The sequence below is a fragment of the Myxococcales bacterium genome, assembly GCA_016717005.1.
Classification (GTDB): Bacteria; Myxococcota_A; Polyangia; order Haliangiales; family Haliangiaceae; genus UBA2376.
Window position 1 is genome coordinate 173015 of sequence record JADJUF010000014.1, and the last position, 57173, is coordinate 230187.

At 74.8% G+C, this 57173-nt stretch carries 50 protein-coding genes and 1 pseudogene (2 of these 51 running past the window's edge); 24 read left to right on the plus strand and 27 right to left on the minus strand.

The window, feature by feature from the left end; genetic code table 11:
* Positions 1-334: the start of an amidohydrolase family protein gene (locus tag IPL61_14760; GenBank protein ID MBK9032548.1), read on the minus strand. It extends 824 nt beyond the left edge of the window; the window shows 334 of its 1158 coding nt (coding positions 1-334); the start codon lies at positions 332-334; the stop codon falls past the left edge of the window.
* A 467-nt stretch (positions 335-801) separates the two neighbouring features.
* Between IPL61_14760 and IPL61_14765 the strand changes: the two genes are divergently transcribed.
* The 6 genes from IPL61_14765 (at position 802) to IPL61_14790 (ending at position 7015) form a co-directional block, all read left to right on the plus strand.
* On the plus strand, positions 802-1740 hold the full coding sequence (locus tag IPL61_14765) for a site-2 protease family protein (GenBank protein ID MBK9032549.1): 939 nt from the start codon (positions 802-804) through the stop codon (positions 1738-1740).
* Positions 1741-1755: 15 nt separating this feature from the next.
* Positions 1756-2631 carry a hypothetical protein gene (locus IPL61_14770; protein MBK9032550.1) on the plus strand — a complete coding sequence of 292 codons (876 nt, stop codon included), beginning with the start codon at positions 1756-1758 and terminating at the stop codon, positions 2629-2631.
* A gap of 10 nt (positions 2632-2641) precedes the next feature.
* Positions 2642-3310 carry a GTPase domain-containing protein gene (locus IPL61_14775; protein ID MBK9032551.1) on the plus strand — a complete coding sequence of 223 codons (669 nt, stop codon included), beginning with the start codon at positions 2642-2644 and terminating at the stop codon, positions 3308-3310.
* A gap of 68 nt (positions 3311-3378) precedes the next feature.
* Positions 3379-4494 (plus strand): HAMP domain-containing histidine kinase, encoded by a 1116-nt coding sequence (locus tag IPL61_14780; protein MBK9032552.1) that lies wholly within the window; start codon positions 3379-3381, stop codon positions 4492-4494.
* On the plus strand, positions 4491-5771 hold the full coding sequence (locus IPL61_14785; protein ID MBK9032553.1) for an HlyC/CorC family transporter: 1281 nt from the start codon (positions 4491-4493) through the stop codon (positions 5769-5771). Before IPL61_14780 ends, IPL61_14785 begins: the two co-directional genes overlap by 4 nt.
* A complete protein-coding gene (locus IPL61_14790; protein ID MBK9032554.1) occupies positions 5768-7015 on the plus strand; it encodes an HlyC/CorC family transporter in 1248 nt (415 codons plus the stop codon). The genes IPL61_14785 and IPL61_14790 overlap by 4 nt, the downstream gene beginning before the upstream one ends.
* A gap of 288 nt (positions 7016-7303) precedes the next feature.
* Here IPL61_14790 and IPL61_14795 read toward each other — a convergent pair whose 3' ends face one another.
* From IPL61_14795 to IPL61_14810, 4 genes are all read right to left on the minus strand, one after another.
* The gene (locus IPL61_14795; protein MBK9032555.1) at positions 7304-8206 is read right to left on the minus strand and encodes a hypothetical protein; all 903 of its coding nucleotides are present in this window, start codon (positions 8204-8206) and stop codon (positions 7304-7306) included.
* A 26-nt stretch (positions 8207-8232) separates the two neighbouring features.
* On the minus strand, positions 8233-9069 hold the full coding sequence (locus tag IPL61_14800; GenBank protein MBK9032556.1) for a hypothetical protein: 837 nt from the start codon (positions 9067-9069) through the stop codon (positions 8233-8235).
* On the minus strand, positions 9066-9899 hold the full coding sequence (locus IPL61_14805; protein ID MBK9032557.1) for a hypothetical protein: 834 nt from the start codon (positions 9897-9899) through the stop codon (positions 9066-9068). The genes IPL61_14800 and IPL61_14805 overlap by 4 nt, the downstream gene beginning before the upstream one ends.
* 152 nt (positions 9900-10051) lie before the next feature.
* A complete protein-coding gene (locus IPL61_14810; protein ID MBK9032558.1) occupies positions 10052-10885 on the minus strand; it encodes an endonuclease/exonuclease/phosphatase family protein in 834 nt (277 codons plus the stop codon).
* Positions 10886-10921: 36 nt separating this feature from the next.
* Here IPL61_14810 and IPL61_14815 point away from each other — a divergent pair, with 36 nt between their 5' ends.
* Positions 10922-11989 (plus strand): 2-dehydropantoate 2-reductase, encoded by a 1068-nt coding sequence (locus IPL61_14815; protein MBK9032559.1) that lies wholly within the window; start codon positions 10922-10924, stop codon positions 11987-11989.
* Between the two features lie 35 nt (positions 11990-12024).
* On the opposite strand, the gene IPL61_14820 is transcribed toward IPL61_14815, so the two are convergent.
* The 3 genes from IPL61_14820 to IPL61_14830 form a co-directional block, all read right to left on the minus strand.
* Positions 12025-12411, minus strand: coding sequence for a hypothetical protein (locus tag IPL61_14820; protein MBK9032560.1), 387 nt, complete (start codon positions 12409-12411; stop codon positions 12025-12027).
* Positions 12412-12589: 178 nt separating this feature from the next.
* Positions 12590-13390 carry a hypothetical protein gene (locus IPL61_14825; GenBank protein ID MBK9032561.1) on the minus strand — a complete coding sequence of 267 codons (801 nt, stop codon included), beginning with the start codon at positions 13388-13390 and terminating at the stop codon, positions 12590-12592.
* 107 nt (positions 13391-13497) lie between these two features.
* Positions 13498-14610 (minus strand): hypothetical protein, encoded by a 1113-nt coding sequence (locus IPL61_14830; protein ID MBK9032562.1) that lies wholly within the window; start codon positions 14608-14610, stop codon positions 13498-13500.
* A 316-nt stretch (positions 14611-14926) separates the two neighbouring features.
* Here IPL61_14830 and IPL61_14835 point away from each other — a divergent pair, with 316 nt between their 5' ends.
* From IPL61_14835 to IPL61_14845, 3 genes are all read left to right on the plus strand, one after another.
* The gene (locus IPL61_14835; protein MBK9032563.1) at positions 14927-16507 is read left to right on the plus strand and encodes a HAMP domain-containing protein; all 1581 of its coding nucleotides are present in this window, start codon (positions 14927-14929) and stop codon (positions 16505-16507) included.
* 68 nt (positions 16508-16575) lie between these two features.
* Positions 16576-17319: a TIGR02266 family protein gene (locus IPL61_14840; protein ID MBK9032564.1), complete on the plus strand. Its 744-nt coding sequence runs from the start codon at positions 16576-16578 to the stop codon at positions 17317-17319.
* 58 nt (positions 17320-17377) lie between these two features.
* On the plus strand, positions 17378-18529 hold the full coding sequence (locus tag IPL61_14845; GenBank protein MBK9032565.1) for an isocitrate/isopropylmalate dehydrogenase family protein: 1152 nt from the start codon (positions 17378-17380) through the stop codon (positions 18527-18529).
* Positions 18530-18719: 190 nt separating this feature from the next.
* Here the strand turns inward: IPL61_14845 and IPL61_14850 are convergent, their stop codons facing one another.
* From IPL61_14850 to IPL61_14885, 8 genes are all read right to left on the minus strand, one after another.
* Positions 18720-19439, minus strand: coding sequence for a site-2 protease family protein (locus IPL61_14850; protein ID MBK9032566.1), 720 nt, complete (start codon positions 19437-19439; stop codon positions 18720-18722).
* 5 nt (positions 19440-19444) lie between these two features.
* Positions 19445-20185, minus strand: coding sequence for a hypothetical protein (locus IPL61_14855; protein ID MBK9032567.1), 741 nt, complete (start codon positions 20183-20185; stop codon positions 19445-19447).
* A gap of 111 nt (positions 20186-20296) precedes the next feature.
* Positions 20297-21046 carry a transglutaminase family protein gene (locus IPL61_14860; protein ID MBK9032568.1) on the minus strand — a complete coding sequence of 250 codons (750 nt, stop codon included), beginning with the start codon at positions 21044-21046 and terminating at the stop codon, positions 20297-20299.
* Complete coding sequence (locus tag IPL61_14865) at positions 21043-22068, minus strand: class I SAM-dependent methyltransferase (GenBank protein ID MBK9032569.1); 1026 nt, start codon at positions 22066-22068, stop codon at positions 21043-21045. Before IPL61_14865 ends, IPL61_14860 begins: the two co-directional genes overlap by 4 nt.
* 33 nt (positions 22069-22101) lie before the next feature.
* On the minus strand, positions 22102-23475 hold the full coding sequence (locus tag IPL61_14870) for an O-antigen ligase family protein (protein ID MBK9032570.1): 1374 nt from the start codon (positions 23473-23475) through the stop codon (positions 22102-22104).
* A 45-nt stretch (positions 23476-23520) separates the two neighbouring features.
* Positions 23521-23877: a hypothetical protein gene (locus tag IPL61_14875; protein MBK9032571.1), complete on the minus strand. Its 357-nt coding sequence runs from the start codon at positions 23875-23877 to the stop codon at positions 23521-23523.
* Positions 23877-24218, minus strand: coding sequence for a hypothetical protein (locus tag IPL61_14880; protein ID MBK9032572.1), 342 nt, complete (start codon positions 24216-24218; stop codon positions 23877-23879). Before IPL61_14880 ends, IPL61_14875 begins: the two co-directional genes overlap by 1 nt.
* A gap of 41 nt (positions 24219-24259) precedes the next feature.
* Positions 24260-26023 carry a PEGA domain-containing protein gene (locus IPL61_14885; protein ID MBK9032573.1) on the minus strand — a complete coding sequence of 588 codons (1764 nt, stop codon included), beginning with the start codon at positions 26021-26023 and terminating at the stop codon, positions 24260-24262.
* Here IPL61_14885 and IPL61_14890 point away from each other — a divergent pair.
* Together IPL61_14890 and IPL61_14895 are read left to right on the plus strand one after the other, a co-directional pair.
* Positions 25992-26414, plus strand: a complete 423-nt coding sequence (locus IPL61_14890) for a hypothetical protein (GenBank protein MBK9032574.1) — start codon at positions 25992-25994, stop codon at positions 26412-26414. The genes IPL61_14885 and IPL61_14890 overlap by 32 nt on opposite strands.
* Before the next feature lie 869 nt (positions 26415-27283).
* Positions 27284-27526, plus strand: a complete 243-nt coding sequence (locus tag IPL61_14895; GenBank protein MBK9032575.1) for a hypothetical protein — start codon at positions 27284-27286, stop codon at positions 27524-27526.
* 115 nt (positions 27527-27641) lie between these two features.
* On the opposite strand, the gene IPL61_14900 is transcribed toward IPL61_14895, so the two are convergent.
* Genes IPL61_14900 through IPL61_14910 form a run of 3 tightly spaced genes read right to left on the minus strand, consistent with a single transcriptional unit; the run spans position 27642 to position 31632 of the window.
* A complete protein-coding gene (locus IPL61_14900) occupies positions 27642-28430 on the minus strand; it encodes a M15 family metallopeptidase (GenBank protein MBK9032576.1) in 789 nt (262 codons plus the stop codon).
* Positions 28431-28438: 8 nt separating this feature from the next.
* Positions 28439-29158 (minus strand): hypothetical protein, encoded by a 720-nt coding sequence (locus IPL61_14905; protein ID MBK9032577.1) that lies wholly within the window; start codon positions 29156-29158, stop codon positions 28439-28441.
* Between the two features lie 11 nt (positions 29159-29169).
* A complete protein-coding gene (locus tag IPL61_14910) occupies positions 29170-31632 on the minus strand; it encodes a protein kinase (GenBank protein MBK9032578.1) in 2463 nt (820 codons plus the stop codon).
* Positions 31633-32014: 382 nt separating this feature from the next.
* Here IPL61_14910 and IPL61_14915 point away from each other — a divergent pair, with 382 nt between their 5' ends.
* Positions 32015-32896 (plus strand): DMT family transporter, encoded by an 882-nt coding sequence (locus IPL61_14915; protein MBK9032579.1) that lies wholly within the window; start codon positions 32015-32017, stop codon positions 32894-32896.
* Between the two features lie 15 nt (positions 32897-32911).
* Here IPL61_14915 and IPL61_14920 read toward each other — a convergent pair whose 3' ends face one another.
* The 3 genes from IPL61_14920 to glgB are packed head-to-tail and all read right to left on the minus strand — an operon-like array spanning position 32912 to position 37771.
* On the minus strand, positions 32912-33415 hold the full coding sequence (locus tag IPL61_14920; GenBank protein ID MBK9032580.1) for a universal stress protein: 504 nt from the start codon (positions 33413-33415) through the stop codon (positions 32912-32914).
* Between the two features lie 31 nt (positions 33416-33446).
* Entirely contained in the window at positions 33447-35846 is a 2400-nt protein-coding gene (locus tag IPL61_14925; protein MBK9032581.1) for a DUF3536 domain-containing protein, read from the minus strand.
* A complete protein-coding gene (gene glgB / locus IPL61_14930; protein MBK9032582.1) occupies positions 35843-37771 on the minus strand; it encodes a 1,4-alpha-glucan branching protein GlgB in 1929 nt (642 codons plus the stop codon). The genes IPL61_14925 and glgB overlap by 4 nt, the downstream gene beginning before the upstream one ends.
* Here glgB and IPL61_14935 point away from each other — a divergent pair.
* Both IPL61_14935 and IPL61_14940 read left to right on the plus strand, forming a co-directional pair.
* On the plus strand, positions 37756-38400 hold the full coding sequence (locus tag IPL61_14935) for a GNAT family N-acetyltransferase (protein ID MBK9032583.1): 645 nt from the start codon (positions 37756-37758) through the stop codon (positions 38398-38400). The genes glgB and IPL61_14935 overlap by 16 nt on opposite strands.
* Positions 38401-38440: 40 nt before the next feature.
* Positions 38441-39412, plus strand: coding sequence for a hypothetical protein (locus tag IPL61_14940; protein ID MBK9032584.1), 972 nt, complete (start codon positions 38441-38443; stop codon positions 39410-39412).
* 25 nt (positions 39413-39437) lie between these two features.
* Here the strand turns inward: IPL61_14940 and IPL61_14945 are convergent, their stop codons facing one another.
* Entirely contained in the window at positions 39438-42602 is a 3165-nt protein-coding gene (locus tag IPL61_14945) for a DUF349 domain-containing protein (protein ID MBK9032585.1), read from the minus strand.
* Positions 42603-42793: 191 nt separating this feature from the next.
* On the opposite strand from IPL61_14945, the pseudogene IPL61_14950 reads away from it, so the two are divergent.
* Both IPL61_14950 and IPL61_14955 read left to right on the plus strand, forming a co-directional pair.
* Positions 42794-44430: pseudogene (locus IPL61_14950) on the plus strand (formate--tetrahydrofolate ligase).
* Positions 44431-44730: 300 nt separating this feature from the next.
* Positions 44731-45624 carry a M48 family metalloprotease gene (locus tag IPL61_14955; protein ID MBK9032586.1) on the plus strand — a complete coding sequence of 298 codons (894 nt, stop codon included), beginning with the start codon at positions 44731-44733 and terminating at the stop codon, positions 45622-45624.
* A gap of 33 nt (positions 45625-45657) precedes the next feature.
* Here IPL61_14955 and IPL61_14960 read toward each other — a convergent pair whose 3' ends face one another.
* Positions 45658-46689, minus strand: a complete 1032-nt coding sequence (locus IPL61_14960; GenBank protein ID MBK9032587.1) for a hypothetical protein — start codon at positions 46687-46689, stop codon at positions 45658-45660.
* Positions 46690-46782: 93 nt separating this feature from the next.
* Here IPL61_14960 and IPL61_14965 point away from each other — a divergent pair, with 93 nt between their 5' ends.
* Positions 46783-48036, plus strand: coding sequence for an OmpA family protein (locus IPL61_14965; protein MBK9032588.1), 1254 nt, complete (start codon positions 46783-46785; stop codon positions 48034-48036).
* A gap of 388 nt (positions 48037-48424) precedes the next feature.
* Here IPL61_14965 and IPL61_14970 read toward each other — a convergent pair whose 3' ends face one another.
* Together IPL61_14970 and gloB are read right to left on the minus strand one after the other, a co-directional pair.
* Complete coding sequence (locus IPL61_14970; GenBank protein ID MBK9032589.1) at positions 48425-50290, minus strand: serine/threonine protein kinase; 1866 nt, start codon at positions 50288-50290, stop codon at positions 48425-48427.
* Positions 50291-50374: 84 nt separating this feature from the next.
* Positions 50375-51139 carry a hydroxyacylglutathione hydrolase gene (gloB, locus tag IPL61_14975; protein MBK9032590.1) on the minus strand — a complete coding sequence of 255 codons (765 nt, stop codon included), beginning with the start codon at positions 51137-51139 and terminating at the stop codon, positions 50375-50377.
* A gap of 39 nt (positions 51140-51178) precedes the next feature.
* Between gloB and IPL61_14980 the strand changes: the two genes are divergently transcribed.
* The 4 genes from IPL61_14980 to IPL61_14995 are packed head-to-tail and all read left to right on the plus strand — an operon-like array spanning position 51179 to position 54232.
* A complete protein-coding gene (locus tag IPL61_14980) occupies positions 51179-52213 on the plus strand; it encodes a zinc-binding dehydrogenase (protein ID MBK9032591.1) in 1035 nt (344 codons plus the stop codon).
* An 8-nt stretch (positions 52214-52221) separates the two neighbouring features.
* A complete protein-coding gene (locus tag IPL61_14985; GenBank protein MBK9032592.1) occupies positions 52222-53142 on the plus strand; it encodes an ABC transporter ATP-binding protein in 921 nt (306 codons plus the stop codon).
* Positions 53139-53429: a hypothetical protein gene (locus IPL61_14990; protein MBK9032593.1), complete on the plus strand. Its 291-nt coding sequence runs from the start codon at positions 53139-53141 to the stop codon at positions 53427-53429. Before IPL61_14985 ends, IPL61_14990 begins: the two co-directional genes overlap by 4 nt.
* Entirely contained in the window at positions 53351-54232 is an 882-nt protein-coding gene (locus tag IPL61_14995; GenBank protein ID MBK9032594.1) for an ABC transporter permease, read from the plus strand. The genes IPL61_14990 and IPL61_14995 overlap by 79 nt, the downstream gene beginning before the upstream one ends.
* Before the next feature lie 6 nt (positions 54233-54238).
* Here IPL61_14995 and IPL61_15000 read toward each other — a convergent pair whose 3' ends face one another.
* Positions 54239-54763 carry a hypothetical protein gene (locus tag IPL61_15000; protein ID MBK9032595.1) on the minus strand — a complete coding sequence of 175 codons (525 nt, stop codon included), beginning with the start codon at positions 54761-54763 and terminating at the stop codon, positions 54239-54241.
* A gap of 165 nt (positions 54764-54928) precedes the next feature.
* Between IPL61_15000 and IPL61_15005 the strand changes: the two genes are divergently transcribed.
* A complete protein-coding gene (locus IPL61_15005; protein MBK9032596.1) occupies positions 54929-56212 on the plus strand; it encodes an O-acetylhomoserine aminocarboxypropyltransferase/cysteine synthase in 1284 nt (427 codons plus the stop codon).
* On the plus strand, positions 56209-57173 hold the 5' portion of the coding sequence (locus IPL61_15010) for an alpha/beta fold hydrolase (protein ID MBK9032597.1). The gene runs 421 nt beyond the window's last position; the window shows 965 of its 1386 coding nt (coding positions 1-965); it begins with the start codon at positions 56209-56211; the stop codon falls past the right edge of the window. The genes IPL61_15005 and IPL61_15010 overlap by 4 nt, the downstream gene beginning before the upstream one ends.

Sequence of the window (57173 nt, forward strand, 5' to 3'; positions counted from 1 at the left end):
GCCCGCCCTTGTCGCCGTAGACCCGCTTGGGGTTCTCGCCGCACGCCATCTTGACCGTGGCCGGCGCGCCGGGGAACGCCGCGTCGCGGGCGGTCCGGGCCGGGCGCATCTGCACCGTGAACCCGCGCCCGCCGACCAGGTTGGCCGAGCCGGGCAGGATCAGCGCGGTGGTGACGCCGCCGGCGATGGCGCGCGCGAGCTGCGGATCGGCCGGCCAGTAGCCGTACTCGGCCCGCACGCCCGCGGTGACCGGCGCGGTGGCCTCGTTGCCGTCGTCGCTGGCGCGCGCGTCGGGCGCGGCGTAGACGCCGAGGTGCGAGTGGGCGTCGATGATGCCGGGGGTCACGACCTTGCCGGTGCCGTCGATGACGGTCGCGCCGGGCGGGGCCGGCAGGTCGCCGGCGCCGACCGCGGTGATCGCGCCGCCCGCCAGCACGAGCGTGCCGCGCTCGAACCGCTGGCCGGTCGCCGTCAAGATCGTCGCGCCGCGGATGACCAGCGGCCGCGCGGCCGGGTTGGCGGTCGCGTCGGTCAGCGGCCGGCTCGGCGGTGGCTGGCCCGCGGGCCGGAAGGTCTCGGGATCGATCCAGGGCGCGGGCGCGTCGAGCTTGGGGTCGGCCGGCGTCGGCGGCGTGGCCGGCGCGCGGGCGCGGCCTCCGCACGCGGCCACCAGCGCCGCCACGACGATCGAGCCCGGCCGCGCGCGGCGGTGAAGAGCGTGCATGGCCGCGGTTGTACACCGGGCGCCGGATCCGACGCCGGGCTTTGCGCTGACCGGACACCTCTGTCACGATGTCGCGCATGGCCGCGGCCGACGACGAAGCGCCCGCGCTGCTCGATCAACAGACGGGACCGACCCCGCTGACGCTGCGCCAGCTCGCGCTCCACGTCGCGCTGTTCGTGGCCGCCTGCGCCACGACGACCTGGGCCGGCGGCGTGATCTTCGCGGCCACGCTGATGGGCATCCTGCTCTGCCACGAGATGGGCCACTACGTCGCGGCGCGGCGCTACCACCTCGACGTGTCGCCGCCGTACTTCATCCCGTTGCCGCCGCAGATCTCGCTGGGCACGCTCGGCGCGATCATCCGCATGCGCCAGCCGATCCGCGATCGCGATCAGCTGCTGGTGGTCGGCGCCGCCGGGCCGCTGGCCGGGCTGGTGGTCGCGATCCCGTGCCTGATCGTCGGGCTGTCGCTGTCCGAGGTCGGCACGATCGCGCCGGGCTCGGTGCTCGAGGGCACGTCGGCCCTGTACGGCGCGTTCAAGCTGACGATCTTCGGCCGGTGGCTGCCGCACGGCACCGAGGACGTCCAGCTCCACCCGATGGCGTTCGCCGCCTGGTACGGGCTCCTGGTCACGATGATCAACCTCGTGCCGATCGGTCAACTCGACGGCGGCCACGTCATGCGGGCGTGGCTCGGCGAGCGCCACGAGCGCCTGAGCGGCCTGTTCCACTGGGCGCTCCTGGGCGTGGGCGCGATCGCCGGCACGGTGCTGTTCATCCAGGCGCGGGCCGCCGACGCCGGCGCGCTCGACGCCGCGCAGTACGCGCTGGTCGGGGTGCTGCCCTGGCTGGTGTGGGCGATCGCGCTCCTCGTCATGCGGCGCATGGCCGGCGGCGAGTACCACCCCGAGGTGTTCGGGCCCCCGCTGTCGCCGCGCCGCCGCTGGCTGGCCATGGCGATGGTCGCGCTGTTCTTGTTGCTGTTCGTGCCGGTGCCGCTGCGCCCCGCGCTGTAAGCTCCCGACGCCGCCATGCGGATCGAGTGCCCCGCCTGCCACACGGTCACCGACGCCACCGTGGCGCGGTCCGACGACGACACGATCACGGTCGCGTGCGGCGCGTGCGGGCACGCCGAGCAGGCCCCGACGCTGGCCCCGACGCTGGCCCCGACGCCGGCCCCGACGCCGGCCCCGACGCTGACCCCGACGCCGGCCCCGACGGCGGCCCCGACGCCGGCCCCGACGCTGACCCCGACGCCGGCCCCGACGCTGGCCCCGACGCCGGCCCCGACGGCGGCGACCGCCGCGAGCGCGCCGGCGAGCGAGGCGAGCGAGGCGCAAGCGGCGACCGGCGACGCGCAGCCGCGCTGTCCCAAGTGCGACACGCCGCGGCGCGAGGGCGGCCCGTGCCCGCGCTGCGGCCTGGCGCCGGAGCACGCCGCCGCCTGGCGACCCCGCCCGATCGAGGCGCCGACCGAGGCGCTCGGCGCGGCGTGGGCGGTCTGCACCGCGACCTGGAGCGATCTCGACGCCCACGAGCGCGCCGCGACGGTCGCGCTCGCGACCCGCGACTTCGCCTGGCTGGCGGCCCGCTACCGCGACCGGATCCGGACCGACGGCGCCGACCCGATCGCCAGCGCGCAGCTCGACAAGCTGGCCCGGCGCGCCCAGGCCGCGCTGGCGGCGACCGCGGTGCCGTCGACGACGGCCCGCCCCGGGCGCCGGGTCCCGGTCGTCGCGATCGTGGTCGCGGTCGTCGCGCTGGCCGCGACCGGGCTCTACGCCGCGCACCTCGCCCAGACCCGCTCGGCTGGCACCGGCCGCCGCCGCCCGGTGGAGCCGGCGGTCGACACGCGACCCCGGCCGCTACCCGATGCGACGATTGAACCCGCGGCCCCGCGGCGGTAGCGTTGCCGAGGTGGCGCAGGTCGACTTCAACGAGCGGCAGCTGACCCTGAAGCTGGTCTACTTCGGGCCGCCGCTGTCGGGCAAGACCACCAACCTGCGCGCGCTCCACGCCCGCGTCGACGCCGCCGGCCGCGGCCGGCTGATGACGCTCGACACCAAGGACGACCGGACGCTGTTCTTCGATCTCCTGCCGATCTTCTTCCGCACCACGACGCTGTCGTTCCGGATCAAGGTCTACACCGTGCCCGGCCAGCCGATGCACGAGGCCACGCGCCGGGTGGTCCTGGCCGGCGCCGACGGCATCGTGTTCGTGGCCGACTCGAGCCCGACCCAGGTCGAGGCCAACCGCGAGTCCTGGGACGGCCTGGCCCGGATCCTCGGCGAGCTCGCCCTCGACGCGGTCCCGATCGTCGCCCAGTACAACAAGCGCGACCTCGCCGACGCGGTGCCGCTGACCGCGTGCGATCGCTTCGGCGCGCCCGAGCGCCGGCTGTACCCCGCCAGCGCCCGCGACGGCGACGGCGTGCTCGCGACGTTCTTCGGCGTGCTGGCGGCCTCGTGGGACGTGCTCGACACGTCGCTGCGCCTGGCGCAGCGGTTCGGCCAGCCGCGCGAGGCGTTCCTGCAGGCGGTGTGCGCCCATGTGGGCGGCGACGAACGTGATATCTTGGGCGTGTGAATAGCCGGCCCGCCGGTGGCGCGCCCTCCGCCACCGATCCCCTCGACGAGCCCGTCGACCTCTCACGCTTGTTGTCGGGCTCCGAGCTGGACGAGCTGGTCGGCAGCTTCGCCGCGACCCACGGCTGCGGCGTCGCCATCGCCGACCGCGCTGGCCAGCTCCTCGCCAACGCCGCCGCCGCGCCCGACGCCGCGGCCCGGGCGCCGATCGAGTACCTGGGCGAGGTCGTCGGGCAGGTGCTGGTCGACGCCGACGCGAGCCGGACGATGCTCGCGCGCCACGTCGCCCACATCGTCGAGCTGCTCCTGCACCACGCCCACGCCCGACGCCTGGCCGGCGTGGTCCACGAGGCCGCGATCGCGTCGTCGGTGGCCGAGCTGACCATCAAGAACAAGAGCCTCGAGAGCGCCGTGGCGCGCCTGCGGGCCGCCGACCGCGTCAAGTCGAACTTCCTCGCGACGATGTCGCACGAGCTGCGGACGCCCCTGACCTCGGTGATCGGCTACTCCGAGATGTTGCTCGAGGGCCTGGCCGGCGCGCTCACGACCGAGCAGCGCGACTACGTCCACACGATCCTCGGCAAGGCCGATCAGCTGCTCCAGCTGATCACGAGCGTGCTCGACATGTCGCGGGCCGAGGGCGCCGGCGCGGTGGTCGACGTGGCCCCGGTCGCGATGGCCGAGGTCGTCGACAGCGTCGTCGCCAGCTTCGCGCCCCAGGCCTCCAAGCGCGGCGTCCAGCTGGTGCAGGCGGTCGAGCCAGCCAGCGCGCTCGGCGATCGCCGCCAGATCCGCCAGGTGGTCTGGAACCTGGTGTCCAACGCCGTCAAGTTCGCGGCCGACGGCACCGCGGTCGAGATCGCGGTGCGGGTCGGGCCGCTGGTGCCGGTCGGCTCGGGCACCCGTCCGGATCTGCGCCTCGGCATCCACGTCGAGGTGCGCGACCACGGCATCGGCATCCCGCGCGATCAGCTCGCGCACATCTTCGAGCCGTTCTTCCAGATCGACTCGTCGTCGACGCGGCAGTACGGCGGCACCGGCCTGGGCCTGGCCCTGGCCAAGGCCTACGTCGAGGCCCACGGCGGCCGCATCTGGGTCGACTCGACGCCGAACCACGGCAGCACCTTCGTGGCGTCGTTCCCGGCGGTGGCCAGCGACGTCCGTGGCGGAAAGGGCGGCGCGTGACCGCCACCGAGATCACGATCCTGGTCGCGCTGGCCGTGGCGCTCTTGCTCACGTCGGGCTTCTTCTCCGGGTCCGAGGTGGCGCTGTTCGGGCTGCGCCGGGTCGACCGCGAGCAGCTCGGCCACTCGGGCCGCCCGATCGACGGGTTGATCCTCACGCTGGTCGGCCAGCCCAAGCGCCTGGTCGGGTCGGTGCTGATCGGCAAGGAGCTGGTCAACATGACCCTGGCGGCGATCGCCGCGTACCTGTGGATGCCGGCGTGGCCCGAGGCGGCGCCGTGGGTCGTCGGCGGGCTCGCGGTGCTGGCGACAGCGGCGTCGGTGATCCTGCTGGGCGAGGTCGTGCCCAAGACCCTGGCGATCCAGAACCCGATCGCGTGGGCCCGGCAGGCGGCGCGGCCGCTGGCCGCGTTCAGCCTGCTGATCGCGCCGCTCCGGTGGGTCATCCACGGCGTCAGCGATCTGGTGGCGCGGCCGTTCGGCGGCGCCAACCGCCCGCGCGCGGCCGACCTGTCCGAGGAGGAGTTCCGCAAGCTGGTCGACGCGGGCAGCGCCCAGGGTCAGGTCGACGCCCGCGAGCGCCGCCTGATCCACAAGGTGTTCGAGTTCGGCGACCGCAGCGTCGGCCAGGTCATGACCCCGCGCGACAAGGTGTTCGCGCTCGCCTACGACCTGCCGATGGCGCGGCTGGTCAAGGAGGTCGCCGCGCGCGGCTTCTCGCGCGTGCCGATCTACCAGCGCTCGCTCGACAACATCCGCGGGATCCTCAACGCCAAGGATCTGGTCCGCGCCACCGCCGGCCAGAGCCCGGCCCGCACGCTGTCCGAGCTGCTCAGCGAGCCGCTGTACGTGCCGCGCACCACGCCGGTGGCGCGGCTGTTCACCATCATGAAGCAGAAGAAGGTGCACCTCGCCCTGGTGGTGAGCGAGTACGGCAAGCTGCTCGGGCTGGTGACGATGGACGATCTGCTGGCGCTCCTGTTCGGCGACATCAACGACGAGCGCGACACCCTGCAGCGCGCGGTCCGGCGCGGCCGCGGCGGCCGCACGCCCGTGCCCGGCTCGCTGCCGGCGGTCGACGGGACGGCGGTCGACGGGGCCGCCGTCGACGGGACCGCGCCGGTGCCGCGCCTGACCGAGACCGCCCTGGTCGAGGCCGCCGCCGAGGCCCAGGCGACCCTGGCCGCCGCCGCCGCCGCCGCCGCCGAGGCCGAGGCCGTGCCCGAGCCGACCGAGCTGACCCCGCCGCCGCCGCCGCCGGACGAGGTGCCGACGTGATGACGCTGTCGACGCTGATCACGATCGGCGTGGTCGCGGTGATCGTCCACGCGCTGCTGGTCGCCACCGAGATCGCGCTGGCGAGCTGCGACCGGGCGCGGCTGCACCAACGCGCCACCGCCGGCGGCCTGGCGGCCCGCGCCGCCGAGCGCCTGTCGGCCCGCACCGCGACCACCGCGGCGACGGTGCAGGTCGGCGCGAACCTCGCCAGCCTGGCGCTGGCGGTCGCGTGCGCGATCTACCTGCTCGACCACGGCCGCGGCTGGTACTGGGCCGCGGCGCTCGCGGCGCCGCCGATCCTGATCGTCGGCCAGCTCATCCCGCGCGCGATCGCGACCGCCCACGGCGATCGCCTGGCGCCGGCGCTGGCGCTCCTGACCGTGCCGCTGGGCTACCTGCTGCGCCCGCTGGTGGTGATCGTCGTCGCGGTCGTGGCCGCGGCCACGCGCCTGATCGGCACCGACAAGAAGAAGGCGTTCATCACGCGCGACGAGCTGGCGCTGCTGATCGAGAGCGATCCCGTGAGCGACAAGCCCGGCATCAGCGCCGCCGAGCGCGAGATGATCGCCAACGTCTTCGAGCTATCCGAGTACGCGGTCGGCGATCTGATGGTGCCGCTGTCCGAGGTCACGGCCCTGCCCGAGGACTCGTCGCTGGGCGAGGCGGCCCTCGAGGTCGCCGACAAGCAGCACTCGCGCATGCCGATCTACCGGTCCCGGGTCGACGACATCGTCGGCATCGTCCACGCGTTCGACATCCTGTCGGCCGGGCCCGACCGCAAGGCCATCGCGATCAGCGACGTGGCCCGCGCGGTGATCTACGTCCCCGAGAGCATGAAGGCGATCGATCTGCTGGTCCAGCTCCAGGCCGGCGGCAACCCGATGGCGGTGGTGGTCGACGAGTACGGCGGCGCGATCGGCATCGTCACCGTCGAGGATCTGCTCGAGACCATCGTCGGCGAGATCGACGACGAGTACGACGACGAGCCGAGCCCGCTCAAGGCCGAGAAGCCCGGGGTCTGGCGGGTCGAGGCCAAGATCTCGGTGGCCAAGCTCAACCAGCAGCTCGACCTGGGCCTGCCCGAGTCCGACGACTACGAGACCATCGCCGGCCTGCTGATCGAGCGGTTCCGCAAGATCCCGGCGCCGGGCGCGACCCTGACCGTCGGCGGCGTGCTGATCGAGGTGGTGGGCGCGTCCGAGCGCGCGGTCGAGAGCGTCCGGCTCACGCGCCGCAAGCGCTGAGTTCCAGAGGGTTCGTCGCCGAACCCTCCCCCATCGGGGCAAGCCCCGATGAGGGCCCCCACCCAGGACGCGAAACTCCCGGCGCGGGGACCGGTGCTCGACCGAAAAACTTACGAGCGCTGAGCCGGCGGAGCCCGAGCCCGAGCCGGAGCCGAAACCGGACCCAGCCCCGGAGCCGGACCCGGCCCCCGAGCCGGCGCCGGCCCCCGAGCCGGCGCCGGAGCCGCCGCGCTCACCACAGATCGAGATCGACGCCGCCCCGACGCCGGAGCCAGAGACCGCCGCCGCTCACCACAGATCGAGATCGACGCCGACCCGGGCGCCGAGCTTGACCGTCGTCAGATCGGCGCCGTCGACGAACGACCGCTCCCACGACACCCCGAACGCCGCGCCCGGGAAGAAGAACCGCGTCCGCAGCGCCCGGCCGCCGATCGACGCGCCGAGGTGGACGCCCTGGTCGAGCCGGTCGAGCGCGTCCTCGGTCGTGCGCCCGAGCCAGCCGACCTCGGCCTCGAGGTACGCGTTGGTCAGCGTGTACCGGTAGACCACGGGCACCACCACGTCGACGCCGAGGCGCAGGCCGGTCCGGTTCCCGGCCTCGTCCTTGGGGAACGCGGCGGTGGCGCCGAGCTCGATGCCCGCCAGCACCGTCGAGCGCGAGCCCAGGTTCTTGCCGACCAGCAGCCGCCCGGCGCCGCCGCCGGACAGGTCGGTGCGATCACCCTGGTGGACGACCATGCCCTTGCCGCCGCCGCTGGCGTGCAGCACCCAGCGCCCGTCGGAGATCTGGCGCCCGCGGAACGGCTCCTCGGGCTCGAGCCAGAACGGGCAGTCGAGCGGCGCCGCCCGCTCGGCCGCGGCCAGCACCAGGCGCACCCGATGCACGATCAACAGCTCCGCGACCGCGCTCAGGCGCTTGCCGCGCGCGCGCCACGCCGCCTCGACCGAGCCGCCGGCCGCGGCCAGGCGCTCGTCGAGCCACTCGGCCAGGATCCGCCGGGCCAGCGGCTCGACCCGGCACGCCGAGTCGAGCGCCTTGGCCTCGAGCCCCTCGACCTCCTTGCGGTCGATGCCCCAGCCGGTGGCGTCGGCGATCGTGACCATCCGCTCGAGGTCGCGGTACAGCGCCGCGGCGCTGCGATCGGGCGGCAGCGTGCGCGCGCACGCGCCCGTCACCAGCAGCGCGGCCACGATCACCGCGCGTCGCCCCGGGCCGCTCACACCTCGAGGTACTCGCCCTCGGCGGCCGCGAACACCGGCACGTTGGCCCGGGCCGCGGCGGTGACCACCAACCGATCGATCGCGGCGTCGGTGGCGTCGGGGCTGTGGTGGAACAACGCCAGCTTGCCGGCGCCCGCGGCCCGCGCCAGGTGGACGCCGGCCGACACCGGCGAGTGGCCCCAGCCGCGGGCCTGCGCGTAGGCCTCGTCGTCGTGCATCGCGTCGTGGATCAGCAGGTCGGCGCCGGCGGCGAGCGCGAACGCCTCGCGGGTCGGCCGGTGCGGCGCCGGGTACTCGACGTCGGACAGGAACGCGACGATCTTGTCGTCGGCCTTGATCCGGAAGCCGGTGGTCCACATCGTGCCGTGGGGCAGCGCGGCGGTCGTGATCTCGAAGTCGTTGACCGCGAACTCGGCGCCGGGGAGGAACGACTCGATCGACACGCCGGCGGCCAGGTTCTCGAGGCCGTTGAGCGGGCTGTAGTGCGGCGCCAGCTGGTTCTGGAGCGTGCCCTTGAGCGAGCTGCCGGCCGGGTCGGCGCCGAGGATGCGGATCTGGTTGCCCTTGATGAAGAACGGCGTGAAGAACGGCAGGCCCTGGATGTGATCGAGGTGGGTGTGGCTGAGCAGCACCGGCAGGTGGCCCTCGCCGCGCGCGAACTCGCTGGCCATCAGGTGCTTGGCGTAGACCGTCGCGCCGGTGCCGAGATCGATCAGCAGCCGGCTGCCGGCGTCGGTCACCAGCTCGACCGAGGTGGTGTTGCCGCCGTGGCGCAGGAAGTCCTTCCCGCACATCGCGAACGACCCGCGCACGCCCCAGAACCGGATCTTCACGCGGCCGCGCCTCGCACGGCGCCGACGGTCAGGACCATGCCCTCGCACGCGGTGATCACGTCGAGCCCGACCGCGGCGCCCCGGGCCTTGTACTCGGCGGCGATGCGGTCCATCTGGTCGTCGTCGTGGGCCGGCGCGTGGTGGTAGAGGATCAGCCGGCGCACGTCGTTGCCGGCCAGCAGCTCGAGCGCGTGGTCGGGCGTCGAGTGGCCGTAGTGCGGGAACTTGGCGTACTCGTCGGGCACGTAGTGGGTGTCGTAGATGACGGTGTCGCAGCCGCGCAGGGCCGCGACCAGCTCGGCGCGCATCTCGGCCAGGGCCGCGCGATCGGCGTCGGTCAAGAGCTCGAGCCCCGACAGGAAGTGCTGCTTGTGCAGGACCTCGGTGAAGGGCGCCGTGTCGCTGACGTAGGCGACCGAGGTGCCGTCGGCGTCGAGCCGGTAGCCGACCGCGCCGAACGGGTGGTTGAGCGCCATCGGCATGACCGTGATCTCGCCGAGCACCATCGGCACGCCCGGCTCGACCTCGTGGAACTGGAAGTCGGCGGGCACGGCCTCGAGCGGGATCGGGAAGAACTCGTGGCGGGTGATGCCGCCGATGACCTGCTGCAGCTCGTCGGCCGCGGTCAGCAGCGCGTAGACGTCGATGACGGTGTCGGGCACGTAGGCCGGCTCGAAGAACGGCAGGCCCTGGATGTGATCCCAGTGGACGTGGGACAGCAGGATCGAGTAGCGGCCGGCGGTGGCGCTCTCGCGCGCGAGCTTCTGCCCCAGCGCGCGGAGGCCGGTGCCGGCGTCGATGATCACGCCCGCGCCGCTCCGGGTGCGCACCTCGACACACGAGGTTTGCCCGCCGTAGCGAACGGTGGCCGGGCCGGGTACCGGGTAGCTCCCCCGGACCCCCCAGAACGTGATCTCCATTGCGAAAAGTCTAGCCCGGATCCAGCGCCGTCGGAAGCGACCGAGCCGTCCGGAACGCGCGGTCAGAAGCGCTCGTGGGCCCGCACCGCGACCTGGATCTCGGCGACCACGGCGAAGTGGTCCGACGGCCAGACGTCGCCGGCCGGCTGGTCGAGCGCGACCCACGCGGTCAGCGGCTCGCCGCGCAGGTGCCGGTCGGGCCCGCGCGCGAACACGTAGTCGATCCGGCGCGACGGCTCGCGGCTGCGCCGCGCGTACGGGTTGCGGCGATCGTAGGTCGAGCCGCGCCCGGCCCCGGGCTCGGCCCCGGCGGTGGTCGCCCAGGCGTCGGCGAAGTAGACGCAGGCGCCGCCCAGCGGCGTCAGGCCGCGCAGGAACCGGATCTCGTCGGAGTCGGGATCGGCGTTGAGGTCCCCCATGACGATCGGCGGCGGGCCGTCGATGGGCGCGCGGGCGGCCACGTGGTCGGTCAGGGCCCGGACCTGCTGGCAGCGGACGTGGCCGAGGTGGTGCTGGAACGTCAGGTGCGTCACGAACAGCGGCACCGGGCCGCCCGGCACGCCGACCCGCGCGAACGCGACCGTGCGGCTGTCGACCTCGGGCGGCGCCGGCAGCGGCAGCACCGCGACGTCGCGCAGCGGGTGCGGGCTGAGGATCGCGTTGCCGAAGGTCAGGCCGCCGCCGATGTGCCAGGCCGGCGCGTAGTGGACGTGCCAGCCCAGGCCCGCGGCGATCTCGTCGGCCTGGCTCGGCTGGCCGGGGAAGCCCAGCACCTCCTGCAAGCCGACGGCGTCGGGCGCCAGCGCCGCGAGGCCGTCGCGGATCAGCGGCAGGCGCGCGGCCCACGGGCCCTGGCGGTTCCAGATGTTCAGCGTGACGACGCGGAGGCGCTCCACGCCGCGAGTATCACCCACGCGCCGGGCGGCCGTGGCATGTTCGCCCCGATGGCTGCCGATCCTGCCCCGCCGCGGGTCCTCGTCGTCGGTGCCGGCGGCATCGGCGGCATCGTCGCCGCGCACCTGGCCGAGGCCGAGGTCGACGTCACCGCGGTGTCCACCAACGCCGCGATCCGCGCGGCCGTCGCCGCCGACGGCGCCCAGGTCGACGATGACGGCGAGGTCCGGACCGTGCCGCTGCGCGTGGTCGAGGCGCCGCCGCCGGGCGAGCGCTTCGACGTGGTCGTGCTCGCGACCCAGCCGCCGCAGATCGAGGCCGCGGCCCGCTCGGTGCTGCCGGCGCTGGCCGACGACGGCGTGTGCGTGGTCCTGCCCAACGGCCTGTGCGAGCCGCGCGTCGCCCGGATCGTCGGCGCCGAGCGCGTGATCGGGGCGATCGTCGCGTGGGGCGCGTCGATGCCGGCGCCCGGGCGCTACCAGCGCACCGCCGCCGGCGGGTTCACCGTCGGGCGCCTCGCCGCGCCGCCCGACGACGCGTGCCGGCGGGTCGCGGCGCTGCTCGAGGCCGTCGGCCCGACCGTGGTCACCGACAACCTGCTGGGCGCGCGCTGGAGCAAGCTCGCGCTCAACTGCGCGATCTCGTCGCTCGGCACGATCGCCGGCGAGCGCCTCGGCCCGCTGGTGCGGGTGCGCCGCTACCGCCGGCTGGCGCTCGAGATCATGACCGAGGTCGTGCAGGTCGCGCGGGCCGAGCACGTGCGGCTCGAGAAGGTGGCCGGCACCCTCGACCTCGAGTGGATCGCGCTGACCGACAGCGAGCGCACCGCGGTCGGCTCGGCCGCGCTCACCGCCAAGCACGCGCTCCTGCTCGCGGTCGGCCTGCGCTACCGCAAGATGCGCAGCTCGATGCTGGCGGCGATCGAGCGCGGCCGGGTGCCCGCGGTCGACTTCCTCAACGGCGAGGTCGTCGATCGCGCGGCGCTGCACGGGCTCGCGGCGCCGATCAACCAGCGCGTGGTCGGGCTGGTCCACGCGATCGCCGGTGGCGACGTCCGGTCATCGCGAGCGCTGCTCGACCGCCTGTTCGACGACACCCGCCCGTAGCGCGCGCCGGCGCGCCGCGCGTCAGCGGCGGATCGTCACGGGCAGGCGCCGCCCTCGACCACGTCCATGAACGCCGCGTCGCCGCACGCCAGGCGACAGCTCGAGTCGGGCGAGCACGACAGCGAGCACGAGCCGGTGCAGCGGATCTCGCAGGTCGAGCCGCCGCTGCACGACACGCTGCCGCTGGCGCCGAGGGTCATCGAGCAGGTCGAGCCGCCGCTGCAGCCGACGCTGCACGACTCGCCGCAGGTGCCGCTGCAGTCGTTGGCCATCGCGCACGCCAGGGTGCAGCTGCCGCCGGCGCACGCGGAGCCGTCGATGTCGCACGAGGTGTTGGGCGCACACGCGCACGAGGTGCCGGTACAGGCCGGCGGCGGCACCGGATCGCTGCCGCAGGCGGCGACTCCGGCCAGGACGATCATCAAGCCAAGGATCCGCATCCCTGGGCACATTGCAAGACGGGCTCCAGCGCGAGCGGCACGCAACCCGCCGAACCGCCGCGCGAGCGCGCCCGCCGCTGTACCAACGTTGCACATCGCGCCGTCGAGGTCAGGGATTGCGCCCGACGAGGACCGGCCTGGCGACCGGCCGGCCGGAACCTCAATCACCGACCGCGAGCGACACCGACAGGCCGAACGCGGCGAAGCCCTCGGCCGACGTCTGCTGGGCGCCGACGACCCGCGGCATCGCGCCGGCGGCGAGCTGCGCGGCGACGCGGCCGCCGTGGAACCACCCGCGCCGGTGCCGGAACAGCTCCGCGGCGACCCCGACGTGACCGGTCGGGTACGCGCCGCCGGCGTGGGCGGACACCCGGGTGCCGGTGTCGGGCGGGTCGGGGCACTGGACGCCGTAGCGACCGTCGACGTCGATGCAATAGTCGCCGTCGACCGAGAGCGCCGTCACCGCGACGCCGGCGAACAGGTGCGGCTCGACCCAGCGGCTCGCGGCCAGCGGCCGCGCGTCGACCGCCAGCTCCACGCCGCCGCGCTCCGCGCGGTAGCTCGCCTGGTCGCGGGTCGCGCTCGACACCGTGCCCGACGCCAGCGCCGCGACCGCGACCCGCCCGTCGGCGAGCACCCGCCGGTAGCCGATCACCGGCTCGGCCGCGGTGTCGCCGTCCTGGCCGAACACCCGGCCGCCGACGACCAGCCCCGGCAGGCCGACCCAGCGATCGGGCTCGACCACGACCGCGAGCTGACCGATGCCCGCGCCCTCGGGCGCCTCGACCACCGCCGCGCTCAGGTAGTGCCCCGGCACGACCGCGACCTGCGCGGAGATCTCGGGGCGGCCGGCGGGTCGAGCCGAGATCGCGGTGGTGGCCGGCGTGGGGCCGAGCGTGGTGCAGGCGGCGGTCGCCGAGCCAGCCAGGACGATCGCGAGGACGAGACCAGGTGGGCGCATGCTGATCAGACACGCGACCGGCACGGGCCGGGAACTGCGCGCGCGTTCAGCGCGGTGTCGCCGAGGCGCGCCCAGGTCGACCTGGCGCCCTGACGGTCAGCGCTCGGTCAGAACTCGATGCGGACGACGCCGCCGACCTGCTTCGCGCTCACGGTCGGCGCGATCAGGATCTCGCGGCGCGGCGCCCGCGCGTTGAGCGGCCGCTCGCGGCGCTTGGCCGGGGCCAGGTAGCCCTTGTAGAAGAAGTACGCGCCGGCGACCGCGCCGACCGCGAGCACTGCGCCGCCGATGTACGTGTTGCGCGACGCGCTCTCGACCTTGTCGCAGTAAGGGGCGCCGGGGCACGCCGCCTCGGCCCCGGCCTTGTCCACGCCGTTGTCGCTGAACGTGTTCTCCATGACCCGCCAGTTGTAGATCCAGAACCCGGCGCCGGCCGCGGCCACGCCGGTGCTCACCCAGAACAGCGCCCGCGAACCGCCGCCCGGCCGATCGTCGTCGGACACGCCGCCCGCGATGATGTGGCCGCCGCCGCCGCCGCCGCCGCCGCCGCCGCAGTTCGACAGCGCATTCTTCTCGAGTTCGATCTCCTCCTTGACGTCCTTGCCGCCCTCGACGGTCACGGTGCCCTCGTGGGCCAGGTAGCAGTCGGTCTCGATCTTCAGCTTGTAGTCGCCCGCGGCCAGGCCCTCGATCCGGGCGGTGCCGCCCGACAGGCCCGCCTTGCGCTCGCCGTCGAGGAACACCTCGCCGCGCTCGACGTTGGCCTTGATGATCAGCGTGCCCTGGTTGGAGACGCCGGTGATCTTCGCGTAGAGCTTCTTGCCCAGCGCGGTGATCTGGCCGCTCGAGTCGTCGCCGGCCGGCGCCAGATCGCTGGTCGTGCGCTCGATCGACTTGGTCGACACGTTGAGCAGCTTGAGCGAGATCTGGTAGTTCGCGCCGCTCTTCTGGATGTGCCCGTAGATGAGGCGGTCGGCCGCGAGCTCGACCCCGATGCCCGCCATGCAGGCGTTGGCCTCGTTGTCACAGCCCGAGAGCAGCTTCATCTCGACCAGGCTCTTGTCGCTGCCGGCGGCCAGGACGAACGGCCCCGAGCTCAGGCGGGCGCGCGCGCGCAGGGCGTCGGTCAGGACCTCGGCGTACTGCGCCGCCTTGGCGTCCGGCGTATCCGACTCCTCGACCACTTCGAGTCCGAGGATGGCGATCGATGGCTTGGCCATCGCGGGCCGGGCAACCGCCAAGCCGAGGAGCGTGACCAATAGGACGAGTGCGCGCTTCATGAGGTCTCCGGGGCGAACCTGGGCAGTATACACGTCCGGGCCGGCCGGTCGGCGTCATCGTGCCGCGATCACCTGACCGCACACCGCTGGTGTGACCGCGCCCGGCCGGGCCCCACCGCGCGAACGTCTGGCGGGGTCGAGATCGCTGTGGTACGCGCTGGCGCGGGGGGTGCATTCTCCCGACCGTCGCCATGGCGAGCCCGCCGATCCACCGCTGCGCTCGCTCGGACCGAGCCCCTACCCACGCGCAGGCCCCGTGGCGCTGAGCCTCGGGCGCACGCTCTCGTCCCGCATCCTGGCGGGGTTCGTGGTGCTGATCGCCGTGTTCACCGCGACGATGGTGTGGATCGTCACGTACGTCGGCGACCTGCGCAGCGAGACGCAGGTGATCCGGACCCGCTACCTCCGCCTGACGATCGACGCCAAGAACCTGGCCGGCCAGCAGCGCGCGCTCTACGCCTACCTCAAGGAGGAGCTGCCGGGCGAGGGCCAGCCGACCGTGGTCGGGCCCCGGGTCGAGCGCCTGCGCGAGAGCCGCCGGCAGCTCCTGGGTCAGCTGACCGCCACGCTCGAGACCTTGCGCGGCGTGCCCCGCCGCCACAGCGCGGTCGCCGCGGACGCGCTCGGCAAGCTCCACGGCATCGAGCACACGATCGCCAACCTCGACGCGCGCTACGTCACGATGCTCGCGGTGCCGCCGATCGAGCGCACGATCCGCGCGGCGCCGCCGACGGTCGATCCGGTCAAGCTGACCGAGGCCGTCCGCGCGCGCGACGCGCTGGTCGACGCCGAGCAGCGGCTGCTGGTGTCGCTCAACAACATCGCGGCGGGGATGCGCGCCAAGACCGAGCAGATCGCCGAGAACCTCGAGCGCAACGCCCGGCGGCTGCGCCTGTACACCGGCCTGATGGGCGTGATCGCGGTCCTGGTCGGCGTGCTGGTCACCGCCTGGGTGACGCTGTCGCTGCGGCCGCTGGGGCGCCTGCGCAGCGCCGCGCGCCGGATCGCCGCGGGCGAGTACGGCAGCCGCATCGACGAGCGCGGCCCGACCGAGGTCGCCGACCTGGCCCGCGAGTTCAACGCGATGGGCCGGGCGGTCGAGGAGCGCGAGCGCGAGGTGGTCCGGGCCGAGCGCCTGGCCGCGGTCGGCAAGATGGCGGCGATGATCACCCACGAGGTCCGCAACCCGCTGTCGTCGATCGGGCTCAACGCCGAGCTGCTCGAGGAGGAGCTGGCGGCGCTGGCCGCCGGCGACGAGGCCAAGGAGCTGTGCCGCGCGATCGGCCGCGAGGTCGACCGCCTGACCGCGATCACCGAGGAGTACCTGTCGTTCGCGCGGCTGCCGACGCCGCGGCTCGCGGCCGGCTCGGTGCCGGCGCTGGTCGACGATCTGGTCCGGTTCGTCCGCGACGATCTCGCCGGCCGCGGCGTCGAGGTGATCGTCGAGCACGACGAGCCGGTGCCGGCGGCGCGCCTCGACGAGGGCCAGATCCGCCAGTCGGTGCTGAACCTGCTCCGCAACGCCGCCGAGGCGGTCGCCACCCGGGGCCACGGCCGGGTCTGGGTCCGGACCCGGGCCGACGGCGCCAACGTCGTGATCGAGGTGACCGACGACGGGCCCGGGATCGCGCCCGAGCTGCGCGCGCGGCTGTTCGATCCGTTCGTCTCGACCAAGGCCGGCGGCACCGGCCTGGGCCTGGCCCTGACCCACCAGATCGTCCGCGACCACGGCGGCGCGATCACCGTGACGTCGCCGCCCGACGGTGGCGCCACCTTCGCGATCGCGCTGCCCCGGGCGTCGGCCGAGCCGTCGGCCGAGCCGTCGCCCGCGACCTGAACGCGGGTCGGCGGGACCGCGTTGTTGCATCGACGGTGGTCCCGGGCGACAATTTTCGACCCCGCCCGATGTCCACGTCCGAACCACCCGACTCGTCGCCGAGCGACAAGCGCCGCCACCACCGCGCCGGCCTCACGCTCCTGGTCGAGTACGAGGGCGCCGACGAGTTCCTGGTCGACTACACCGACAACCTCTCGTCGGGCGGCACCTTCGTCGCGACCGCGCGCGAGCTGGCGGTCGGCAGCGCGGTCCGGCTGGCGCTGTCGTTCCCGGGCCTGGTCGAGCCGATCGCGATCGACGGCGTCGTCCGCTGGGGCCGCGCCGGCGAGGAGTCCGGCGTCGGGATCGAGTTCACGTCCGACGAGGGCCACAAGCGCCTCGCGCTCTTGATCGAGCGCATCCGGGCCGGCGATCCCGCGGTCGTCACCCGGGTCGTCCGCGTGCTCGTGGTCGAGGACAACCCGCACGTGGCCGCGTTCATCGGCGAGGGCCTCGCCGGTTCGAGCCGCCGCTCGAGCGACGTGTCGTTCGCGGTCAGCACCGCCGCCAACGGCCAGGACGCGCTCGCGCTGCTCGCGAGCGAGCGCTTCGACGCGCTGATCATCGACGTCTACCTGCCGGTGATCGACGGCGCCCACGTGATCGAGCAGGTGCGCTCGCGCCTCGGGCTCCACGACCTGCCGGTGATCGCGGTCTCGGCCGGCGGTGAGGCCGCGCGCGCGGTCGCGCTCGCCGCCGGCGCCAACATCTTCATCGACAAGCCGATGCGCCTGCGCCAGGTGATCGAGACCATGCGCACGCTCCTCGCGTGACCCGCGGTCGCGCGCCCACCCGCCACCGGCCGCGCGCGGCCGCGTGGTAGGTTGCGCCATGCGTTCACCCAAGACCACGTACGACGTGGTGCTGTTGCCCGGCGATGGCATCGGCGTCGAGGTCGCCGCCGAGGCCCGCGCGTTGCTCGAGGCGCTCGCCCCCAAGCTGGGCGTCGCGCTGCCGGTGACCGAGATCGCGTGCGGCGGCCGCTACTACCTCGAGCACGGCGACCGCGACTGGCCGGCCGGCAGCGAGGACCGCTGCAAGGCCGCCGACGTGATCCTGCTCGGCGCGGTCGGCTGGAACGGCGCCGACGGCCAGCCCGCGACGATGAAGGACGGCAAGATGGCCGGCTGGTCGCCGGTCATCGGCAACCGCCTCAAGCTGGGCCTCTACGCCAACGTCCGGCCGATCAAGCTCCTCCGCGGCGTCCGCCACGGCCTGTCGGGTCGGTTCGCCCAGGTGTGGGAGCCGGGCATGGTCGACATGATCTTCGTCCGCGAGAACACCGAGGGCCTCTACAGCGGCATCGGCGGCATCGCCGGCGACGCGGCGATCGACACCCGGGTCATCACCCGCGGGGCGTCCCGGCGCGTGATCAAGAAGGCGTTCGAGCTGTCGCGCGCGCGCGGCACCGGCGCGCCGATCGACGGCAAGAAGCGCGTCACCTGCGTGGTCAAGAACAACGTGCTCTACGGCTGCAAGCTGTTCCTCGAGGTGTTCCGCGAGGTCGCGGCCGACTTCCCCGACGTCGCCCAGGACGTCGCGATCGTCGACTCGTTCGCGATGTTCATCCTGACCCGGCCCGAGCAGTACGACGTCGTGGTCTCGACCAACATGTTCGGCGACATCCTCACCGACCTGGGCTCGGTGCTGCAGGGCGGCATGGGCATGGCCGTCGGCTGCAACGTCGGCGACGACCACGCCATGTTCGAGCCGATCCACGGCAGCGCCCCGCCGATGGCCGGCAAGGACCTGGCCAACCCGCTGGCGATGCTGGGCGCCACCGCCGAGGCGCTGCGCTGGCTCGGGCGCCGCCACGGCGACGAGCGGCTGGTGCGCGGCGCCAAGGCCGTCGACGACGCGATCGCGGCGATCGTCGCGCGCGGCAAGCCGCTCACTGCGGACCTGGTGGGCGCCGAGCGCGCGGCCGCGAGCTCGGTGGTGGCGGCCGCGGTCCGGACCGAGGCGCTCGCGCGGCTGAGCTGAGTCTCCAGGGAGGCATGTCGCCAGGCCTCCCCTCGTCGGGGGCAAGCCCCGACGAGCCTGCGCTCCAAGACCCTCCAAGACGCGAGACTCCCGGCGCGTCGACCTGTGCTCGACCGAAAAAGGGACAGGCTCCGAGTTTCCAGGGGTTCGTCGCTGACCGGCCGCGCCGCCGCGCGCGACACGGGCGCGATCACAGCGCGCGCCAGCGCGGCGCCACGAACCACGGCTCGGGCACGATCACCCGGGGCCGCTCGCGGTAGCCGCGCCGCGTGCGCACGAACTGGTGCGCCACCGCCCGCGCCAGCTGGCGCTCGCGCGAGCCCATCAGCCACAGGATCGGCGCGAGGATCAGGAGCTGGACCGCGCCGGCCAGGCCGAGCAGGCCGAGCCCGACCGCGACGACGCGGGCCACCGTCACCGCCTGATCGGTCGCGCGCACGTAGTCGGCGCGGAACGACAGCAGCGCGCGCAGCACGCGGCCGCCGTCCATCGGCAGCGCCGGGATCAGGTTGAACACCGCCAGCACCAGGTTGATCCAGCCGAACGTCGCCAGGGCGCCGCTGCCGGTCAGCGCGCCGAGCCCGAGCCCGAGCCCGGCCAGCGCGAGCGACACCGCGGGCCCGGCCAGCGCGATCGCGATCTCGTCGGTCGCCGAGCGCGGCAGCTGGCTCATCTGGGCGGCGCCGCCGAGGAACGACAGCTCGATGCCGCCGATCGCGACGCCGCGTCGGCGCGCGACGACCGCGTGGCCGAGCTCGTGCAGCAGGACCGAGGCGAACACCACGCCGACCACGATCACCCCGCCCAGGCCGCCCAGCCACAGGAACGCGACGGCCAGGAGGGCCAGGAACGACGCGTTCAGGTAGACGGGAAACCCGAGCAACGAGCCCAGGCGCCAGCGAGGAAGCATGCCCTCTAACGTGCGTCGCCGGTCGCCGGTGTCAAGGCCAGCGGCGCCGCGCCGCGCTCGACGACCTCCCCGATCCGGCGGGCCAGCTCGTCGCGATCCTCGCGCGCGATCCACGGCAGCGCGACGCGCGCGCGGTCGTCGCCGGCCGCGGTCGAGATGCGCAGGTAGTCGCCGAACACCGAGATGCAGAACCGCGAGCGACACGGCACCCGCAGGTCGCCGCGCGGCGTGGCGATGATGATCTCGCCGTCGCTGGTGGCCTCGAGCACGCGCTGCGCGCGCTGCCGGAACAGCGACCGGCGGTAGACCGTCAGGCGGTGGCCGTCGTCGATCGCCAGCACCTTGTCGAGGCCGTGGGCCCCCGGCGGCCCGATCTCGAGGGCGACCTTGGCGCCGCGGCCGAGGTCGGCCACGGCCTGGCCGAGCCGCCGGGCCAGCCGATCGAGCTGGCGCAGCGCCGCGAGGCCGTCGGCGCTGATCAGGTTGCGCGGCTCGGCGCCGAACACCCGCTCGACCTGGCCGGGCGCCGACTCGTGCCACAGCCCGACCGCCTCGCGCGGCAGGCCGCGCGCGACCACCACCCGGCCCCGGATCGGCGACACCACCCGGCGCACGCCGCGGCGGACCGCGCGGCTGAGGATGAGCGTGCCGTCGGCGATCGCCAGCTGCAGATCCGCCAGCGACAGCGCGACGTGGCGCGGCGCGACCTCGAGCGAGAGCACGCCGCGCGCCGTCGGAGACGTCATCAGTTCCCCAGCGACGGTGCTGCGAAACGGCGTCATGATCCCAGGGTAGCGCACTCTCGGGCGTGAGACACGCGCCGCGACGAGCGGTTGCGACGGCGGGCGCGGCTCAGGTCAGATCAGCAGGCTTGGGCGCAGGTCCCGGGCCGGGGCGGGGCTGGGGGCTTGAGGGGGGGGGGGCGGGGGGGCCGGGAGCCCCGGAGGCTCAGTTGTAGGTGGCGGTGTCGGTGGCGCTCGGGATGCCCGCAGCATCGCGACGACCGCGGCCAGCTTGGCGACGTCGCCGCGGCGCTGGTAGCTGCCGCCGAGGTTGCGCAGCACCCGCGCGGTGATCTCGGTGGTGGCGGCGGGCGCCAGCATCGCCGGCGTGATCGGGACGCCGGCGCGGCGGGCGATGGCGTCGAGGTCGGGCCGGGTCAGGATCCGCGCGCGCTCGAACGGATCGATCACGACCAGCTGCCCCGGCCCCAGGCGATAGCCGACGACGAAGTGGCCGGGCAGCGCCAGCCCGACCAGCGGCAGCCCGGCGCGGCGCGCGACCTCGAGGTAGACGATCGACAGCAAGATCGGCAGGCCGCGCCGACGGGCCAGGACCTGGGGCAGGAAGCTGTTGCGCGGGTGGTCGTAGTCGTCGCGATCGCCCTCGAGCCCGAGCTCGCCGACGAGCAGGCGCTCGAGCGCGTCCATGCCGGCGTAGACCGAGCCCCCGGCCGACGCCGCCACGCGCGCGCCCCAGCCGTCGAGCGTGGCCAGCGCCTCGGCCTCGTCGCCGGGTTCGTCGTCGAGCGCGGCGATCGCCAGGGCGATCTGGTCGAGGCGCGGCCCCGGCTCGGCCAGGGCCGCGGTCAGGCGCGCGACGGTCACGCGCGGTCCGGACGGCGCGCGGTCACGACCTTCGCGACCAGGATCGCCTCGGCCACGACCTCGACGGCGCCCGCCGCGGCCAGCATCGGCGCCAGATCGTCCTCGAGGTAGTCGGCGTAGAACGGCTCGTGGAACTCGCGCGGGAAGTCGCCGAGCACCGCCGCCAGCGCCGGGCTGTCGGCCAGCTGCGCCGAGTCCTCGATCACCACCAGGCCGCCGGGCTTGAGCACGCGCATCATCTCGGCCAGCACCCGCCGCCGGGCGTTGCGCGGCAGCTCGTGGAACAGGTAGACGCAGGTCACGACGTCGAAGCTGGCGTCGGCGTAGGGCAACGCCTCGGCGTTCTCGACCGCCAGCGCGACCTCGTCGACGTCGGCCAGGAGCGCGCGCGCCGCGCGCACGTACGGCGCCGACAGATCGACGCCGTGATAGGCCAGGCGCGGGTGGGCGGTGGCGAGCTGGCGCAGCGTCCGGCCGGTGCCGCAGGCGACGTCGAGCACGCGCACCCGCGTGGCCTCGGGGTGCGCGCGCAGCCAGCGCGTCACCGGCGGGATCACCTGGCGCCGCATGACGTCGGCGGTGCCGCGGAACAGGAGCTCGACGCCGAGATCGTAGACCTCGGCCGAGTGCGCCGACAGGTAGCCGTCGGTCTGCCAGTGGAACGTGCGCCGGTAGTAGGCCGGGTAGCGGCCGCGCTCGAGCGCCGGCAGGTCGTGGTAGTCGCCGCGGCGCTTGCGCGCGAGCACCCGGGGCGCGTCGCGCAGCAGCTGCGGCAGGCGCCGCGCGTAGGTCGCCGTCGGGATCTGGAACAGCAGCGCGCGCGGGTACAGGCCGGCGTCGACGTTGGCCAGGTCGCGCGCGAACAGCGCCTCGGTCCGGGCCCGCAGCTCGGGCACGACGGCCCGCAGGTCCGGCCGCGGCGTGCGGGTCAGCAGCCGGGCCGACTCCTGCAGCACCGTGGCGCCGAGGAGGAGGCCGAGCTGCTGCGCTCGGTACGCGACGTGATCGACCCGCGACAGCATGCCGTCAGCGTAGCACGCGGTCGTCGGCGCCCGTCACTCGCCCTTCGAGCGCAGGTAGATGGGCAGGATCACCAGCGCGTAGCTGACGCACGCCACCGTGATGAACGCGAAGTCGCGGAACGTCAGCTTCACCTCGAAGTCGGGCTTGTGGGTCCGGACGACCGACACCCAGGCGCCGCCCAGGCCCAGGAAGATCCACAGGACCGAGTGCCAGCAGAACGACAGCGTGTTGATCGAGAACATCATCCCGACGAACGACGCCAGCAGCGCCAGCGCCCAGGCCTGCGCCGGGCGCGCGCCGGGCACGTGCTCGAGCTGGCGGATGCCGAGCACCAGCGTCTTGACGGTCAGCACCAGCATCGAGATGAACAGGACCATGCCGACGATGCCGAGCTCCGCGAGCGACAGCACGTACGAGTTGTGCGCGGTCATGAAGTGGTGCTCGACGAACTGGCGCTGCCCGACGCCGAACACCGGGCTCTGCTTCCACATCTGCAGCCCGGCCGACCAGGCCTCGTAGCGGAGCTGGGTCGACTGGTCGGCCTTGTCGCCGGAGCGCCCCGCCACCGCCAGCACCGGCGCCGCCATCGCCGCGCCGGCGATCAGCCCGGCGACGCCGAACCGCCGCGCGAAGTACACCGCGCCGATCAGCGCGAACACGACGATGCCGCCGCGCGACTGGGTCGCCAGCACGCACCAGAACACCAGGCCGGAGCCCAGGATCGCGATCGCGATCGTGCCGAGCCGCCGCCGCTGGTTGGCGAACGCGATCAGCAGCGAGAAGCCGCCGATGCAGATCGTCAGGCCCAGCTCGTTGGGATCCTGGAGCTCGCCGCGGTACCGGACCCGATCCTCGATCGAGAACGTGTCGAACAGGCCGCCCTTCTCGCACCGGTACTCACTTCCGGGCTCGGCGTCGTCGCCGAAGCAGTCCTCGGCGAGCTCGCACGGCCGGCCGTCGGGCGTGCCCTCGCCGCCGTGCTCCTCATCGAGGATGATGCAGGTCCGGTCCTGCAGGCCCTGGTGGACGCCGACCGCCGACAGCCCCAGGCACGTCAGCATGAGCGTCGCGGCGACCACCCGCAGGGTCCGCAGCCGCTGCACGCCGTGGGCGATCGTCGCGAACAAGACGAACAGGATCGCCAGCTCGATCGAGTTGTGGGTGAGCTGGGGCCCGGCCATGAGCACGTTCGACAGCGTGGTCCACAGCAGGAACACCGCGACCAGCTTGAGGATCGGGGTGGCGCGGAGCTCGAGCAGGCGCAGCTTGACGTCGAGCAGGTAGCCGCCGGCCGCCGCGCCGACGAACAGGTACAGCATCGGCAGCTTCTGCAGGACGACGAAGTACTCCTGCGGCCGCGCCAGGATGAAGAACAGCAGCCCGCAGATGCCGAAGATCGAGAACACCGGCGCCGATCCTACGCTGGCCCGGCGATCGCTGCCATCGAGCGGCTACCGGCTCGTGCGCGCGCGCGCCAGCGCCAGCACCAGCAGCAGGTAGTGCCCGACCAGCTGCGCGACCAGGGCCAGCTCCCCGATCAGCAGGCCCCCGTGGACGCGCCCGTCGATGGCCCGGTGGAGGACGAACAGGTCGGCCCACCAGACGTGGTGCAGCGCGGCGGTGATCCCGGCGGCCGAGACCAGGTTGGGCACGAGCGCCCAGGCCCCCAGCGCGAGCGCGGCCAGCCACATGCGCCCGATCGGGCGCGCCAGCGGACGGCGGGCCGCGAGCGCGCGGATCACCGGCGGCGCCATCACCGCCGCGCCGACCGCGAGCCCGACCGCCAGGTGCAGGTTGGCGTGGGCCATCACTCCCGCCGCGCCAGCTCGCGCCAGCCGATCAGGAACACCGCCGCGGTCACCAGGACGAACAGCACCGGGAACACCATCGAGCTGTCGATGTCGTCGTGGGCGTCGATGGCGCAGTGGCCCCAGAACACGTTGCAGTACGACGTGTGGTGCATGTCGACGTAGCGCGGCAGATCCCCGAACAGGCGCGGCAGGTCCGGCACGACCGCCCACACGCCCGAGGCCATGCACACCAGCGGCAGGACGACCAGCGCCCGGACCGAGGTGTGGCGGCCGCGGCGCCACCAGCTGCCGAAGAACAGCAGCAGCGGCACGGTCGACGCGAGCAGGACGTGGATCATGATGGACGTGGCGCCGCGGTCGCCGACCGAGCCTGCCTGCTCTAGCGCCGCCGCAGCCGGATGTCCAGGCGCTGCCCGGACCGGGTCGCGTAGACCCGCTCGCGGTGCGGCGCGAAGCCGCGCAGCACGACCTCGACCGGCATGCCCTCGAAGCCGGGCACCTGGATCGTGACCGGCGTGACCCCGACCGCGCGACCGCCGACGGTCACCTTCGCGCCCTTCGGCGCCGACGCGATCGTGACCGAGAACGTGGGGCGCTCGAGGCGCGCGCTGACCGTCTGCGCGCCCGGCGCCAGGGTCAGGGGCTGGGTCCGGGTCTGGTAGCGGTCGCGCCTGAACGTGGCCGCGCGGGTCGCGCACGGCACCTCGACGGTGATCGGCGTGGTGCCGAGCTCGGCGCCGGCGATCAGGACCGTCGCGCCGTCGGGTGACGAGGTGAACGTCACCGCGCACGCGTCCGACGGCGCCGGCGGCGCGATCGCGGGCGCGACCTCGGTCGGCGCGGACGCGACGTCGGTCGGCGCGGGCGCGACGTCGGTCGGCGCGGGCGCGACGTCGGTCGGCGCGGGCGCGACGTCGGTCGGCGCGGGCGTCGGGGCGACGCCGGTCGAGCTCGGGCCTGGCGTCGGTGCCGGCGTCGGTGCCGGCGGCCGCGGCCGCTCGTCGGAGGCGCCGGAGCGCGAGGTGATCGCGAGGACCACGATGGCGATCACGACGACCACCGCGCTGGTGATCGCGATCACCGGCCAGCGTCGCCGGCGCACGCTCACCACCGAGATGATCTCGGTCATGTCGCCGCCTTCGTCCGCGACCATCGCGCGATGGCGCTGCCACGACGACGACGTGCCCGCGGGCGGCTGGTAGTCGAGCGCTGGCAGCTGCGCGGTCGGGTAGATCGGCGGCGCTGGCGCGGCCTGGTAGGTCGCCGCCGCGAGCGACGGATCGACGTACACCCCCGGCGCCGGGGGATAGACCGGGGCCGACACCGGCTTGGCCGGTGGCTGGGCATAGACCGGGACCGAGGGGGGCGCCGCGGGCGGCGGCTGTGGCGCAGGACCGGGCGCACGCGGCGGCGACGTCGCGAGCGCCGGCGCTGGCGGGGCCGCAGCCGCCACAGGCACGGGTGACCACGACGGCGTCGCCCAGCCGCCGGGGGTCGGCACCGGGGTCGAGCCGGTCCCGGACGGCATCACTGGCGGCGCGGCCGGCGCGAGACGCGACGGTCCGGTCGGCCCGGTGGACGCAGGGGCGACGGGCGCTGGCGCGGCCGACGTCGGCGCGCTGTCGTCGATCATCGCCATCGGCGGCACCGCCATCGGCGCGGTGACCGCGGTGTCGAGCCCCGGCGTCGGGCCGCTCACCGCGGCGGCCGCCTCGGCCAGCACATGGGCGACCGGACGCGGCACGGCCGAGCCCTTGCTGACCGCCAGCGAGACCCCGCGCGGCGGCATGATCGCGGGCGCCGGCGGCTCGGCCAGCGGATCGATGTCCTCGGTGCCCAAGTCGTCGGGGAGCGCCAGCGCGACGTCGGTGACGAGGTCGTCGCTGTGCGGGTTGGCGACGGTCTCGCCGGTGTCGAGCTCCACGGACACCGCCGCCCCGCGCAGCGTGACGCCCGCGCTGGGCATGAGCTCGGCGGCCGGGACGCCCTCGTTCCGCCGCAGGTCGGGCGAGGTCAGCTCGCCGGGCGCGCGCATCGGCGCCGGGCCGTGCAACGTGGCCTCGAACTCGGCGCCGGGGACCGGACGCACCGGCAGCGGCCGCCGCGGATCGGTGTCGGCCTCGATCGTCGGTGGTGCCTTCACGCCGAGCAGCGTCGGCTGCGACTCGCGCCGACGACGGGGCGCGCCCGGGGTCACGACGACCGGCGGGCTCGGCGGCGCGGGCGGCGCGGGCGCGATCGCGGCGGGGCTCGCGACCGGGATCGGCGGCATCGCCGGCGACGAGGGCAGCGCCGGCGCGCGCGCGGGCGGCGCCGGGCGGCCGGGCGGCGCGGTGATCGGCGCCCCGCTCGACGGCGTGCCTGCGCGGCCCGGCGGCGCGGTGATCGGCGCCCCGCTCGACGGCGTGCTCGGGCGGCCCGGCGGCGCGGTGATCGGCGCCCCGCTCGACGGCGTGCCTGGGCGGCCCGGCGGCGCGGTGATCGGCGCCCCGCTCGACGGCGGGGGGTGCTCGGGCGGCCCGGCGGCGCGGTGATCGGCGCCCCGCTCGACGGCGTGCCTGGGCGGCCCGGCGGCGCGGTGATCGGCGCCCCGCTCGACGGCGTGCCTGGGCGGCCCGGCGGCGCGGTGATCGGCGCCCCGCTCGACGGCGTGCCCGGGCGGCCCGGCGGCGCGGTGATCGGCGCCCCGCTCGACGGCGTGCCTGGGCGGCCCGGCGGCGCGGTGCCCGGTCGCCCGCGCAGCGTCGGCAACGCGGGCATCGCGCGGCGTGGCGCCCCGACCGCGGGGCCGAGCAGCTCGATCGTGCACCCCGTCAGCGGCGCATCGCGGGTCGCGGCCGGATCGCCGATCGGCACGCCGAGCGGCACCAGGTGGCGCGGGATCGGCCCGAGCGGCTCGGCGGTGCGGACCTCGATCAGATGGTTGAGCAGGCCGCGGCTGCGCGCGTCGAGCCGCGTGAACTGGAGCGTGAGCTCACCGCCGGCGCCGACGCGCAGCTCGGCATCGCCGTCGAGCACCGTGGCGCGATTGGCCAGGGCGACCACCAGCCGACCGCTGCCCGTCGTCGACGGCGCGTCGACGCCCTGCACAACCAGCGCGTCCGTGCGGGCGCACTGCCGGAACGCCCGCACGAATTCCGCGAGGTTCGTGCACGGTGTGACCAGGCGCAGCGCCGGCGAGGCTGCCACCGGACCAGTGTAGGCAATTCTCGGCGGCGCGACCAGCCCCGACGACCTCCGCGGGCGCCCCACCATTTCAATGTTGCGTTTTCGGCTGCCCACACCCGAGATCGCCGCTGCCGGATTTCGTCCCGGCGTCCCAAAAAGATCCGCCGGGGGCTTCTCTCGTCGATCGGGCGGTGTAACAAGAATCTTCAACTCGAACGTTCCGAGGAGGATTCAGATGGCAAAGGCAAAGGCGAAGGCGAAGGCAAAGGGCAAGGCGGCGCCGAAGGCGGCCGCTTCCGAGATGTTGTTGATCGCGTCGAAGGTGCGCGCGGCCGTGAAGGCGGCCGACTGCAACTTCGGTGGCGACGCGCTCGACGCGCTCAACGCCTACGTCGGCTGGCTCATCAGCCAGGCGACGAAGCGCGCGGTGGCCAACGGCCGCAAGACCGTGCGCGGCGCCGACATCATGATCATGTAGTCAGCTGACGACCGCGACGATCGCAGGTTCGCCTGCGATCGCCCGACGTGACGCGGCGTACCCTCGGGTGCGCCGCGCGACGTTTTCGGGCCGCGCCCGCCCGGCGACGCGCGCGCTACCGCAGCGGCTCGTCCGCGAGCGGCGCGGCGCCGGCGCCGCGCGCCTCGAAGTGCCACCACTCGCTGCGGATCGACTTCCAGCCGGCGGTCGCCATGGCCTGGCGCAGCGCCGCGAGGTTGACCTTGGCCTCGCCGGTGGCGGCGCCGCCGCTGGCCGCCGCGGAGAAGTCGTCGTGGTCGGTCGGCATCACCCGCGGGCGCCCGTCGAGGTCGGCGAGGCTGACGTCGATCGCGCCGCCGCGGCTGTGGACCGAGCCGGCGATCGGCCGCCCGGCGTCGTCGAACCGCGGCCGGGCGACGAACCGCGGATCCGGCACCCGCGCCCACAGCTCGAGCTGCACCGACGCCGGCCGGTAGCAGTCCCACAGCAGCAGGCGATGCCCGGCCCGGCGCAGCGCGTCGGCCGCGACCACCAGGCGCGCCGCGGGCCCGGGCCGGAGCCAGCACCGCGCCACGGGATACAGCGGCGCGCCGGTCAGGTTGTGCGCGGTGGCGTAGCGCACGTCGAGCACGGCGTCGGGGATCGCGACGGCGATGTCGATCCAGCCGGCTGGGGTCGGCGCGACCGGCGGCGCGTCGACCGGCGGCGCGTCGACCGGCGGCGCGTCGACCGGCGGCGCGTCGACCAGCGGCGCGTCGACCGGCGGCGCGTCGTCGACGGCCAGCGACGGCGGCGGGCCCGTGACGGCCGCGTCGAGCGCGACGACCTCGACCCGCGACGCGGGCGCCCGCCCGCCGGGGCGACATCCGGCCACGATCGCGAGCGCGAACGCCGCGCCGCGCACGGCGCCGGTCAGAACGACCCGCCGACCGCGAGCGCGCCGCCGTCGACCCGCGGCACCAGCGCGACGTCGAGCGCGGTCTCGTCGTCGGAGCGCAGCAGGTAGCGCACGACGCCGGTGGTGACCAGCGCGCCCGCGGCGATCCCGAACGCGGCCGAGGCGACGCCGACCTTGGGCGCGAGCGCGCGCTTGTCGTCGAAGTCGGCGTAGCTGCCCTCGCACACGCCGTCCCAGCACGACAGGTGCAGCCCGTAGATCAGCAGCCCGCCCGCGACCACGCCGCTGACCACGCCGACCTGGACGACGCGATCGTGGACCATCGCCGACGCGAACGACGACCGCGGCGCGTGCGGCGCGACCGGCGGCGCGACCGGCCGCGGGGGCGCGGGCGTCGGCGGCGGCTCGGGCGCGATCTGGATCGGCGCCGGCTCGCACCTGCCGATCTCGGCGGTGGCGGCCTCGATCGCCTTGGGCCCCGGCTGGGTGGCGAGGAACCGCTCGAACAGATCGTTGGCGCGCACGCAGTCGCCGCGCAGCGTGTGGATGCGGCCCATCGCGAACAGGAGCTGCGGCGCCTTGGTCGCCTTGTACGCGAGGTCGAACTCGACCAGCGCCCGCTCGAGCTCGCCGTCGGCGGCGAGCTGGTAGCCGAGCGCCTCATGATCGACGCGGGGCTGACCGTGGGCGGCGCCCGCGATCGACACGACCAGCGCGACCAGGCCTGCCCGCATGTGGTCGATGGTCACTCGCACGGCGGGTACAAGCCAAGCTTGTCGCCGCACTTCCGCGGTGGCGGCGGCGGCGGCGGCGCGCCGCTCCCCGAGGCCTTGGGGCTGGCGCGTCGTCCGCCGCGCTTGCTGGCCGAGCCCTTGGCCTTGGCGCTGGCCGGCGTCGTCGACGACGCCACCGCCGGCGATCCGGCGACGGCGGCGGGCCCGGTGGTCGGCGCCGCATCCAGCGCGGGCCCGCCGGGCTCAGGTGTAGCGAGCCCCGCCGCGGTCGTCGCGGCGGCCACGGCCGGCGTCGTGGTGCCAGGCGCGGCGGGGTCGACCGGCGCCGCCGGATCGACCGCGGGGGCCGGGGGATCAACCACCAGCTCGGGCAGATCGACCGCGGGCGCCGCGGTGTCGACCACCGGCGCCGCGCTGCCGACCACCGGCGCCGCGCTGCCGACCACCGGCGCCGCGACCGCGGTGCCGGCGCTCGGGGTGATCGCGGCGGGCGCCGTCCGCGCCGCGGCCCGCTCGCCGCCGCCCGCCTTGGTCGCGAGGATCAGCGCGCCGCCGACCACCAGCGCCACCGCCAACGTCCCCCACAACATCCACCGCCGCGGTTGCCGCCCCAGCGCGAGGTTCGCGTCGCTGTCGCGGCCCCGCCACGACGGATCGGCGTCGCCGCTCCAGGACGGATCCCGATCCGGCGTGTCCCGCACGACGTCGGGGTGCTGGACCACCAGCTGCGCGCTGCGCGGCGCACCGATCACCGTGCCGTTGTCGGCCACACCCTCGACCTCGGGCGCCTCGCCCGGCTCAGGCGCGGGCGGCGCGACCAGCTCCTCGGGCGCCACGATCCGCGGCACGATGCCGGTCCCGCTCGGCGGCGGCGCGTGCCCCGCCAGCGTCGGACGCGGCGGCGACGACGACGGCGGGCCGGCCTCGGCGGCCTGGGCGCCGCTCGCCCGCGGCGGCGCGACGACCGGCTGGGGCAGGCCCGTCGACCGCACCGGCACCGGGCCCGTCGGGCGCGGCGCGGCGACGCGCGGCACCGCGCCGGTCGGCCGGGGTCCACGTGATGCGGGGCCGCCGGAGCTCGGCGGACCGTGCGCGGGGGGCGCGCTCGCGGGCGGCGCGGCGATCGTCGGCTGCGGTCCGGTGGGCCGCGGCGGCGGCGGCGCGACCGCCGGGTTGGTCGACGGCTTGCGCGGTGGGTCGAGCATCGGCATGCCCGGCGGCGCCAGCAGCGTCGGCGCGCCGGCCGGATCGTGGCGCGGCGGCATCGGCGACCGCACGGTCGGCGGATCCTGCGGCGCGCCGTAGGGCGAGGTCGTGACCGCGTGCTCGGAGAACGCCTGGTCGCGCGCGGCGACCGGCCCGCTGCCGCTCCACTCGCGCGGCGCGGTCTTGTTGGCGCTCCACGAGCGCTGGGTCGAGCTGGGCCCGAACGGATCGGGCTCGCGCAGCGCCGCGGGCGTGATCGCGGCGGTCTCGACGGTGACCAGGCCGGTGTGCTCGCCGGCGGCCTCGAGCTCGTACCAGGGCTCGGGCCGCTCGCCGAACAGCTCGCGGACGTAGCGGGCCAGGCCCATGTTCGACAGCGACATCCGCTCGCGCGACGCGAGCTGCTCGATCGCCACGAGCACCTCGCCGCCGCTCTGGTACCGATCCTCGGGCTTCTTGGCCAGGGCCTTCAGGATGACGTGCTCGAGCTCGCGCGGCAGGTCGGGGCGGCGCGACGACGGCAGCGGCACCGGGTGGTTGACGATGTGGGTCATCGTCTCGAAGTCGGTCGGGTGCTTGAACAGCCGCGTCATCGTCGCCATCTCGTACATGACGATGCCGAGGGAGAAGATGTCGCTCCGACGATCGAGCGGGTGCCCGGTGCACTGCTCGGGCGACATGTACGCGACCTTGCCCTTGACCGCGCCCGACCGCGTCTCGGTCATCCGGTGCGACGCCTTGGCGATGCCGAAGTCGACCAGCTTGACCGCGCCGTCGTAGGTGACCATCAGGTTCGACGGCGACACGTCGCGGTGGACGATGCCGAGCGGCACGCGATCGATGCCCCGCTTCTCGTGGGCGTAGTGGAGCCCGGCGGCGGCGCCGGCGATCATCGTCAGCGTGGCCTCGATCGGGATCTGGCGCTTGAGCGCCGCGACCCGCTGGAGCACGTCGCGCACGTTCTCGCCGTGGACGTACTCCATCGTGAAGAAGTACGAGTCGCCGACCCGCCCGATGTCGTAGACCTGCGCGATGTTCGGATGGTGGAGCTGCGCGGCGAGGCGGGCCTCGTCCAGGAACATCGTCACGAACCGATGGTTGCGCGCGTGCTCCGCCATGATCCGCTTGAGCACGACGTGGCGCTCGAAGCCGGCGATGCCGACCGCGCGCGCCAGGTACAGCTCCGCCATCCCGCCGGTCGCCAGGTGTCCGAGGATCTGGTACTGGTTGGACGCAGCCCCGGCGTTCCGCTGACCCGCGGGATCCACAGTGGAAACAGGATCCGGGTCGCCGTCGGAAAGGTCAAGGCCGATCGGTCGGCGGTCCCGGGATGACGCGCCGCTCCATCGCCCGCTCGCGTCGACGGTGGGAGGGGTGTCGGCGACGGTGCGTCGGTACATCGTCTGACAGCCCCGCGCGAGGTACCGCCCGCGGTTATCCCACATGTCGACGCGGCCAGTGGCCCAACCAGCGCGGGGCACGACCGAGCGTCGCGGCGACCCGGATCGACGCGCGCACGGCGGTGGTGTCGGCGCGCAGGTCGGCCGGCGTCCATCGTCGCGAGCATCGAGCCGCCGGCGAGATCGGGCAAGCCGCCAGACGACGCCGGCACGTTGACGCGGCGCCGATCTCGGTGCATCAGTGCGCCCCATGCACGCTGGCGAGCTCGCCGCGCTCGGCACCGCCACCGCGTGGACCGCCTCGTCGCTGGCGTTCGAGAGCGCGGCCCGGCGCATCGGCTCGCTGTCGCTCAACCTCATCCGGGTGGTCGCGGCGCTCGGCTGGCTGACGCTGGCGGCGGTGATCGTGCGCGGCCGGGCGTGGCCGTCCGACGCGACCGGCGAGCAGTGGGGCTACCTGCTGGCGTCGGGCGCGGTCGGCATGGTCCTCGGCGACCTGTGCACGTTCCGCGCGTACCTCGAGTTCGGCGCCCGGCGCACGATGGTCGTGTCGACGGTGACGCCGATCTTCACGGCCGCGCTGGCGTGGGCCGCGCTGGGCGAGCGCGTGACCGCGGTCGAGATGCTGGCGATGCTGGTGATCATGGCGGGCGTCATGCTCGCGGTGCGCGAGCGCGGCGCCGACATCGACGACGGCGCCCGCGTCGGCCGCGGCGCGCTGCTGGCGGTGGGCGGCTCGCTGGGGCAGGCCGGCGGGTTGCTGCTCGCCAAGCGCGGGCTGACCGGCTACTCGCCGATCGCCGGGACCCAGATCCGGCTCATCGCCGGCGTGCTCGGGTTCGCGGTGGTGCTGACGCTGGCGCGGTGGTGGCCGCGCCTGCGCGCCAGCCTGGCCGATCGCCGCGCGCTCACCTGGACCGCGGTCGGCGCGCTGATCGGCCCCGGGCTCGGCGTGACGTTGTCGCTGTACGCGGTCACCCACGCGCACGCCGGCGTGGCCGCGGCGCTGATGGCGCTGCCGCCGGTGCTGATCATCCCGCTGGTGGCGCTGCGCGGCGAGCGGGTCGGCGCGCGCGGCCTCGTCGGCGCGGTCGTGGCCGTGGCCGGCACCGCGCTGATCGCGCTCGGGTGAGCGGCCGGCCGCGGCTCACGGGCGCGGCAGCCGCACCACCACCACCGGACAGCTCGCGCTGCGGACGATGCGCTCGGCGACCGACCCGACGAAGACGTGGGCGATCGAGTCGACGCCGTGGTTGCCGACCACGAGCAGATCGGCGCCGAGCTCGTGGGCGATCCGCAGGATCTCGTCGGCCGGCTTGCCGACCGCGACGTGCTCGTGCAGCGCGCCGATCCGGGCCCGGGCCTCGTCGGTCAGCGCCCGCAGCTCGGCCAGCGCCGCCGCCTCGGCCGCGGCCACGTCGCGCTGCAGCGCGCTGGCGTCGGTCAGCAGATCGGCCGGCGACCAGCGCCGATCGACGACGTGCAGCGTGTGGATCGTGGCCGAGGTGTGGAGCGCGTAGTCGAACGCCCAGGCCAGCGCGTGCCGGGCCGCGGCCGAGAAGTCGACCGCGACCAGGACGATCCGCGGCCGCGCCACGCCGGGGTTGGTCTGCTCGCCGTAGGTCGGCTCGTCGCGGAACTCGTCGGTCATGGCCCGACCTTGCCGCGCCCGCCGCCGCGGCTCAACTGACCAGGACGCGGATCGCGCGGGTCAGGCGCAAGAACGCGGCGTGGAGCCGCGCGGCGTCGGTGTCGCCGGCGCGGCCCTGCGCCAGCCACCGGGCCGCGGCGCCGCGCAGGCGCCAGGCCGCGTTCTGCGCGTCCCACAGATCGACCGGCGACCGCATCCGCGCCGCGATCTCGGCCAGGCGCGCCAGGCGCTCGAGCGCGACCGGGCCGTCGCCGCGATCGACGACCTCGATCGCGCGGTGCAGCGCCGCGCCGGCCAGGTAGGCCAGCTCGGGCGTGTCGAGATCGACCTCGACCTGCCCGGCCTCGGCCAGGGTCGCGCGCACGGTGTTGACGCTGGGCCGGGCCGCGCGGAGCTCGGCGCACAGCCGCTCGTGCAGCACGTGCGTCGCCGCCAGCGCGAGCGCCGGCGGCACCGGCAGGCCGCCGGCGCACAGGAACCGGATCAGCGGCCCGTGCTCGTCGTAGACCGCCCGCTGCGCGGCCTCGGCCGCCTGCACCGGCGCCGCCAGCACCGCGGCCAGCACCTCGTCGCGATCGCGCGGCAAGAGCGTCGCGAGCGAGAACGTCGCGCCCGGGAACGCGCGATCGATCGTGCGCTGGACCGCCAGCAGATCGGCCCGGTCGAACGCGCCGGTCAGCTCGTCGACGAGCGGGTCCCAGGTCGCCGCGCCCGGGAAGTCGGCGACGCCGCCGAGGAGCTGGTGGTCGCCGGCGTGGAGCACCGCGAACGCCAGCTCGCGCGTCGCGCCGGTGGCGACCTCGGTCGAGCGGGCCACGCCGGCCGCCAGCGCCGCGCGCCCGACCCGCCGGCGCGCGAGGTCGGGGACGGTGACCGCGTGCACGCCGGGATCCTCGCGCGGCTCCTCGCCGGTCACCGCCACGACCAGCGCGTGGTTGGCGACGACCTTGGCCAGGTCGACGCGCGCGGGCGCGACCGCGCGCCGCCACAGCTCCCGGCCATCGCCGACCGCGGGATCATTCGAGCGCGCCGCGGCGATCCGATCGACGAACTCGGCCTCGAGGTCGACCCCGCCCACGGCCGCGCCCAGCTCGCACACCCGGGCCGCGTACTGCAGGAGCTGGATCGTCTCGATGCCGCCGAGGTCGTCGAAGAACCAGCCGCAGCTGGTGTACATCGACTGGGCGTGCCGGCTCATCTCCATGAGCTCGAGCGCGTGGACGTGGTCGGCGGCGGTGGTCGCGCGCACGTGCTCGGCCACGAACGCGGCCCGGGTCGCGCCGTCGAGCAGCACCGCGATGTAGGCGTCGCGGGCCGCCCAGGGGTCGTGGAACAGCGCCGCGCCGCGGGTGTCGAGCAGGTCGTCGGCTCGATCGCGCAGCCAGTCGAGCGCGTCGCGCAGCGGCCGTCGCCAGGCCTGGTTCCAGCCGGGCCGGCCGCCCGAGTTGCAGCCGCAGTCGGCGCGCCAGCGCTCGACGCCGTGGGCGCAGCTCCAGGCGGTGTCCTCGCGGATCGCCGCCTCCCAGGTCGGCGGGTGGGCCGCGCGGTAGGCGGCGTAGTTGGTGAGCTCGGCGCCGGCGTGATCGCCGCGGGCGATCGATTGCAGCGCCCACGCCAGCGCCATGTCGCCGTAGCGGTGGTGGTGGCCGTAGGTCTCGCCGTCGGTGGCGATGTGGCGCAGCGGCGCGTCGTCGGTGCCGCCGGCGACCAGGCGCCGGGCCAGCGCGCCGCCGTCGGTCAGGAGCCGCTCGAACGCGACCGCGCGCGCCAGCGGCCCGTCGTAGAAGAACAGATCGATCGAGCGCCCCGACGGCAGCGGGCACCGGTAGCAGCGCCCGGGCTCGGCCGCGTCGACGTCGCGCCACGCGCCACCCGGCGGCCGCACCCGCGCCGCCTGGTGCGGCGCCAGGATCGTGAACGCCACGCCCTCGGCCGCGAGCGCCTCGAGCGTGCGGGTGTCGACCGCGCACTCGGGCAGCCACATGCCCTCGGCGTCGCGGCCGAAGCGGTGGCGGAAGTCGGCCAGGCCCCAGCGCACCTGGGTCTGGCGATCGCGCGGCGTGCACAGCGGCATGATCAGGTGGCCGTGGGCCTGGGCCAGGGCCGCGCCGTGCCCGGACGCCGCGATGCTCGCGCGATCGGCGGCCACCAGCGCGGCGTGGACGTCGGGCGTGTGGCGCGCCATCCACGTCAGGAGCGTCGGCCCGAAGTTCCAGCTCATGCGCGCGTAGTTGTCGACGATGTCGATGATCGTCCCGTCGCCGTCGACGATCCGGGCCGCGGCGTTGGGCCGGTAGCACTCGGCGGTGATCCGCGCGTTCCAGTCGGGGAACGGCGCCGCGCTCGGCTGCCGCTCGACCTCGTCGAGCCAGGGGTTCTCGCGCGGCGGCTGATAGAAGTGGCCGTGGATGCAGACCCAGCGCCGGGTCATGCGGCCCCGCCGTCGTGGACCAGGTACACGCAGCCCAGCGGCGGCAGCGTGACCACCATCGACGCCGGCTGGCCGTGCCAGGGCTCGGCGATCGCGTCGACGCCGCCGAGGTTGCCGACGCCGCTGCCGCCGTAGCTCGCGGCGTCGCTGGCCAGCACCTCGCGCCAGCGCCCGGCCCGGGGCGCGCCCAGGCGCACGCCGTGGCGCGGCACCGGCGTGAAGTTGAAGAGCACCGCGACCGGCGCGTCGTCGGGCTCGCCCCAGCGCACGAACGCCAGGCACGAGTGATCGCGATCGTCGGCCGACAGCCAGGTCAGCCCGCCCGGCAGGCAGTCGCGGCGGTGCAGCGCCGGGTAGCGGCGATAGACCGCGTTGAGATCGCGCACCCACGCCAGCACGCCGGCCGGCAGCGGCTGATCGGCGGTGCCCCACGCCAGCACGCCGTCGTGGTTCCACTCGGCGGTCACCGCCAGCTCGCCGCCCATGAACAGGAGCTTCTTGCCCGGCAGCGCCCACTGGTAGCCGTAGAGCAGGCGCAGGTTGGCGTGCTGCTGCCACGGGTCGCCCGGCATCTTGCCGATCAGCGACCCCTTGCCGTGGACGACCTCGTCGTGGGACAGCGGCAGGACGAAGTTCTCGTTGTCGGCGTAGATCGATCGGAACGTGAGCTGCTCGTGGTGCCAGCGCCGGTGCACCGGATCCCGGCGCAGGTAGTCGAGCGTGTCGTGCATCCAGCCCAGGTCCCACTTCATGCCGAAGCCGAGCCCGCCGTGCTCGGGCGGCCGCGACACCCCGCCCCACGCGGTCGACTCCTCGGCGATGGTCTGGACGTCGGGGTGGGCGGCGTAGACCGCGCGGTTGCACTGCTGCAGGAACCCGATCGCGTCGCGATCGTGGTTCGAGCCGTCGACGTCGGGCACCCACTCGCCGTCCTTGCGCGAGTAGTCGCGGTACAGCATCGACGCGACGCCGTCGACCCGGAGCGCGTCGACGTGGAAGCGATCGAGCCAGCACAGCGCCGACGAGATCAGGAACGCGCGCACCTCGTGGCGGGCGTAGTTGAAGATGTAGCTGGTCCAGTCGGGGTGGAAGCCGCGCCGCGGATCGGCGTGCTCGAACAGGTGGGTGCCGTCGAACCGCCCCAGGCCGTGGGCGTCGGTCGGGAAGTGCGCGGGCACCCAGTCGACGATCACGCCGATGCCGGCCTGGTGGAGCGCGTCGATCATCGCCATCAGATCGTCGGGCGTGCCGTAGCGCCGGGTCGGCGCGAAGTAGCCGGTGACCTGGTAGCCCCACGAGCCGTAGAACGGGTGCTCGAGCACCGGCATCAGCTCGACGTGGGTGAAGCCGAGGCGGCCGACGTGCTCGGCCAGGCGCGCGCCCAGCGCCCGGTAGTCGAGCGCGTCGCCGGTCTCGCCGTGGGACCGCATCCACGAGCCCAGGTGGACCTCGTAGATCGACCACGGCGCGTCGAGGCGGGCCCGGGTCGGGCGCTCGGTCATCCAGGCGCCGTCGCCCCAGGTGTGGTGCTGGGCCCAGACGATCGAGCCGGTGGCCGGCGGGGTCTCGGCCGCGGCGGCGAACGGATCGGCCTTGTCGAGCACCTCGCCCGAGCGGCTGTGGATCCGGTACTTGTAGCGATGGCCGAGGGCGGCGTTGGCGGCCAGGCCCTCCCACAGCCCCGAGTCGCCGCGCGGCGCCAGCGGATCGCCGCCGGTCCAGTAGTTCCAGTCGCCGAGCACCTCGATGCGCGCGGCGTTGGGGGCCCACACCGCGAACCGCGTGCCGCCGCCGTCGACCGGGTGCGCGCCCAGCTTCTGGTACAGCCGGTGGTGGGTGCCTTCGTTGAACAGGTGGAGGTCGTCGTCGGTGAGGCCGGTCACGTCGGCCGAGCGTACTACGATGGCGCATGGCCCACACCCCATCCGCCGACGCCGCGCGCGCCCGCTTCGAGGCCGCCACCGCCGCTCACCTGACCGGCCCCCTCACCGATCAGATCGCGCTCGCGTCGGTCGACGCCGCAACCTGGGAGCAGCACAACCAGGCGCTGTGGGACGGCGCCACCGATCGCGCGCCCGCCTGCGACCTGCGCCAGGTCATGACCGACGACGAGCGCGCCCACGGCGCCGACCTCGAGGCGACGCTGACGCCGACGCTGAGCCACCGCGTGCTGCTGCGCGCCGGGGCCGAGGTGGTCGGCGCCTTCTGGGGCACGCAGGAGACCTGGCAGCGCTACTACATGGTCTACAGCGTGGTCCGGCGGGACTGGCAGGGCCGCGGCGTCTACAAGGCGCTGCTCGCGCGCGTGCTCGCCGCCGCCAGCGCCAGCGGCTTCCGCGAGATCTACAGCCGCCACCTCGCCGACAACAACGCCGTGCTCGTGCCCAAGCTCAAGGCCGGCTTCACGATCAGCGGCTTCGAGATCAACGCGCGGTTCGGCGTGCTGGTGCACCTGCGCTACTTCCCGGGCGCGGGCATGCGCGCGCTGGCGGCCCACCGGGTCGACGGCTCCCACGCGGCGGCGCTGCGGGCCCGCGGCCTACCGATCGGCTGATGGGGCGCCCGAGCGTCACCCGCGGGCGTACGCTCGGCCCATGCGCCGCCTCGTCGTGGTCCTGATCCTGTCGCTCAGCGCGTGCGGCCACAAGCCGGCGGCGAAGCCCGCCGCCGACGCCCCCGCCGTGGTCGCGCCGCCGCCGGCGCCCGCGGTCGACGCCGCCCCGCCGCCGCCAGCGCCCGCGGTCGACGCCGCCCTGGCCCCCACCGCCGCCGTGCCCCGCGGCCCCAACCTGTACCTGCTCGACGGCGGCGACGTCCGGGTCGACCTGACGATGATGATCCCGCCGGGCTGGCGCGAAGACGCGGTCGGGCCCCGGTTCGAGATGCGCTCGGACGCGGGCAGCGTGCTGGCGATCGAGCTGGGCTGCCAGGGCACGTGCGTCGATGACGCGCGCACGCGCGCGCGCGTGACCAAGGCCGCCCAGGACGGCTTCGCCGCCGCGCCGGGCGCCGCGTGGGACCGCGCGATCGCGGAGCTTCGTCCGGGCGTGCTGGGCTGGGCCTTCCATAGCGGCGCCGGCGATCAGCTCGCGGTCGCGCACCTGATCCCGACCCCGCGCGACGTCCGGGTCCTGTCGTGCACGATCGCGCTGGTGCCGGCCGAGCACGCGCACGCCGACGCGCTGGCGCAGGTGTGCGCCGAGCTCGACTACGTCGTGCCGGATCCGCGCATCACCTGGACGCTGACCGTCACGCCGGCGACCGTGGCGCTGGCCCGGACCGCGACGGTCGACGTCCGCATCGCCGCGACCAACCACGCGCCCGTCGCCCTGTCCCCGGCGCGCGACCCGCTCGAGTTCACCATCGACGGCCAGCCGTCGATGGAGCTCGCGATGGCGTTCGGCAACGGCGGGCGCGGCGGCGAGTGGACCCTGCTGCCCGCCGGCGCCACCGCCCGGGACCGGCGCGTCGGGATGGAGCTGGTCACGACGCCCGGCGTCCACGTGCTCGCGATCGCGCACAACGGCCGCGAGCTGGCGCGGGCCACGCTGCGCGTCCGGCGTTAGCCGCCAAGCGACAGGCCTCTGGACCTCAGTCCCAGCCCTCGTCCACGACCTCGAGCGGCACGGTCTCGCTGACCGGCGCGGTCGAGCTGGTGTCGGCGGCCGCCGTCTCGGGCGCGACCTCCGCCACCGGCGCCGCGACCACCGGCGCCGCGACGACTGGCGCCGCGACCACCGGCGCCGCGACCACCGGCGCCGCGACGACTGGCGCCGCGACCACCGGCGCCGCGACGACCGGCGCCGCGACGACTGGCGCCGCGGCGGGCGCGTCCCACTCGTCGTCGAGCTCCTCGGTCACGCCCGGGGGCAGCGTCGAGGTCCGCGCGCGCGTCGGCGCGGCCTCGACCGGCGGATCGACCGCGATCGGCGCCACGGCCGCCGCGGCGATCGGGGCCACGATCGGCGTCGGCGCCACCGGCGTCGGGGCGACCGCGCGCGGCACCACGACCTCGGCGGTCGGCGGCGCGGCCGTCAGCTCGCTCGCCACCTGCTGCGCACCCTCGTCCCGGCGACGATCGCGCCGATCGCGGCGCTTGCCACCGCGGTCGCCACCGCGCTCGCCCCGCTCGCCCTGCGGCGCCCGATCCGCGCGCGCGCCGTCATCGCCGGCCGCGCCGTGCGCGGTCCGCACCTGGACGCACAGCTCCTCGAACCGCGCCGCCGCGGCCTCGGCGTCGGCGCCGACGATCGGTCCGACGGTCGCCCAGCGCCCGCGGACCTCGTCGATCACCTCGATGGGATCGCGGCCGTCGCCCTTCCACAGCGCGTTGCCGGCCATCGCCTGCTTGAGGCGCTGGGCCAGATCGGCCGGGGCCGCGCCGTCGAGCGACACCGTCGGCGCCGCCTGCGGCAGCAGCCGCTCGACCCGCTCGATCAGCTTGGCGCGCGCGCTGGCCATCGCCACAGGATCCAGGTCGGTGCCGCGCAGGGCGTCGCCGTGCGCGGTCATGACCTGCCGCACCATCTGGTCGTACAGCCCGCGCAGCTCGGCCGACGGCGCGAGATCGCGCTCGGCCAGCTCGGCCAGCTTCGCGCGCACCGCCAGCGCCCGCGGCGCCACGTCGGCGCCGCCGGCCATCACGGCCTCGATGTCGGCGCGCACCGCCTCGAGCTCGGCGCGCTGGGCGTCGGCCTCGGCGTCGCGCGCGGCGTCGCGCTTGGCGAACAGCGCGTCGCACGCGCCGCGGAACCGCTGCCACAGCGGCTCGACCTCGGCCCGGGGCACGCGGCCGATCGCCTGCCACTCGCGCTGCAGATCCTTGATCTGTCCGATGGCCTTGCCCCAGCCGGCCTCGCCCGGCGCCTTGGCGACGACGGTCTCGGCCGCGGCGATCAGCTGGTGCTTGGCGGCCAGGTTGTCCTGCTCGCCGCGCAGCGCCGCCTCGACGGTCGGCTTGCGCCGCTCGAAGAACCGATCGCACGCGCCGCGGAACTCGCGCCACAGCTCGTCGCCGATCTTGCGCGGCGTCGGGCCGCTGTCCTTCCACCGCTTCTGCAGCTCCTTCATCGCCAGCGCGGTGGCCTCGAAGTCGGTCGAGTCGGCCAGCGCCTGGGCGGCGGCGACCAGCTCGCGCTTGGCGTCGACGTTGCCGGCCAGCTTCTCGTCCTCGGCCGCGCGCGTGCTGCGGATGCGCGCGAACGCGGCGTCGCAGTGGGCCTTGAAGGTGTCCCACAGCTCCTTGCTCTTCTTGCTGGGCATCGGGCCCAGCTCCTTCCACGCCTGCTGCACCACCTTGAGCAGCTGGATCGTCGGCGCCTCCTCGCGCTCGGCCAGCTCCTTCGCGGCGGCGACGAGGGCCTCGGCCCGGGGCACGTTGGCCCAGCGCTTCCAGTCCTCGCCCTCGCGCAGCTCCTGGGTCCGCACCACCAGCTTGCCGCGGGCCGCGACGTAGCGGGTCTCGAGCGCGTCGCGCTCGGCGGCCGCGACCTTGCCGAGCTGCGCGAACGCGGTCGCGCCCTGTCCCAGCAGGCGGTCGATGGCCTTGGGATCGCCGCCGGCCTCGCCGGCAACGGCCTCCATGTCGTCGATCAGCGCCGCCAGGCTCTTGGCCAGCTGGCCGGCCCGCTCGCCGTACTCCTTCTTCTTGGCCTCGCGCTCGGCCTCCTCCTGGGCCCGGGCGGCGTCGGCCTCGGCGCGGGCGGCGTCGCGGGCGGCGCGCCGCTCGGCGGCCTCCTTCTCGCGGGCGGCGCGGGCGGCGTCGTCCTCGGGCGGCGCCGGCTTGCGCGCCAGCACGTCGCCGTGCACCGGGTTGATGATGTCGACGTCGTCGGGATCGCGCGCGCGCTCGCGCCGCGGCGCCGGGACCGCCGGCTCGCGCCGCTGATCGAGCTCGCGGTGCGGCTCGTGGACGGCCCGGGCCGCGACCTCCTGGCGGCTGTGGAACCGGGTGACCGCGCGCGCGAACCGCTCCTCGAGCGCGGGCTCGTTGGTGTCGCCGAGCTCGCGCCAGGTGTCCTCGGCCGTGGCCATCTCGGGCCCGGCCTTGTCGAAGTCGAAGGTCTCGGCGAGGGCCTCGACCGCGCGCAGCACCTGGGCCTTCTCGGCCTTCCGACGGCGGAGCGCGTCGTCCTCCTTGGGGCGCGCGGCCTCGCGCGCGGCGGCGAACTCGTCGAGCCGCTTGCGGGCCCGCTGCCGCACCGCCTTGGCCTTGGCCTTCTGCGCCACCTGCTCGAGCACGTCCTCGGCGGTGAGCTTGTCGAGCGCGGCGAGGCCCAGCTCCTTGACGCTGGTGTCGATCGCCAGCCCGCGCAGGGCGTCGGCGTCGTCGAGCCGCGCCAGCGCGGCCTGCCGGACCTCGGGCGAGGTCGTGGCCTTGGCCAGCTCGACCAGCGCCCGGGCCTCGCGGATCGCGTCGGCGGCGCGGGCGCGCAGCGCGTGATCGGCGGCGCGGGTCGCGACCGCGACCAGCGACCGATCGTCGCCGAGCTTCACCAGCCCGGCCAGCGCGTTGGCGGCGAGCTCGGCGTCGTCGCCCTGACAGGCGGACGACACCCACAGCTCGGCGGCCCGGGTGCCGGCGAGGTCGCGGTTGCCGCGGTCGTGCTCGCTCTCGGCCAGCTCGGCCAGGAGCTCGACCCGTTCGAGCTTCTCGATGGCGACCCGGCGTACCCCGGGGTCCTTGTCGCTCTTGGCGACGGTGGCGAGGATGTCGGCTTCGTCGGACGTCAGGGCGCGGACAGCCTCGAGGCGCACCTTGGCATCACTGTGGCGGTATTTGGGACGGAAGAAGTCAGCCAGACCCATGGGGCGCGGAAGGTACCAGGAAGGAGCGCCCGGGACGTGGGTCTTTGTGCGCCAGTCCTCGCCCACCCGGCGGGACGCGGCGGTCTGCCGCGGCGCCCGCGACCACCGCTGGGGGGCGGTTGAGGTAGGTTCGCGGCCCGATGACCGACCCCACCCACGACATCACCGAGATCGGGGCCCGCCTGGGCCTCCCCGCCAGCGCGCTGCGTCCCTACGGGCGCGACAAGGCCAAGATCGAGGTCGACGCGCTCGGACCGCTGACGCCGAAGGGGGCGCTGATCCTGGTGTCGGGCATCACGCCGACCGCGGCTGGCGAGGGCAAGACCACGACCGCGATCGGCCTGGCCGACGGGCTGACCAAGCTGGGTCAGCGGGCGTGCGTCGTGCTGCGCGAGCCGTCGCTGGGCCCGGTGTTCGGGCTCAAGGGCGGCGGCACCGGCTTCGGCTGGTCGCGCATGATCCCGACGGCCGACATCAACCTGCACTTCAACGGCGACTTCCACGCGATCAGCAGCGCCCACAACCTGCTGTCGGCGCTGATCGACAACCACCTGCACCACGGCCTCACCCCCACGCTCGATCCCGAGAAGATCACGTGGAAGCGCACGATGGACATGAACGATCGTGCGCTGCGCCAGCTCGAGGTCGGCCGCGGCAAGGTCAATGGCCCGGCCCACGCCGGCGGCTTCGACATCACCGCCGCGTCCGAGATCATGGCGATCCTGGCGCTGGCCGACGGCCCCGACGATCTGCGCGCCCGGCTCGGGCGGATCGTGATCGGCCGCGGCACCGACGGCGCGGCGGTCACCGCCCGCGAGATCGGCGCGGTCGGCGCGATGATGGCGCTCCTGCGCGACGCGATGCTGCCCAACCTGGTGGCCACCGTGTGCGGCACGCCGACGGTGGTGCACTGCGGCCCGTTCGCCAACATCGCCCACGGCACCGCCAGCGTGATCGCGATGCGGACCGGCCTGCACCTCGCCGACATCGCCGTGGTCGAGGCCGGCTTCGGGTTCGACCTCGGCGGCGAGAAGTTCTTCGATCTGGTCGCGCGCGGCGGCGACCTGTCGCCGGCGGCGGTCGTGATCATCGCGTCGCTGCGGGCGCTGCGCCTGCACGGCGGCGTCGCGCCGGGCAAGGTCGGCGAGCCCGATCTCGCGGCGGTCCAGGCCGGCCTGCCCAACCTGCTCCGCCACCTCGAGAACGCCCGCCACTTCGGCCGCCCGGTGGTGATCGCGCTCAACGCTTCACCGGCGACAGCGACGAGGAGACCGCCGCGGTGCGCGCCGCGGTCGAGGCCGCCGACGTCGGCTTCGCGGTGATCGACGCGCCCAACCGCGGCGCCGAGGGCGGCGTCGCGCTGGCCCAGGTGGTGCTCGACACGCTGGCCCGCCACGGCAAGGCGCCGGCCCGCACGCTGTACGCGCCCGAGGACTCGCTCCGCACCAAGATCGAGCGGATCGCGACCAAGATCTACCGGGCCAAGGAGGTGGTGCTGGCCGACGAGGCCGTCGCGCAGCTGGCCGAGCTCGAGGCCGCCGGCCACGGCCACCTGCCGGTGTGCATGGCCAAGACCCCGGCGTCGTTCACCGACGATCCCAGCCGCCCGGGCGCGCCCGACGATCACGTCCTGACCGTGCGCCGGTTCGAGCTCGCCGCCGGCGCCGGCTTCATCGTCGCGCTGTGCGGCGCGATCGTGCGCATGCCCGGGCTGCCCAAGGCGCCGCGGGCGCTGGCGATCGATCTGGTCGACGGCCAGATCGTCGGCGTCGGCTGAGCTCCCAGCGGGTTCGTCGCCGAACCCAGGCAGGTGGAGGGGCCCTCCGAAATCCGTGGTCTCGACTATCCCGGGTCGGCACCTCGGGGGCACGCCCCGCCAGGGCCCCGATCCAGGAGAACCTCCCGGCCCGGGGACGGCCCAAGCAGGCCCGAGCGCGGTCACAAGCTCGGGCGCCGGCCCGGTCCGCCACAGTTCGAGATTCTCGACAGGTTCCGTCGTCGGCGCGGCCTCGAGCGAACCGCGGGCGGCGGCCGGGGGCTTGCGCCGCGCGGCGCGGGCACTACGGTGATCCGCATCATGAGGTCGTCCTTCGTCAACCAGCTGAAGACCATCGGTCTGCTGGGCGCCCTGACGGCGCTGCTCGTGGTGATCGGCGGCGCGCTGGCGCCCGGCATGCTCTGGCTGTTCGGCGCCATCGCCGTCGCGCTCAACCTCGGCTCGTACTACTTCAGCGACCGCATCGTCCTGGCCATGAACCGGGCCCACCCGGTCGCGCCCGGCACCGACCCGGCCCTCGAGCGCATGGTCGCCGAGCTGGCCGCGCGCGCCGAGCTCCCGACGCCACGGCTGTACGTGATCGACGACCCCGCGCCCAACGCGTTCGCGACCGGCCGCGACCCGGCCCACGGCGTGGTCGCGGTCACGACCGGCATCCGCCGGCTGCTGACCGAGCGCGAGCTGCGGGGCGTCATCGCCCACGAGCTGGCCCACATCCACAACCGCGACATCCTGATCGCCTCGATCGCCGCGATGCTGGCGACGATCGTGTCGTTCGTCGCGACCGCCGTGCAGTGGGGCGTGATGCTGGGCGGCGGCCGCGATGACCGCGACGGCCGCGGCGGCGTGATCGGCGCGCTGGCGCTGGCGATCGTCGCGCCGATCGCCGCGACGATCATCCAGCTGGCGATCTCGCGCTCGCGCGAGTACGGCGCCGACGCCTACGGCGCGCGCATCTCCGGCGATCCGCTGGCGCTGGCGAGCGCGCTGGCCAAGCTCGAGCGCGGCAACGCCCGGATCCCCCTGCACACCGTCGGCGACTCACCGGCCACCGCCAGCCTGTACATCTGCGCGCCGCTGTCCGGCGGCGGCGTCGCGAGCTGGTTCTCGACCCACCCGCCGATCCCTGAGCGCATCCGCCGGCTGCAGGCGCTGGCCGACGACGTGGCGCCGCGGCGACGGCGCGCGGCCTGAGCCACGAGCTGGGCCGAGCCGTGACCGCCGCGGTCAGGGCGCGGCGGGCGTGAGCTCGGCGCCGCACACCGCCATCGTGTAGCTGGCGGGCAGCGTGGCCGAGCGGGTCGCGCCGCCGATCCAGATCCAGTACAGCGTCGCCGGCTTGACCGCGGTCACGACCAGCTCGCCGACCACCGCCGCCGCCGGTGAGCCCAGCGGATCGTCGGGGTGATCGGCCTCGAACACGTACACGTCCAGATCCGCGGCCGCCGCCCACGCCGCCCGGATCTCGAGGAAGTTCGTGGTCTGCCCGGTGTAGACCGCGAAGGTGTCGCGGTCGTGGTAGTCGTCGCCGGCCGGCGGCACGTCGGCGGACAGGCCGGCGAGCACGGCGCGACCGCCCGACGACACGGCCCGCGCGGTGACCTCGGGCGCGTCGGACGCCAGCGGCGTCGCCGCGGTGGTGAGCGGCTGGGTGTGGACGGCCACGACGTCGTTGGCGCGGTGGCCGGCCGTGGCCTCGTCGCGCTCGACGTAGTCGGGCACGGTCACGCCCAGGGGACAGCGCGCGGCCGGCTCGTCGGGACCGATCGACATGCGGTACGGGATCGGCGCCGAGGTGGCGCCGGTCGCGACCAGCGTGAGCACGTGGGCGCCGGCCGGCAGCGCCGCGACCGCCACGCCGATGCCGCCGATCACGCGGGCCCGCGTCACCAGCCCGCCGGGCGACTCGATGTCGAGCTGCAGCCGCGCCAGGCCCGCGGCCCCCGGCGCGCTGATCCGGACCACGACCGGCCCGGGGTTGGGCATCGTCAGCTCGAACCGATCGCGATCGAGCTCGGCCGGGCCCGGGTGATCGGTGGCGACGGTGCCGCAGATCGCGGTCGTGGGCCCGCCGACGACCAGGCCGGTCGGCTCGGGCGTCGTCGCGTTGGCGAGGTCGGCGAGCTCGCGGTAGCAGTCGCCGACCGCCGCGTCGCCGCCGCTGGCGTCGCCGACCGCCGCGTCGACCACGCTGCTGGCGTCATCGCCGCCGCACGACGCCAGCGCGACCATCAACGGCAGGACCAGCACATGACGCATCGCTCGATCTGGCACGCTAGCGCCTCGGGTCGTGGGTGTCCAGCGACCACCCGGGCACGCGCGACCGAGCGCACACCGCTATACTCCCCGGCCATGCGCCCATGGACCTCAGCCGCGACGGCCGTCACGGTGGCCTCGCTGGTGACCGCGGCTCACGCCGACCCGCTCGAGGTCGGCGGCTTCTTCGGACCGCGGCGCTTCGCCGACGACGTCGTGCTCGGTGCCGACGGCCAGGGCCAGACCTCGCTGGGCACCTCGGTCGTGCTGGGCCCGCGGATCGCGCGCCCGCTCTTGCCCTGGCTGGTGCCCGAGCTCGAGCTCGCGATCTCGCCGGCCACCACCCGCGCCTTCGACGTCAGCGTGTTCTGGCTCGAGCCGCGGGCGCTGGTGCGGATCGAGCTGCGCCCCGGCGCGCGCCTGCGCCCGTTCTTCGGCGTGGGCGTCGGCATGGCGACGGCGCTGTCGAGCAAGCGCGTGATCTACGACAGCGGCCTCACCGTCGACGGGTTCGGCGTGGCCGGGCTGGGCTGGAACCCCGGCCGCGGCCTGCGGGTGCGGCTCGACGTCCGCGTCGGCGTGCTGCCGGCGCGCGCCGACGCCGCCCGCCCGGTCACCGTCGAGGGCGAGGTGCTGCTCGGCGTCCACGTGCCCCTCGGAAGGTCCCACGCCGCGCCGACCGCGCGCGGCCCCGAGCGCGCGCCGACCGAGCTCGACCGCGACGGCGACGGCCTGGCCGACGCCGAGGACGCCTGCCCCGACCGCGCCGAGGACCACGACGGGTTCGAGGACAAGGACGGCTGCCCCGACATCGACAACGATCTCGACCACGTCCTCGACATCAGCGACAAGTGCACCGAGGTGGCCGAGGTCTACAACGGCTTCGAGGACGACGACGGCTGCCCCGACCTGGTCCCGCCCGCGGTCGATCAGGTGGTCGGCACCGTCGAGGGGCTGCTCTACCGCGAGGGCGAGGCCGAGGTCCGCGCGATCGCCAAGGACGGGCTCGATCGCCTGGCCCAGGTGCTCGAGCAGAACCCGTCGGTGCGGGTGATCCTGGTCGGGCACACCGACGACCGCGAGGCCCTGCCCGAGCCGGCGCCGCCGCCCGCCGACGGCGCCGCGCCCGCCGGCGATCCCGCCGACGGCGAGGCCCTCGCGCTCGAGCTCGGGCGGGCGCGCGCGACCGCCGTGCGCGCGGCGCTGATCGAGCGCGGCGTCGCCCGCGGCCGGATCGTCGTCGACAGCGCCGGCGCCGCCGCGCCGGTGTCCGACAACGGCACGCCGCGCGGCCGCCTGCGCAACCGCCGGGTCGAGCTGCGCCTGTACATCCCCGACCGCGGCACCTGAGCTCCAGAGGGTTCGTCGCCGAACCCAGGCAGGTGCAGGGGTGCTCCGAAGGCCGTGGGCTCATCCGGACCAGGTCGGCATCTCGAGGGGCAAGCCCCGATGAGGGCCCCCACCCAGGACGCGAGACTCCCGGCGCATCGACCGGTGCTCGACCGAAAAAGTTACAAGCGAGCCCCTCCGAGACGCGAAACGCCCGGCGCATGGTCCGGTGCTCGACCGAAAGACTGACAAGCTCTGCGCTTCAGCGGACCTGTCGCCAGGCCCAGGTGCAGGGGTGCGCCGAAGTCCGCGGCCGGGTCGGCACCTCGAGGGGCAAGGCCCGACAGGGCCCCACCCAAGACCACCAAGACGCGAGCCTCCCGGCGCGTGGACCGGTGCGCGGCCGCGGTCAGCTGGCCGTGACGTAGCCGGTCTCGACCAGCAGGTACAGCAGGCGCAGGAAGTTGGTGCGGGCGTCGGCCGAGCGCACCCGCGCCAGCACCTCGCCCAGCGTGGTCGCGGTCGCGAGGCCCTGGACCCGAGCGACCGCCTCGCCGAGGCCGAAGTCGGGCAGCGCGACGCCGACCTGCCCGCGCTCGAGGCGATCGCGCTCGTGGGCCGCGGCCCACTCGTCGACGAACGCGACGTCGAGCGCGGTGGCGCCGGCGCCGAGGATCCGGTACGCGTCGAGGTGGAGCGGCTTGACGGTGAACGGGTTGTTGCGCCCGGCGTACCAGCGGTAGCGGCCCTTGGGCCACGTGCACACGTCGATCAGCTTGGCGCTCACCTGCTTCGACAGGAGCCGGTACGCGTCGATCGCGCGCACGAGCCCGAGCCCGACCAGCGTGTCGGCCAGCCGGCCGCCGAAGTGCGGCATCACCGACACCGCGCGCGCCAGCGCCTGCGGCGACAGCGCCCCCTGCGCCACCAGGAACTCGCCGAACCGCTCGGTGCTGACGTTCGACGACACGAACTGCGGGTGGCCGGCGTCGAAGTACGCCTCCTTGAGGATGCCGGCCCGGCCCTCGAGCACGAGCAGGCCGCCGGCCTGCTCGACCGCGAGCCGGTGCAGCAGGCGGATCGGCGAGATCTGCCGCAGGTCGCCCGCGTCGGTGGGCGCCGGTCGGGGCCCGCGATCGAGCGGCCCGAGATCGGTCTCGACGACGATGTCGTGGGACGGCTCGTCCTCGACCACCTCGTCGGGCGCGCCGCTCGACACGCCGGCGATGAACTCGGCCCGGGCCACCTTCTTCTCGCGCAGCGCCCGGGCCTGGCTCATCTGGGTCATCGGCCCCGACAGCGTCGCGATCTCGACCTGGGGCGACTGCACGACCGCGCTGTCGTCCATCGACGGCGCCGCCTGGATCCGCGCCACGAACCCGGCCAGATCGCGGGCGTCGGGCCGGCCGTTGCGGTGCAGCCAGCCGGTGATCGCGTCGCGCATCTCGCCCGCGGTCCGCCAGCGATCCTCGGGCCGTCGCTGCAGCGCCTTCTCGGCGATCACCCGCAGCTCGGTCGGGACGTCGCCCGCGTACTTCTCGAGCCGCTCGAGGTTGGCGTCGCGCACCATCAGCAGCACGTCGAGATCGCTCGGCGCCGAGAACAGCCGCCGCGCCATCGCGGTCTCGGCCAGCACGATCCCGAGCGCGAACACGTCGCTGCGGCCGTCGAGCTCGGCGCCCGACACCTGCTCGGGCGACATGTAGCCGTACTTGCCCTTGAGCATGCCGGCCTCGGTCTTGTGGTTGCGCTCGAACGCGCGGGCGATGCCGAAGTCGGTGAGCTTGACGTCGCCGCGGCGCGACACCAGCACGTTGCCCGGCGACACGTCGCGGTGGACCAGGCCCAGCGGCCGGCCGTCGGCGCCGAGCGCGTGGTGGGCGTAGTCGAGCGCGTCGAGGGTCTCGCGCGCGATCAGCGCGGCCAGCTGGGCCGGCAGGCGGATCTGGGTGCGCGCGCACTCGCGCAGCAGCGCCAGCACGTCGATGCCGTCGACGTACTGCATCGCGATGTACGGCGTGTCGGCGTCGGTGCCGAGCTCGAACACGTGGACGATGTTCGGGTGATCGAGCTGGGCGGTGAGCCGGGCCTCGTCGAGGAACATCTGGACGAAGGCGGGATCGGCCGCGAGGTGCGGCAGGATCTTCTTGAGCACGACCAGCTTCTCGAAGCCGTGCTCGCCCAAGGCCTTGGCCTTCAAGAGCTCGGCCATGCCGCCGACCGCCAGGCGCTCGAGCACCTGGTACTTGCCGACGGTGGCGGGTACCGGCCGCATGAAGGGTCAGCTTATACCGCGTCGGCGCCACGCGGGATCGCCGACGGGCATCGCCGAATGACTGGTCGGGCCGCTACCCCGGCGTTACCGGAACGTGTCCTTCCAGCGGCGCAGGATCCCGAACACCGCGGCCGGGTCGGCCGGATCGATGCTGGCGTCGCGCGCGCACGCGGCCGCGACCACCGTCGGCTCGGTCACGCGCACGAACGGGTTGGTCGCGCGCTCGTCGGCGATCGTCGACGGCGTCGTCGCGACCCCGGCCACGATCGCCGCGGCCCGCGCGGCGATGGCGGGGTTGTCGGGCTCGACCGCCGCCGCGAACCGCAGGTTGGCCGCGGTGTACTCGTGGCCGAAGTACACGCGCGTGGTCGGCGGCAGCGCCGCCAGGCGCGCCAGCGACGCCTGCATCTGCGGCGGCGTGCCCTCGAACATGCGGCCGCAGCCGGCGCCGAACAGGGTGTCGCCGGTGAACACCGCGTCGCCGACGACGAAGCTGATCGCCCCGCTGGTGTGGCCGGGGTTCTCGATCACGCGCGCGCGCAGCTCGCCGAGCTCGAGCTCGTCGCCGGCGACCACGCCGCGGGTCAGGCCGCCGATGCGCGGGCGATCGCTGGCGTGGCCGATCACCGCGAGGTCGGGCTGGGCCGCGACCAGCGCCGCGACGCCGCCGACGTGGTCGGGGTGGTGGTGGGTCGCCCAGATCGCGACCAGGGTCACGCCCTCGGCCGCGACCGCGGCGGCGATCGGCGGCGCCTCCCCGGGATCGACCACGGCGGCGGCCTTGGTGGCCTCGCAGATCACCAGGTAGGCGAAGTTGTCGGACAGGCAGGGCACGGGGACGATACGCACCCTCGAACCGTAGCGTGTATGGTCGCGGCGATGTCGACGATGCGAGCCCAAGTGTTGCGCCAGCACGGCGGCCCCGAGGTGCTCGAGGCGGCGGAGCTGCCGATGCCCGAGCCCGGCCCCGGTCAGGTGCGCGTCGCGATCGCCGCGGTCGCGCTCAACCACCTCGATCTGTGGGTCCGGCGCGGCGGCCCGGCCTTCCACCTCGAGTACCCGCACCGGCTCGGCTCCGACATCGTCGGCACCGTCGACGCGGTCGGGCCCGGCGTCACCGACGTCGCGCTCGGCACCCGCGCGGTCGTGCAGCCGGGGCTGTCGTGCGGCCTGTGCCTGGCCTGCCTCGACGGCCACGACAACCTGTGCCGGCACTACCGGATCCTCGGCGAGAACGCCCAGGGCGGCTACGCCGAGGCCATCGTCATCCCGCGCGTGAACCTGGCGCCCTACCCCGGCGAGCTGCCGTGGATCGAGGCGGCCGCGGCGATCCTGCCGTTCCTGACCGCGTGGCAGATGGTGGTCCGCAAGGGCCAGGTCACGCCCGGCGCGACCGTGCTGGTCCAGGGCGGCGGCTCCGGCGTCGGGGTCGCGGCGATCCAGATCGCCAAGCTCCACGGCGCCCACGTGATCACCACCGTCGGCAGCGACGACAAGGTCGCGGCCGCGCGCGGGCTCGGCGCCGACGTCGTCGTCAACTACCGGACCGCCGACTTCGCCGAGGTGGCCCGGGCCCACACCGGCAAGCGCGGCGTCGATCTGATCATCGAGCACGTCGGCGGCGAGGTGTTCGAGCGCTCGATCCGCGCGGTCCGCAGCGGCGGCCGCATCGTCACCTGCGGCGCCACCGCCGGGTTCGCGCCCAAGATCGATCTCCGGCACGTGTTCTTCCGCCAGATCGAGATCCTGGGCTCGACGATGGGCAGCAAGGCCGACCTCTTGACCGTGCTCGGCCACGTCGCCGCCGGCCGCCTGCACCCGATCGTCCACGCCGCGATGCCGCTCGCGGCCGCCGCCGACGGCCACCGCCTGCTCGAGGCCCGGGCCGCGTTCGGCAAGGTGGTGCTGACGGTGGCGCCGTGACCGCGTGCGTGGTGGTGCGCGGCCTCGGCAAGGACTACGGCGCGCGGACCGCGGTCGCCGCGCTCGACCTCGAGGTCCCGAGCGGGAGCATCTTCGGGCTGCTCGGGCCCAACGGCGCCGGCAAGACCACGACGATCTCGATGATCGCCGGCGTGGTCACGCCCGATCGCGGCACCGCGATGGTCGCCGGCCACCGGGTCGGCGCCAAGGGCGACGCCGCCAAGCGCGCGCTCGGGCTGTGCCCGCAGGAGCTGGCGCTGTACGAGGATCTGACCGCGCTGCAGAACCTGACCTTCTTCGCGCGCCTCTACGGCCTCCACGGCCGGGCCCTGGCCGACGCGCTGGCGTGGGCGCTCGACGTCGCCGGCCTGGCCGAGCGCGCGCGCGAGCCGGTGCGCACGTTCTCGGGCGGGATGAAGCGGCGCCTCAACCTCGCCGCGGCGATCCTGCACAAGCCGACGCTGGTGATCCTCGACGAGCCCACCGTCGGCGTCGATCCCCAGAGCCGCCGCCACGTGTTCGACGCCATCCGCGCGCTGCGCGACGACGGCATGACCGTGCTCTACACCAGCCACTACCTCGAGGAGGTGGCCGAGCTGTGCGATCAGGTCGCGATCATGGACCACGGCGAGATCGTGGCGCAGGGCACGCTGGCCGAGCTGGTCGCGCGCCACGGCGGCGTGCCGCCGCTGGAGCTCGAGCTGGCCGGCGACCCGGCCGCGGTGCTGGCGGCCCGGGCGCTCGCGGCCCGCCACGGCCCGCTCACCGGCGCCGGCGCGGTGCTGCGGCTGCCGCGGCCGCCGGCCCTGGCGCCGCTGTTCGCCGACCTCGAGACCGCGGGCGCGACGGTCGTGCGGGTGACGGCCCAGGCGACCAGCCTCGAGACCGTGTTCCTGACCCTGACCGGCCACTCGCTGAGGGACGAATGATCGGCGCCGCCATCACGAAGGACCTGCAGCTGCTGGTGCGCGATCGCGGCGCGCTGGTGACGATGTTCCTGTTGCCGGTCGTCTTCATCGCGGTGTTCGGCTCGATCTTCGGGGGCGGCGGCGGCGACGCGCGCCGGCGGCTCGCGGTCGTCGCCGATCCGGCGTCGCCGCGCGCGGTCGCGGTCGCGCGGTGGTCGCGGCCACCGGCATGTTCGAGATCACCCCCGCGGTCGACGCCGCGGCCGCGCGCCGCGCGGTCGCCGACGAGCGCGCCGACGCCGCGCTGATCCTGCCGGCCGACTTCGATCCCGCGGGCGGGCACCCGGCCGAGCTGGCGATCGATCAGGCCGGGCCGCCGCAGGTGCGGCTGCCGGTGGTCGGCGCGGTCACCGCGATCGTCACCCGCGCGGTGTTCCCGCCGGCGGCCGGCACCGACGTGACGGTGCTGGTGCCGACGACGCCGCCCGGCATCCGCCGCGAGCTGGCCGGGATCACCGGCTTCCAGGTCACGGTGCCCGGCAACGCCGTGCTGTTCGGGTTCTTCCTGGCGCTCACCGTCGGGATGGCGTTCCTCGAGGAGCGCAAGTGGGGCACCTGGCGCCGGATCCTGGCCGCGCCGGTGTCGCGCGCGTCGATCCTCGTCGGCAAGCTGGTGCCGTACTTCGTCGTCGGGCTGGTGCAGTTCGCGTTCCTGTTCGCGATCGGCGTCGTCGCGTTCGGCATGCGCATCGGCGGCAGCGTCGCCGCGCTGGCGCTCCTGACCGTCGCGGTCGTGGCGTGCGCGACCAGCCTGGGCCTGGCGATCGCGGCCATCGGCGGCAGCGAGAAGCGCATGGGCTCGATCGGCTCGGTGTGCCTGCTGGTCATGGGCCTGCTCGGCGGCGCGATGGTGCCGCGCGCGGTCATGCCGCCGGTCATGCGATCGATCGGCCTCGCGGTGCCGCACAGCTGGGCGCTCGACGGCTACACCACGCTGCTGGTCCGCGACGGCGCCGGGGTCGGCGACGTGCTGCCGCAGATCGGCGCGCTGCTCGCGTTCACGCTGGTGTTCGCCGGCTTCGGCGTGGCCCGGTTCCGGTTCGAGCGCTGACCGCGGCTAGAGCCCGTCGCACTCGGTGCTGAACTGTTCCTTGGGCGGCGTCGCCGTGGCGCTCTCGACCAGGATCGACCCGATCGTCGGCAGGCCGCCGCCGACCGGCACCGCGCACAGCGCGTAGTCGCCCTCGAGGCGCATCCGCATCGTCGCGTTGACCTGCGAGTCGCCGGCGTCGGTCGCGGGCTCGGTCGCGGTGGGGCGGATCTCGATCGACAGCTGGAAGTCGACCTCGGTGGCGTCGTCGGGGAACTCGAGGCCGGAGATCGCGTTCTCGGACACGACCGCGCCGTCGGCGGCGGCGAGCTGCGCCAGCGCCAGCGCCAGCGTGCGGGTGTCGGGGTCGAGCGTCGCGGTGCCGCGCAGCCGGATGGTGTCCGTGGTGACGCCGTCGGCGCGCACGCGCTTGAGCCCGATCAGGTACTCGCCGTCGACGTGCGGCAGGTGGCCAGCGACGTCGTCGATGCCCACGAAGGTCTGGCAGCCGCCAGCGGCGAGGACGAACAGGACCAGCGGAGCGCGCGCCATGACGAGGCCACTGTAGCACCGCCGTCGGCCGCCGGGCAGCTCGGGCCCGACCCGCGCAACCCCGCGACACCGCTATAGCGTCTGAATTTCTCACAAGACGGAACCGTTATAACGTTGACACGTCCGCTATCACGGAGCACGGTGGCGGCCACCGAGGAGATGCCCATGACCGCCGATTCGCTCCGCTTCGAGACCCTGGCCCTGCACGCCGGCTACGAGCCCGATCCGACGACCGGCTCGCGCGCGGTGCCGATCTACCAGACGACCTCCTACAAGTTCCGCGACGCCGACCACGCCGCGGCGCTGTTCGCGCTCAAGGAGTTCGGGAACATCTACACGCGGATCATGAACCCCACCAACGACGTGTTCGAGAAGCGGCTGGCCGCGCTCGAGGGCGGGGTCGGGGCGCTGGCGGTGGCGTCGGGCCAGGCGGCCGCGACCCTGGCGATCGCGACGATCCTCAAGGCCGGCGACGAGCTGGTCAGCGCGGCGTCGCTCTACGGCGGCACCTACAACCTGTTCAAGGTCACGCTGCCGCGGTTCGGCATCACCACCCGCTTCGTCGCGATCGACGACCTGGCCGCGGTGCGCGCGGCGATCGGCCCCAGGACCAAGGCGCTGTTCATCGAGGCGCTCGGCAACCCGCGCCTCGACGTCCCCGACCTCGCGGCGCTGGCGCAGGTGGCCAAGGACGCCGGCATCCCGCTGATCGTCGACGCCACCGCGGTGACCCCGGCGCTGGTCAACCCGATCGCCCACGGCGCCAACATCGTCGTCCACAGCGCGACCAAGTACATCGGCGGCCACGGCACCGCGATCGGCGGCGCGATCGTCGACGGCGGCAACTTCGACTGGGCCAACGGCAAGTTCCCCGAGTTCACCGAGCCCAACCCCGGCTACCACGGCCTCAAGCTGCACGAGGCGTTCGGCAACCTGGCGTTCATCCTCAAGGCCCGGGTCGAGCTCCTGCGCGACCTCGGCCCGTCGCTGTCGCCGTTCAACGCCCACGCGTTCATCACCGGCCTCGAGACGCTCAAGCTGCGGGTCGAGCGCCACTCCGAGAACGCGCTGGCGATCGCCCAGTTCCTGCAGCAGCACCCGCGCGTGGCCTGGGTCCGCTACCCGGGCCTCGAGGGCGATCCGTCGCACGCGCTGGCGCGGAGGTACTTCCGCGGCGGCTTCGGCGGCCTGGTGACGTTCGGCGTCAAGGGCGGCCTCGACGCCGGCAAGAGGCTGATCAACAGCGTCAAGCTGTTCTCGCTGCTCGCCAACATCGGCGACGCCCGCTCGCTGATCATCCACCCGGCGTCGACCACGCACCAGCAGCTGTCGGCCGACGAGCAGCGCGCGACCGGCGTGACCGAGGACCTCGTGCGGCTGTCGGTCGGGCTCGAGCACAAGGACGACATCGCCGCCGATCTCGATCGCGCGCTCCGGGCCAGCGCGTGACCGCCGCCGGCGCCCCGACCTGGTTCGAGCTGGTCCTGCCGCCGCTCGCGCTCGAGGCCGGCGCCGCGCTCGCGCACCACGTCGTGCGCGGCTGGCACTGGGGCCCGGCCGAGGACGCGGCGGTGCTGGCGGCGACGACGATCCCGGTCGAGGCCGCGCGCCGCTGGCAGGTCGAGGCGCGCGCGACCGGCGCCCTGGCGGTGCTGGCGCGCCGGCAGCCGTCGGCGCGGACGCCGCTGGCGCCGCAGATCCCGACGGTGCTGGTGGTGCACGCGCTCACCGGCGACGCCGGCGCCGGCGGCGTCGACGGCTGGTGGGCGCCGCTTTTCGGCCCTGGCCGCGCCCTCGATCCGAGCCAGGTGCGGGTCGTGTGCGTGAACCTGCTGGGCTCGTGCTACGGCACCTCCGGGCCGACCGACGGCGGCTTCCCGCGCCTGGCCGACGACGGCCACGTCGCCGAGCTGGCGCCGAGCCGCGGCGGCTTCGCGGTGCCCGCGGTCGACCTGCCGGCGACGATCACGACCTGGGATCAGGCCCGCAGCATCCTGGCCGCGCTCGATCGCCTCGGCGTCGATCGGGTCGAGGCGGTGCTGGGCGGCTCGCTCGGCGGCATGGTGGCGCTGGCGCTGGCCGCGCTCGATCCCGACCGGTTCGCGCGGCTGGTGCCGATCGCCGCGACCGCGGCGGCGTCGGCGTGGGTGCTCGCGTGGAACCACGTCGGGCGCCAGGCGGTGCTGGCCGATCCGGGCTTCCCGGCCGACGCCCGCCGCGGCCTCGAGCTGGCCCGACAGCTGGCGATGGTGACCTACCGGGCCGAGCCCGGCCTCGACGCCACCCAGGGCCGCGGCCAGGGCAGCGCCGCGTGGTCGTCGCGCGCGCGCTACCGGATCCAGACCTACCTCGAGCACCAGGGCGCCAAGCTGGCGGCTCGGTTCGACGCGCGCGCGTACCTGGCGCTGCT

Coding starts and splice junctions, on each gene's coding strand:
- IPL61_14765 (MBK9032549.1), top strand. CDS start 802: ATGGCCGCGGCCGACGACGAAGCGCCCGCGCTGCTCGATCAACAGACG.
- IPL61_14770 (MBK9032550.1), top strand. CDS start 1,756: ATGCGGATCGAGTGCCCCGCCTGCCACACGGTCACCGACGCCACCGTG.
- IPL61_14815 (MBK9032559.1), top strand. CDS start 10,922: ATGTTCGCCCCGATGGCTGCCGATCCTGCCCCGCCGCGGGTCCTCGTC.
- IPL61_14820 (MBK9032560.1), bottom strand. CDS start 12,411: ATGATCGTCCTGGCCGGAGTCGCCGCCTGCGGCAGCGATCCGGTGCCG.
- IPL61_14825 (MBK9032561.1), bottom strand. CDS start 13,390: ATGCGCCCACCTGGTCTCGTCCTCGCGATCGTCCTGGCTGGCTCGGCG.
- IPL61_14830 (MBK9032562.1), bottom strand. CDS start 14,610: ATGGCCAAGCCATCGATCGCCATCCTCGGACTCGAAGTGGTCGAGGAG.
- IPL61_14840 (MBK9032564.1), top strand. CDS start 16,576: ATGTCCACGTCCGAACCACCCGACTCGTCGCCGAGCGACAAGCGCCGC.
- IPL61_14845 (MBK9032565.1), top strand. CDS start 17,378: ATGCGTTCACCCAAGACCACGTACGACGTGGTGCTGTTGCCCGGCGAT.
- IPL61_14850 (MBK9032566.1), bottom strand. CDS start 19,439: ATGCTTCCTCGCTGGCGCCTGGGCTCGTTGCTCGGGTTTCCCGTCTAC.
- IPL61_14855 (MBK9032567.1), bottom strand. CDS start 20,185: ATGACGTCTCCGACGGCGCGCGGCGTGCTCTCGCTCGAGGTCGCGCCG.
- IPL61_14865 (MBK9032569.1), bottom strand. CDS start 22,068: ATGCTGTCGCGGGTCGATCACGTCGCGTACCGAGCGCAGCAGCTCGGC.
- IPL61_14875 (MBK9032571.1), bottom strand. CDS start 23,877: ATGGCCCACGCCAACCTGCACCTGGCGGTCGGGCTCGCGGTCGGCGCG.
- IPL61_14880 (MBK9032572.1), bottom strand. CDS start 24,218: ATGATCCACGTCCTGCTCGCGTCGACCGTGCCGCTGCTGCTGTTCTTC.
- IPL61_14895 (MBK9032575.1), top strand. CDS start 27,284: ATGGCAAAGGCAAAGGCGAAGGCGAAGGCAAAGGGCAAGGCGGCGCCG.
- IPL61_14905 (MBK9032577.1), bottom strand. CDS start 29,158: ATGCGGGCAGGCCTGGTCGCGCTGGTCGTGTCGATCGCGGGCGCCGCC.
- IPL61_14915 (MBK9032579.1), top strand. CDS start 32,015: ATGCACGCTGGCGAGCTCGCCGCGCTCGGCACCGCCACCGCGTGGACC.
- IPL61_14920 (MBK9032580.1), bottom strand. CDS start 33,415: ATGACCGACGAGTTCCGCGACGAGCCGACCTACGGCGAGCAGACCAAC.
- IPL61_14925 (MBK9032581.1), bottom strand. CDS start 35,846: ATGACCCGGCGCTGGGTCTGCATCCACGGCCACTTCTATCAGCCGCCG.
- IPL61_14935 (MBK9032583.1), top strand. CDS start 37,756: ATGGCCCACACCCCATCCGCCGACGCCGCGCGCGCCCGCTTCGAGGCC.
- glgB (MBK9032582.1), bottom strand. CDS start 37,771: ATGGGGTGTGGGCCATGCGCCATCGTAGTACGCTCGGCCGACGTGACC.
- IPL61_14940 (MBK9032584.1), top strand. CDS start 38,441: ATGCGCCGCCTCGTCGTGGTCCTGATCCTGTCGCTCAGCGCGTGCGGC.
- IPL61_14955 (MBK9032586.1), top strand. CDS start 44,731: ATGAGGTCGTCCTTCGTCAACCAGCTGAAGACCATCGGTCTGCTGGGC.
- IPL61_14960 (MBK9032587.1), bottom strand. CDS start 46,689: ATGCGTCATGTGCTGGTCCTGCCGTTGATGGTCGCGCTGGCGTCGTGC.
- IPL61_14965 (MBK9032588.1), top strand. CDS start 46,783: ATGCGCCCATGGACCTCAGCCGCGACGGCCGTCACGGTGGCCTCGCTG.
- IPL61_14970 (MBK9032589.1), bottom strand. CDS start 50,290: ATGCGGCCGGTACCCGCCACCGTCGGCAAGTACCAGGTGCTCGAGCGC.
- IPL61_14980 (MBK9032591.1), top strand. CDS start 51,179: ATGCGAGCCCAAGTGTTGCGCCAGCACGGCGGCCCCGAGGTGCTCGAG.
- IPL61_14990 (MBK9032593.1), top strand. CDS start 53,139: ATGATCGGCGCCGCCATCACGAAGGACCTGCAGCTGCTGGTGCGCGAT.
- IPL61_14995 (MBK9032594.1), top strand. CDS start 53,351: ATGTTCGAGATCACCCCCGCGGTCGACGCCGCGGCCGCGCGCCGCGCG.
- IPL61_15000 (MBK9032595.1), bottom strand. CDS start 54,763: ATGGCGCGCGCTCCGCTGGTCCTGTTCGTCCTCGCCGCTGGCGGCTGC.
- IPL61_15005 (MBK9032596.1), top strand. CDS start 54,929: ATGACCGCCGATTCGCTCCGCTTCGAGACCCTGGCCCTGCACGCCGGC.